This is a genomic window from Erythrobacter sp. YT30, assembly GCF_001542875.1.
Classification (GTDB): domain Bacteria; phylum Pseudomonadota; class Alphaproteobacteria; order Sphingomonadales; family Sphingomonadaceae; genus Erythrobacter.
Genome location: NZ_LMAF01000001.1, coordinates 799,917 through 856,730, shown reverse-complemented (window position 1 = coordinate 856,730; position 56,814 = coordinate 799,917). Strand labels below are relative to the sequence as shown.

Below are 56,814 nucleotides of genomic sequence, written 5' to 3'. Positions count from 1 at the left end.
AGATATGCCTGATCGCGTGGCAGCCTATTATGGTGATGATACCGGCTGTTCGGTCCTGCCCATCGGCGCACCTGAGAACACCAGCGAGCCCACCGAGGGCCAGCCGTTAACGCAGCTGAGAACCCGCGAATCGGCGGTCAATTACCCGACGGCTGACGGAGCGGCGGCCGACCTAGCTGCCATTGAAGCCGATGCGTTTTCTGGCAGCACTTATGGCGATGGGGCGCGCACGACAGCGATCTACATCCTGAAGGATGGGCAGCGAGTATCGGAGGGTTATGCTCCCGGCTTCAGCGAAAACACTCCCCAGCGCACTTGGTCTGTTGCGAAGAGCATTGCTGCCACTTTCGTGGGTGCTGCTGTGCAAAGCGGGGAATACAGCGTCGATGATCCGATCGCGATCAATTACTGGCGACGAGGCGGTCAAACCGATACTCGCAATGCCATAACCATTGATCTCGCGCTTCGCATGGCGTCAGGTCGCTATTCCGATACTCCTGGCAATCGCACTGATCCGCTCTACTGGGGCGGGACCACAGTTGATGAGCGCGCCACAAATTGGCCGATGATCGCCAAGCCCGGCACTCAGTATCGCTATGCCAATAACGACACTCTGACGGCGGTGAAGGCGATTGACGGATATCTGCAATACTACCCAGCGCCTGAGCTTTTCGAAAAGATCGGAATGACCGACACAGTCGCGGAAACAGATATTCGAGGGAACTATGTCCTCTCTAGCCAAGTTTGGACGACTGCGCGTGATCTTGCGACGCTCGGCCAGCTATACCTCAATGATGGGGTGCTACCTGATGGGGAACGCCTGCTGCCTGAGGGGTGGGGCGAATATGTATCCCGTATGAGCGGACCTCAGCCCGAAACCGGGAATTACGGTTATGGCGCAGGTTGGTGGACCTTCAAGCATCCCGATCGCGATGTTCATGAAGGCATTCCTGACGATGCTTTTCTCGCTCGCGGCAATCGTGGGCAATATCTCGTCATAGTTCCATCTCGCAACGTGGTGATTGTCCGGCGAGGGGAGGACATGGTGGGCACGCGCTTTGATATCGCGGCATTTACAAGAGACGTGCTTTCAGCGCTTGAAGAATGACATCCAAGGGTTTCGTTCAGCAAGCCCATCCGGAACAGTGTGTCCAACTGCGAACGTTCATGTAAAATACGATTTATCTGAACGTCCGCTGCAAATCTCGCTCAGAATCACATCAGGTTTGTTCATCTAAAAGGCTCTCACAGTGAACGGATATTCTTCCGCCACTGAGAAACCCGAGGATCAAACCTATGACGAAATTTAAGAAAACTCTCGCCAAGGGCACACTCGGGACTGTCGCGGCTGGCGCGATGGCTCTCGGAAGTGCCACTCCTGCCATGGCTGATGACCGCCGCGGCGGCATCGATGCAGGGGACGTAATCGCCGGTGCAGTGATTGTGGGTGGGATTGCCGCGCTTGCCGGTGCATTTGATGGCGACCGTGATCGCCGAGGCCATTGGCGTGATGGCCGCTGGGATCGCGGCGATCGCCACTGGCGCGGAGGCCGCCATTTCAGAGGCAACCGCTTTAACGGCCGCCGCGCAGTCGAACGCTGTGTCCGCGTAGCCGAGCGACAAGCCCGCAGGTTCGGTGGATATCGCTTTGCCGATGTGACCGAGATCCGCGATGTCGATCGCCGCCGCGATGGCTTCCGCGTAAAGGGCCGTATGCAAGTCGAAGGCTTTAGAGGTCGCGGCTATGGCTATGGAAATCGCGGATTTGATCGCGGCCGGTTCACCTGCTGGTTCGATGGTCGCGGCCGACCTTATGTTGAATTCCGAGGTATTCGCGGCCTCCGCTAAACAAACACCAACTCCTCTAGGGTGGGGTCAAGGAAGCGCTCCGGGTCTGACAAGGCTCGGGGCGTTTCACATTTCGTGAGCGATTTATCCGGACAAACCTTCGCGCGACAGGTTCTATTCAGGAAACGCTAAGCCTTTGTGCCCCATGCCACTTGCCACAACAAGGCGCGTGGTGGCCGCCTGCATTCGATTAACGAGAAGGGGGCACACATGGCTCACACTTTGCGTATCGGGGCAATGGCCGGACTTTTGGCATCAGCCGCGATGACAATCACTCCCGCACACGCTGCGGAACTTCCCAGCAATCTTAGTAGCGCAAAGCACAACACGCTCTTTACCGAGTTTGAAATCCCGCGTCCGGGAGACAGCCTTAGCGAAGTCAATGAATGGCGCCGCTGGGGCCGTTGGCGTGGCCGCGGATGGCGGCGCGGCTGGCGCAGGCATCGCGGCGTGCGCGCTGGCGACGTTCTGGCAGGTGTCGCGATAATCGGCGGAATTGCCGCCATTGCAAGCGCTGCAAACAACAACAATCGCCGTGACCGCTATGATCGTCGGCGGGATCGTGATCGCGATTGGCAACAGGATCAGGAACTGCGCGAACTGCGCGAGCAAAACCGCGAACAACAGCGCGAGCTTGAATATCTGCGTTCGCGCGGGGTTGAGGTTGAGCGATATCGCGGACGCGGTGCAGAGGAACGCTTTCCAGAAGAGCAACGCAGAGCAGTTGCACCAATCGGTATCGATGGCGCGATCGACACCTGCACCGACGTCGCAGCCCGTGATGGCGCAGTTAGGGATGTTGACGGCGTAGAGCGCACTGGCAGCGGTTGGTCCGTTCGCGGCACTATAGAAGGCGGTGAAGCTTTTGATTGCCGCATCTCGAACGATGGCCGGATCGAAGCGCTCAATTACGGCAGTGGCTTTCGCGGCGCGCAAGAAAGCGATCGTTTCGATGGCTATGCGAACCGCGCCGAAGGGCAGTTAAGCGATGATAGCTACGCCAATGCGCGGCTCGCCCTCGCAGAGCGCGCGGACGTGCGTGAGCCTCTTGACGCTCGTTTTGCTGACAGTTCTACAACTCGCAGCACAGCTTGGCCAGCCTATCCAGGCGGTCTGGTTCCCGGGGAGACCATCCCCGAAACCATCGATGGCGATCTCTGAAAAGGGGTAGGGGCATATCGCGCTTCGCACTGACGCTGCGCGAATAGAAATTCAGCCTTTTCCGCTGCATGTGTCCTCTGCAGCGGAAGTGCCTGGCGGCGGATCAGTTTGCTTTTCAAGCAGGTTGGTCCGCCGTTCGCTTTTATTGGCAAGGACGGGCTAGCTGGCCTCTTCAGGAGGTTCGCTGCGACCATAACTTGGAAGCGCCAATTCAAACCGTATGGCAGCCGCGCGAAGGCAGAAACCTGCAACAAACGCGGCGCCCCAGATCGCCGCATCTACGATACCGATCGCCTCGGCAAACATCATGCCCAGAACGGTGATGGCTGAACTCAATGCTGCGGCTGTCACATACAATTCGGGCTGCATGATAATCGATGGCCGCCCGGCAACGACATCGCGGATAACTCCGCCCACACACCCCGTGATAATCCCCATTAGCGCCGCCGGCACGGGCGGGATGCCATACGCAATGGCCTTTGCGCTGCCGAGCACGGCATAGGCTGCAAGCCCGATGGCATCGGCGTAGTCGAGCAATTTGCCATCCCACACCTTCACCGGCGTAAACCAGGCGATTAAGGCCATGGCTAGGCAGACGACCGCCACCCAAGGGTCCGTCATCCAGAATACCGGCGCATCGATCAAAAGATCGCGCACCGTTCCGCCGCCAACGCCCGTGACAAGCGCGAAGAATGCCATGGTCACAAAGGTCTGCCGCTCATGCGCAGCAACAAGCGCGCCTGAAAGCGCAAAGATCGCAATTCCGGCAATATCGAGCCAGTCGAGGATCGGAGTGAGGACAGCTTCGTTCATTGTGGCCTGGATCTCACGCGGGATTTCCGGCGGCGAAACATCAACACGCAGCCGATAAGGGCGCCCGTCAACGAAAGCGCTGCAAACAGGATCAGGATCGGGTGACTGGTCGCCTCACGCTCAGACAAGTCCATGATGTGCAGGCCCCAGGCCAGGTCGAACCATCGCCACCACTGGGTGCGAACAGCTTCAATCTCGCCAGTGTCACGGCCGATATACACATGGGTTCCGTCCTCCAGGGCAACTTGCCAAACCGGCATGGGACGGCGGAAATCAAAGGGCACTTCATTTGCGGCGAAGAATGTGACTGAGCGGACCTGATCGCCGCTATCTATCCGTTTCGCTGCCAATGCGCGGGCGCTGTTAGCGTCTAGCGGGGCGAGGGGCTCTCCGCTCGCGACATCGACGCGGCGCGTCACACCGTCGAGCGTCGTCAGGATCGCGACAGCGCGCCCATCCTGCATGGTCACTCGCATCTCTTTCAACTGCGCATCTTCTGTGGCGAGTGGGCTGTCTGCAATGACCAGCGGGGCCTGTGATACCGGCAAACGCAAATGCTCGCCGCGCACTTCTTCAATCGGCTTGATCGTCATGAACAGCCCGCTGGCGAGCCACATGACGATCGGAACACCCACCAGCCAGCCGAGCCAGATGTGGTATTTGGCGAGGGTCCTCATGACGCTGCCGCGCGCGCTTGGGATTGTTCAGTCATGGCCGCCCTCTGGCCTGAAGCGCCTATCCGTGCAAGATTTTCCCGATTTCACCTGCTGCCTGGATGCAATCGAGGTCGGACATGCGCGGGCCTATCACTTGCATACCGCAGGGAAGTTCCGCCCCTTCATACGTGCTGCTGCCAATCGGGAGCACCGTTGAAGGCAGACTGGGGAAAGTTGCTATTCCTGCCCAGGCAAGTCCCGCACCCGCCGGCAAATCCTGCCCGTTAATATGGAGGGTTGATTTGAACACCGCCTCTTCCACGTGCGGAATGGCAAGAACGGGGGCGGGCGGGGCGAGGACGAAATCATAGGTTTCAAAAAGGCGCGCCCATTCAAACTCTTTCGCAGCTTGCGCATCGAGCAGGTCGAACCAATCGGTTGCGCTCGCGCGTTTGCCATCGGGCGAAGGCGCACCGCGCGCCATCGCCGTATTGAGCATGCGCATGTAGTGCGCCTGTTGCTCTGCAAGATCGGGGATCAGATAGCTGGTGCGATCGATGGATATGCCTGCTGCAATCAACGCTTCGATTGCTGCCTCTGTGGGATCAGCAACACTCGCGTCAACCGGGCTGTCTGGATACTCTGTGATTGCAAGAAGTCGGCATTTCGAAAGCGGCTTCCCCGTTCTGGTGATTGGATACTGCGCGCCGATCTGAGTGAGGACTGCCAGATCCTCAGCATTTCGTGCCAAAGGCCCGGCAATCGACAAAGCGCCATCATGCGCTGCCACAAAACCCTTCTGCTTCGCCAGAAAAGGGTGGTCATGGCCTTGTTTGGATACAAGTCCCCACGTCGTCTTGTGCCCCCAGACGCCGCAAAAATGCGCAGGCACTCGCACCGATCCGCCAATGTCCGTGCCGAATTCCGCCGGTACCATCCCGCTCGCGACAGCTGCAGCGCTCCCACCTGATGAGCCTCCGGGTGAGCGCGTGTTGTCGTGCGGATTGGTGGTCCGGCCATAGACCGCGTTGAAGCTCTGCCAGTCGGAAAGGTCTACGGGCACATTCGTCTTGCCAAGGATGATCGCACCCGCCGCTTTCAAGCGCCGGACAAGATCGGCATCGCGCGGAGCGATGTAATCTGTCAGGCGTTTGTGTCCCCAACATGATTGCAGGCCAGCAACGTCAAAGCTTTCCTTGACGGTCATCGGCACGCCAAACAGCGGCTGATCATCGTCGCTGCCAGTGGGAGGCCCGGCTGCGTCCAGAGCCGCCGCCGCATCATGCGCTCGCTCAAAATCCGGCACGGCAAGCGCGTTGATCGGCCCGTCAAGCTTTTCAATCCGCGTAATCGCGGCATCCACCGCATCCGAAGCGCTGAGCTTGCCAGCCTTGATCGCGGCAGCGGTCTCAAGCGCGCCCGGCTTATCTGTCAATTGCGGATGGGCCATAGTGAAAAATGCTCTCCTCGCGCGCAGCCTATCGCGGCTCGCAAAGGGAGGCAATTCGCATGACGCTCACATATGGATCGGCTTGCCTTGGACTGCCATTGCCGCTTCCTTGAAGGCTTCGGCATGAGTTGGGTGCGCGTGGCAGGTGTAGGCGATGTCTTCTGATGTGGCGCCAAATTCCATCGCTTGCGCTGCCTGCGCGATCATGGTGCCAGCCAGTGTGTTGATCATCCACACGCCGAGCACGCGATCGGTTTCCGCATCGGCGATCACTTTTACAAAGCCATCGGTATCGCGGTTTGCCTTGGCGCGGCTGTTTGCCATCATCGGGAACTTGCCGACCTTGATCGCCTTCTTGTCGCCGCCAGCCGCCTCAATGGCTTGTTCTTGCGTGAGGCCAACTCCTGCGATTTCAGGTGCGGTGTAGACGACATTGGGGATCACATCGTGGTTCACGATGCCGGTGTGGCCTGCGATGTTCTCAGCGACCGCAATGCCTTCATCCTCGGCTTTGTGCGCCAGCATTGGGCCGGGGACGACATCGCCAATGGCCCAGACATTGGGTGTCTTCGTGCGGAAATCATGCTCGATTTCGATCTGACCGCGATTGTTGACTTGGAGGCCAGCCTTGTCGAGCGCCAGTCCATCGGTGTTGGGACGCCGCCCAATACTAACCAGGACGTGGCTTGCCTCGAGTGTTTGTTCATCGCCGCCTTCGGCTTTCTCGATAGTCAGCGTGACTTTCTTGCCCTTGACGCTTGCACCGGTAACCTTGTGGCCGAGCATCCATTCAAGACCCTGTTTTTTGAAGATCTTGTTGGCTTCCTTGCGCACTTCCTCATCCATGCCGGGGAGGATTTGCGGGAGAAATTCGACGACGGTGACTTTCGCACCGAGACGCCGCCACACGCTGCCAAGTTCGAGCCCGATGACACCGCCGCCGATGACGACCAGGTGCTCGGGCACTTCTTCCAGCTCGAGCGCGCCGGTGGAATCGACGATGCGCTTGGCCGCGTTGTCGACCTCGACGCCGGGCAGGGGAGTTACGCTGGAGCCGGTAGCGATCACGATGTCCTTTGCCGTATGGGTTGCATCGCCCACCTTTACGGTGTGTGCGTCCTCAAACGCTGCGTGGCCTTTGAGCCAGGTGACCTTGTTCTTCTTGAACAGGAATTCGATCCCACCGGTGAGTTCGCCCACCGCCTTGGTCTTTTCTTCCATCATTCGGCCAAGGTCGAGCTTGGGCTTGGCAGTAATGCCCCAGGTGGCGAAGTGGCCGCCTTCGGCCTCTTCGAAAAGCTCAGAGCCGTGGAGGAGCGCTTTTGACGGGATGCACCCAACATTGAGACAGGTGCCTCCCAACGTCTCACGGCTTTCCACGCATGCGGTCTTCAAACCCAGTTGCGCGGCGCGGATTGCGGCGACATAGCCGCCAGGTCCAGCACCGATGACAAGGACGTCATAGTCATATTCAGCCATTAGCACTCTCCGCCGGGGCATTTTCAGTCTCGCCCGTTTGGCCTCCTACACACGTTTTCAGGACTTCTTCGATGCGTGCTTGGTCGATCTGCAATTCGCCATCGGACATGTCTTTCGCAAAATCATCGGCGCTGCATTCGCATGCGGATGTGACATTTTCACTCGCGATGCCGATGTTCTCGGCCACCCCTTCGCATTGTGCGATGTATTGGGTGCGCAATTCTTCAGCGAAGGCGTTACCGGCAAGCTCGGTCGCGGCATCGCAAGCGGCAAGGCTTGTGAGCGCGGTAAGGGCAAGAGCAATTCTTTTCATTGGGGTTGGCTCCTAAAGGTCAATCAGCATCCGGGTCGGATCTTCGATTGCTTCCTTGATGATTTTCAATGCCGTAACCGCTTCGCGCCCGTCAATCAGACGGTGGTCGTAGGACAGCGCGATATACATCATCGGGCGGATCACGACTTCGCCATTAACGGCAACGGGGCGCTCTTCGATGCGGTGAAGGCCCAGCACGGCAGATTGCGGCGGGTTGATAATCGGTGTCGACATCAGGCTGCCGAACACGCCGCCATTCGAGATAGTGAATGTGCCCCCTTGCATATCGGCCATGGTGAGCGTGCCTTCCTTGGCGCGGCTCCCGAAGTCGGCGATGTCTTTCTCGATTTGCGCAAAGCCCTTATTCTGGCAATCACGGATGACTGGAACCACGAGGCCGTTGGGAGCCGATACGGCAACCGAGATATCGACATAGTCGTGATAGACGATCTCATCGCCTTCGATATAGGCGTTGACGCTCGGCACGTCCTTCAGCGCGAGACAGGCTGCTTTTGCGAAAAAGCCCATGAAGCCCAGACGGATATCGTGCTTCTTCGCGAACAGATCTTTGTACTTCGTGCGCGCTTCGATGACCGCGCTCATGTCGCAATCGTTGAAGGTCGTGAGAAGCGCCGCTTCTTCCTGAGCGCCTTTCAGACGTTTGGCGATGGTCTGGCGCATACGCGTCATCTTCACGCGCTCTTCACGGCGTTCACCAGTTGCGCTTGCGGCTGGTGCTGGCGCGGGTGAGGCTGCAGGAGCTGGCGCGGGCGCTGCAGTCTTGTTCTTGGCCGCTTCGAGAACGTCTTCCTTGGTGATCCGACCGCCTTTTCCGGTGCCTTTGATCGTTGAAGGGTCGACCCCGTGTTCAAGAACCGCGCGGCGAACGGCCGGCGACAGCGTCAGCGAAGCATCGGATGCAGGCGCTTCTGCGGCAGCGGCAGGTGCAGGTGTATCGGATTTCGCCGCTGCAGGCTTGGCAGGAGCACTTTCGCCCTCTTCGATTACCGCGATGATCGCGCCCACTTCGACGGTGTCGCCCACTTCAGCGCGATGCTCTGACAGGACGCCTGCAACGGGTGAGGGTACATCGACCGCGACCTTGTCAGTCTCGAGCGAAGCAATCGGCTCATCCACGGCAACCGCCTCGCCCGGCTGTTTCAGCCATTCACCAATGGAGCCTTCGGTCACGGATTCGCCGAGTGCTGGAACTGTAATTTCAGTGGCCATGTATTTGATCCTTAAGCCTTATCTGAAGATTATTTGGAAAGGCCAAGAGCATCGGCGACAAGCGCTTCCTGCTGCTGGGCGTGTCTTTTGGCGAGGCCTGTCGCAGGCGATGCAGCCGCGTCGCGTCCCGCATAGCTTGGGCGCATTCCTTTGTGCCCGGCCATGGTGAGCGATTGCTCAATCTGGTTATCGACGAAGAACCAAGCGCCATTGTTCTTCGGCTCTTCTTGACACCACACGACCTCTTTAAGGTTCTTCATGCGCTTCAACCGCACCGAAAGCGGATCACCGGGGAAGGGATAGAGCTGCTCAATCCGCACGATCGAAACGTCTTTGAGCCCTTCTGCCTCGCGCTTCTCATACAGATCGTAATAGACTTTACCCGAGCACAGGACGAGGCGCTTCACCTTGTCATCGGCAATTTCGGTCAGGTCCGATTTGATCCGCATGAAGTGATGCTTGCCCTGGAATTCCTCGCTCGTGCTCTTGGCGAGCGGATGGCGCAGCAAGGATTTGGGCGTCATTATCACCAAAGGCTTGCGGAATGGCCGCAGCATCTGACGGCGCAGCACGTGGAAATAGTTCGCCGGCGTTGTGATGTTGCAGACTTGGATATTGTCCGCTGCACACAATTGCAGGAAGCGTTCGAGCCGGGCGGAGGAATGCTCTGGGCCTTGCCCCTCATATCCGTGTGGCAACAGCATGACGAGGCCGTTGGCCCGCAGCCATTTTGCTTCACCAGCCGCGATATACTGGTCAATCATAATCTGCGCGCCGTTTGCAAAGTCACCAAATTGCGCTTCCCAAAGGACCAGAGATTTGGGATCTGCCATCGCAAATCCGTACTCGAAACCAAGCACCCCATATTCGGACAGAGTGCTGTCGTAGACCTCAAACTTGCCGTGAGGCAGCGTGGTCAAGGGAATGTATTTGTCCTCAGTCTTTTGATCGACCCAGACGGCATGGCGCTGTGAGAACGTGCCGCGACCCGAATCCTGCCCGGACAGGCGCACGCCATACCCTTCCATGACGAGACTGCCGAATGCGAGCGCTTCAGCGGTGGCCCAATCAAAGCCTTCGCCGCTCGCGAACATTTCGCCCTTCGCTTTAAGAACACGGCCCAATGTCCTGTGAATATTCACATTTTCGGGAACTTCTGTGAGGACGCGGCCAAGAGAATCGAACATCTTGGGTTCAATCGCGGTTTCGACGTTGCGCCGTGCGGTCTCGTCATCAGCAGGCTTGTTCAGGCCCGCCCAACGTCCGCCAAACCAGTCCGCTTCATTGGCGGAGTAGCTTTTCGCCGCTTCGAATTCCTCTTCGAGATGGGCGATGAATTCTGAGGTGAAAGCCTCGCGGTGGCCTTCATCGATCACGCCTTCTTCGATCAGGCGTTGTTCGTAGACGCGGCTGACTTTGGGGTGCTTGCCGATGACATCATACATGATCGGCTGCGTGAACTTTGGCTCATCGCCTTCATTGTGGCCAAACCGGCGATAGCACCACATGTCGATCACTACGTCACGGCCAAATTTTTGGCGGTATTCCACAGCAAGCTTGCAAGCGAATGTCACCGCTTCGGGATCATCGCCATTTACGTGCAGGATCGGCGCCATCACGCCCTTCGCTACATCGCTGGGGTAGGGTGAGGACCGCGCGAACTTGGGCGAAGTCGTAAAGCCGATCTGGTTGTTGATGATGAAGTGAATGCAGCCGCCGGTATCGTATCCGGGCACGCCGGAGAGCGAGAGGCTTTCCCACACGACGCCCTGGCCAGCGAATGCGGCATCGCCATGGATCAGGACTGGCAGAACCTGCTGCTTGTTTTCAAGATCATCGCGGATCGCCTGCTGCGCTCTCGATTTGCCGAGCACGACGGGGTTCACCGTTTCGAGGTGCGATGGATTGGGGGTCAGCGACATGTGCACGCTGATCCCGTCAAATTCGCGGTCCGTGCTTGTGCCGAGGTGATATTTCACATCGCCCGATCCGCCGACATCTTCAGGATTGGCGGTGCCGCCGGAAAATTCGTGGAAGATCACTTTGTAGGGCTTTGCCATCACGTTCGCGAGGACGTTCAAACGCCCACGGTGCGCCATGCCGTAGATAATCTCGCGCACGCCATCAGAGCCGCCATGCTTGATAACCGCCTCAAGCGCCGGGATCATCGATTCCCCGCCATCGAGGCCGAAACGCTTCGTGCCGACATATTTGCGGCCGAGGAATTCCTCGTACTGCTCCCCGCGAAGGACAGCGGCGAGGATCGCTTTCTTGCCCTCAGGCGTAAACTGGATCGTATCGCCGGGGCTTTCGAACTTGTCTTGGAGGAAGCGGCGTTCCTCCGTGTCGGCGATGTGCATGTATTCGAGGCCGACTTTGCCGCAATAGACCTCTTTCAAACGTGCGTGCAGTTTTCCGATGGTGGTCCATTCAAGGCCAAGCACATCGCTGACATAGACCTCTTCGGCTTCCATCCCGGCGAGCCCATGAAATTCGAGGCTGAGATCGGCTGGAATTTCCCGCTTCGATGATAGATCCAGCGGATCGATGTCGGCTGCCAAATGCCCGCGCACACGGTAAAGTCGAACCAGCGTCATCGCCTTGTTCGAAATGTCCGCCGCGTGCTGCAATGCGTCTTGATCAAGCGGTTTGCCCGCCTTCTTTGCAGCCTTTTCGACAAGCACACGCATTTGCGTCGGATCCATCGCGCTCGCGAGATCCTCTTCGCTGCCCGATACCTGATCAAGCCATTTGGGATTGCCCCAGGACGGGCCCGGCTGCGGGCCTTCCTGATCGGTCATTTCGGGGACAAAGCGGGTGTTCTGCTTGTTCATCATCTTTCTCCGGGGAGGAGCGGAAAATACCCCGCCGATATGCGGGTATCCTCCTCAACTTATGCCATTTCCTTCAGCATCGCATCGAGCGTGGTGCCCAGTTCGGATGGAGAGGGCGATACGCGAATGCCCGCATCTTCCATCGCTGCAATCTTGTCTTCCGCGCCGCCTTTGCCGCCTGAAACAATAGCGCCGGCATGGCCCATGCGGCGTCCCGGAGGCGCGGTGCGGCCTGCGATAAAGCCGACAGTGGGCTTTGAGCGGCCCTTGGCGGCTTCGGCTTTCAAAAACGCAGCGGCTTCTTCTTCAGCCGATCCACCAATCTCGCCGATCATGATCATCGACTTGGTTTCGGGGTCATCTAGGAAGAGGTCGAGCACGTCGATAAAGTTGGTGCCGTTCACCGGGTCACCGCCAATGCCGACCGCCGTGGTCTGGCCGAGGCCAACCATCGTGGTCTGGTGCACAGCTTCATAGGTGAGGGTGCCCGAACGTGAGACCACGCCAACGCTGCCCTTCTTGAAGATTGAGCCCGGCATAATGCCGATCTTGCACTCGTCGGGCGTCAACACGCCGGGGCAGTTAGGCCCGATGAGGCGCGATTTGGAGCCCGTGAGAGCAGCCTTGGCGCGCACCATGTCGAGCACAGGGATGCCTTCAGTGATGCAGATGATGAGTTCGATTTCAGCATCAATCGCTTCGCAAATCGCATCCGCTGCAAATGGCGGGGGCACATAGATGCAAGAGGCAGTCGCGCCGGTCGCTTCCTTGGCTTCGCGCACAGTGTTGAACTGCGGCACACCGATATGCTCGGTCCCGCCTTTGCCCGGTGTCACACCCGCGACCATCTGCGTGCCGTAGTCGAGCGCCTGCTGCGTGTGGAAAGTGCCGGTGTTTCCGGTCATCCCCTGGGTGATGACCTTGGTGTCTTTGTTAATGAGGATGGACATTTTTGATCCTTATTGCGCGATTGAACTAGACTTTGGTTCTACTGCTAGCGTCATAATGCCGAGCAACTTTCGTGGGTTTTCTCTATCCGCACGATTTGATAAAAAGATAGTGTTTTCAATATTTTGAAACTGGAAACGGTGGAGGGTGTTCTTACCGCTTTCCTCATACTGGCTCGCTGAAATTCCAGTGTATGCGGCGATTTCGGTGGCGGCGATATTACTGTCACCCCGAAATTCTGCGAGACAGCTCCCGGAACGGTCCCCCGCCTCGTTTTTTGTGCCATGCTTTGAGTGAAAAGCAATTAGGCTAAAGCCATTCTTGTACCAACCGGCAGTGTCGATTTTCCAGTTTTCGGCGATGTAATCGCTTGGGGGCTTATGCTCCCACCCTTTGCTTTCCAAGAACTGGCGAGCAGTTGAAAAATCACTGACTACAGCTTCGCAGAGGTTCAGCGCCTCCAACGCCGAGAGTTCGGATGAAACCTCATCAATCGGCGTCATGGCTTGCGAAAGTGTCAGAACTCCCGCCAGATGCATGGCTAAGTTAAGCAAGCGAGCTATCCAGACCCTTGCATGCCACAAGCAATTCCTCGACCGCATCGGTCGAGACCTTGAGGTTGGCTTTCTCTTCGTCGGAAAGTTCGATTTCGACCACGTCCTCTGTGCCGCCAGCGCCAATCACTGTCGGGACGCCGACATAAAGCCCGTCCAGGCCGTATTTGCCTTCAACATAGCTGGCGCATGGCAAGATGCGTTTTTGGTCGCCGAGGTAAGCTTCGGCCATCGCAATCGCCGAAGTCGCCGGAGCATAATAGGCTGAGCCATTGCCGAGCAGGCCGACGATCTCGCCGCCGCCTTTGCGGGTGCGGTCGACGATTTCGTCGAGGCGCTCCGCAGGTACGCCTTTGATCTTCGCGTAATCGTCTACCGGGATGCCGTTGACCGTGGTGTAGCTTTTCACCGGAACCATAGTGTCTCCGTGGCCGCCGAGGACGAATGCGTTCACATCGCGCACTGAGCAATCGAATTCCCATGCAAGGAAAGTCGCAAAGCGCGCGCTGTCGAGCACGCCAGCCATGCCGACCACCTTGTTGTGGGGAAGGCCAGAAAACTCGCGCAGTGCCCAGACCATGGCGTCCAGCGGATTGGTGATGCAGATAACAAATGCGTCAGGGCAGTTGTTCTTGATGCCCTCGCCGACCGCTTTCATGACCTTGAGGTTGATGCCGAGCAGGTCATCGCGGCTCATGCCAGGTTTGCGCGGCACGCCGGCGGTGACGATCACAACATCGGCGCCCGCAATATCAGCGTAATCATTGGAACCGGTAATCTTGGCGTCAAAACCCTCAACCGGGCCGCATTGGGAGAGATCCAAAGCCTTGCCCTGTGGCATCCCCTCAGCAATGTCGAAAAGAACGATGTCGCCCATTTCTTTTTTCGCCGCGAGGTGAGCGAGCGTGCCGCCAATCATACCAGAACCGATTAGCGCGATTTTCTTGCGGGCCATACTTGGACAATCCTTCCCAGATCCCTCGGGACGGCAAACTGTGGCTCATGCTTTGTGTATCGCCCGCGAAGGGCTCAACGTGATGATTTGCCATCCGTCCCATGCGGCACGCCATCATCAAAGCGAGCATGAGTTAGGCGGGTGGCAGCGCGAATGCAACGGTGAAAAGTCCGTATTTTACGGGTTTTTCTGCATATAGTTCGCAATTGCAATAAGGCGTATCGCCATAGGGGTGCGAGGCCATTTGCCCGGCTTCTAAACTTCCATGACTGTCAGTGAAATTGATCGATGGGGGCTCTATTCGCCGCCGGCCGCTCTGCGCTTCTCGCCATCACGTTCCTGCGCAAGCAGCATTGCAGCTAGGTAATCGGGTACGGCGCGGCTGAAATAGTATCCTTGCCCCAGCGTGCAGCCCGCTTCCTTCACGGCCTTCACCTGCTCAATCGTCTCAAGTCCCTCGGCGACGATCTCCATGTCCAGCGTGTTGCCCATCTCGGCAACGGCGCGGATGATCGCATCGCTTTTCTTGCCGACATGCGGGCCGGAAACGAAGCTGCGATCCACCTTAATCTTGGAGAGCGGGAAGCGGTTGATATGAGCGAGCGAAGAATAGCCCGTGCCAAAATCATCAAGCGCGAACTGCACACCGATGCCCGACATTTCCTGAATGAAATTGGCGGTTGCGTGATTGTCTTCGATAAAGAGGCTTTCGGTCACTTCGAGGATCATGCGCGAGGGATCGAGACCCGCCTCCTTCAAGGCATTGCGCATGCCTAATGCGGCACCGGGCGCACGGATTTGGAGCGGTGAGAGGTTCACAGCGATCGTTATGTCTTCAGGCCAGGTCGCAGCCGTTCGTGCGGCCTGAGCGGTAATCCAGTTGCCGAGCGTCACAATAACGCCGGTTTCTTCAGCAACCGGGATAAATTCATCGGGGCGCAATTCACCCTTTTCTGGGTGGAACCAGCGCACCAACGCTTCGAAACATCTGATCTGCCCGGTCTCAAGATCGACGATTGGTTGATAGAAGATCGACAGCTCATCGCGCTGCAATGCAAGTCGCAATTCGTCTTCAATTTCGCGCCGACGCACAAGGTCGCGGGTCATGCTCTTGTCAAAGAAGCAGGTCTGCGCGCGTCCGCCCACTTTCGCGTGATACAGTGCCAGATCAGCGCACTGCATCAGCGTATCGGCATCCTTGCCGTCATCGGGTAGGAGTGCAACGCCAAGCGATGCGCGCACTTCCAGCCTATCGCCTTCGATCCGCATCGGGCGCATGATCTCGGCGTGAATCTCGCTAGCGAGTTGCTCAGCGTGTTTGCGATCTTCGATGGGACAAAAGGCGACAAATTCGTCACCGCCAAAGCGTGAAACAGTGGTGCTGGACGGGCACACATCACGCAATCGGCGGGCAACCTCGGTGAGCACGCGGTCTCCGACCGGGTGGCCGAGCAGGTCATTGACTTCCTTGAAGCGATCAAGGTCAATCCAGATGAGCGCGAGCCTGCTCTCTTCACTGATCGACATCATCGTCTCGACCATGGAGTGATTAAGCCCAGCGCGGTTCGAAAGGCCCGTCACCACATCGGTGCGGGCAAGAACCTGCATCTTGTCAGCCAATTGGGCGCTTGTTTCAGCGGAAGCGATGGAATCCCGCAGGACTTTGAAGATGTTGATCGCAATCGAGAGCATGCCCGCGATGAGGCCGAAAATAGTCGCGCCCAACGCGATGAAAGCGGGCTGTCCGGTTAGGAAACTCGCCATTGCCACCGGCAAGACGGCTAGGCAAAGTTGTCCAACCGCAATGGTAAGACGCCCGGCATTGCGTGCGCAGACCCCAACGCCATAGCAGAGTGCGTTGGCAACAAGCAGGACGACAACCTCAGTCTCAGCTGCGATCCAAATGCTGTAGGCAGCGGTTGATCCCAGCGCCAATGCATAGCTGAAAGCGCCGATTTCGTAGACCAGTTCCAGCATCGATGTGCTGTTGCCCACCTTGTCCGGGGATAAGCCAAATGCGGCGACAATCCGGGCAAAAGCGATGAAGGCGAGGATGAAACAGGCGACCGTGAGTTCGGGGATCCCCGAAACCCAGGCTGCGACGGCGGCTGCCCCAACCGTCGTAAACGCGCCAACGGCGAGGCTGAGCGGCTGGGTATAGAGCGTACGCACTAGCAAACGCCGCACCCGCGCAGACACTTTGTCAGTGCGCGTTCGCCGCGTTTGCAACGTCCGAAGTTTTCTGAGTGGCCCGATCGCTCCCATACGCACACGAGTTAAAGCAAAACCGTCAAGCCGAGGTTAACGCAATCCTTACCGAGATTTTTGGCAGGAAATTGAGATCGTTAACGCGCTTTTTCAGGTGCGAGGACGCAAATTTCAGCGTCCGAATTGGCAGCAATGCCCGGTTCTGCCTGATGGTGCAGCGTTTGATCAGCGAGACGGCGGTCCAATGTCTGGGTTATGCCGATCCACCAATCATAGGCTGCTCGGTCACCTTCGAAGAAAGCTTGCTTTGCCCGCATCCGCGCAGCGCGTGCTGCGCCAAGGCCGTACTCGGCAAAGTGGCGAAGCGCTGCTTCCAGGATATCTTGTGATGGGGGAACGAATGCGCCCTGACGCAGCCTTGTCCTGCCATTATCATTCGCTGCCGTGCCCAAAGAAACGCGCGAAAGCATGCGCTCGACCTTTGGGCAGAACGTCCCGCGCCGATTGCTTTTGGCCGGGGCGAAATGGATGGTCATAACAGGCGCTGTCCGCGTTGGCTTCGCGTCTCTCTCAGGCCGAAATGGCTCTTTAGGGGAGAGGAGAGGCTGAGAGCTCAGGTGCTTGAAAAAGTCGAGCCTCTGAATAGGCCGGGCACAGCTAAGGATTTGTTGGGAGGTAGGGTTAGGAAAACGTTAAAGTGCGCCCCATTCCTCTCGGCAGCGCGCGTTAATGCGGCATTGCGAAAAGTTAACGGATTGGGATGCCGCGGTCCGCGGCGCTTGCCGGCTTTACTGATCTTCAGCTGTGGAGCTTTTTCCGGGAATCTTCTTCCACTGACCTGCATTGGAAAAGCCTGGCTTTACATTGCCCGATCCTTCGAGACTGGGGTCTGCGTAGCGTGGAGCAGGGGCAGCTTGCGGTGGTGCGATGGCCGAACCCGGTGGCGGTGCGGATGTGCTGGTCACCTCACCAGTTGCGGAACTGTTAGTGTAAACCGATGGAGCTCGCTTCATGCGCCCGCTCACTGAAGGCTCAACACCGGCATAGCTCCCCGTGAACGCCGATTTCTCGCCCGCACGGCCTCGATTGCGGTAAAACCGGTGCGCGCCGATCGTGCCCACATGGTCAAGCGATCCGGCCCAATAGGGGTTAACCCAAAGCGTGTGATAATGCGTTGCGTGGCCGATGGGTGCATAGACGCTGCCTGACAAAGCTTCGGAGGCGAGCCGTCGCGCTTTTTCCCAGCTTCCCCCGCGGGCGCGGCGGGCAAGGCTGCCATCACAAGTAAAGCTGAACTGGCATCCAGTGCTGCGCTGCGATCCTTCGTACACTACGCCGCAAACGCTGCCGGGCCAGCTTGGATGGGCAACGCGGTTCAGCACGACTTGAGCGACCGCGCGTTGGCCCGCAGTGCTCTCGCTTGCCGCTTCATACCAGATCGCCTGCGCCATGCAGTCGAGCGCGCGCATATGGCCTTGGCCTGCGACGGATGAAAAGAATGGCCGTGCAGGCGGACCGGCATCAATCGCTGCGCCAAGCTGCCGTTCGCCTTCTGCGCCTGTGTCAAACGCATCGGTTGTCGGCAGCGCGATCAGTGCATCCTCGGGCGGATCGCCAAGATAGTAGAAAGCCGAACCCGGAAAGCTTTGTCCGGGTCGCTCAAACGGTAAGGCCGCATTGACGATTGCCCGCGTTGCGAAATCATCGCCCGTGCGTGTGGCATCGCCGGGCAGAGCGCCGAAATCTCCAGGTGCTGCCATGGCTGGCACGGCGATAGCGGCTGCAAGCAGCAATGCGCGCTTTTTGAACGGTATGCCTTCGAAGTGCTGCTTGAAAGTGGCCGAGCGGGATTCAGGCGTGGGCTCTTCAACCACCGATCTTGCGGGAACAGTATCAACCCGCGGCACCTGGCTTATGGGCGCGGTGTGGCCAAGAGGCATATTGGCGCGTTCAAAGATGTGAGCCTGTGTCATGCGGTAGAGCGGGTGCAGTCGGTTTCCGTTGCGGTGTTCAAAAGCGGTGCGATCCAAAAATCGCGCCATAGCGCGTAGCGTGAGTAAGTTCGCTGCGCGAGTTAAGATATGCAACGCGTCGCCATGGGACACAAGTTCGGCCCATTCCTTAACGCGAGGGCCATTCGGTAGCGCACGCAAGGTGTTGCTTGCGAGCGGCTCAACCACCGCGTAACGCTCTCGCCCAAGTGATGGGATATCCAGCAAAGCACGGCGGAATTGGCGCGGCACGGACGGCGCTGGCAGCGCTACTCGCGCTAGGTCTTTGTGCGTGCGGTGCCCCTGAAAACACCGATCGCGTGGGGCGCGCGGGCCAATCTGGACCTCGCATAGTGAGCCTCAATCCGTGCCTCGACGCGATCCTCGTCGAAGTCGCTGATCCTTCGCAAATTCTGGCCTTGTCGCATTACAGCCGCGACCCTGTATCCTCCTCGATTGATCGCGAAGTGGCGGATCAATTCGCGATCACTGGTGGGACAGCGGAAGAGATTGTCGCGCTTCAACCCGATCTCGTGCTCGCGAGCACCTTTATCGCGCCATCGACCAAGTCCGCGTTGGAGCGCTTGGGCGTTACCGTTGAGACGTTTGGCAGCCCCACCAGCCTTGATGAAAGCCTCGCGCAGATTGGGCGGTTGGCGAAATTGGCCGAGCGCACCAGCGAGGGTAAGGCGTTGGAAACGCGCATAATGCGCGACCTCCCGACATTCAGCGCGATGCCTGTACCTGAAGAATCGCAAGTAAGCGCGATGCTATGGCAACCGGGCCAAATCGTTGCGGGCGAAGCTTCGCTCGTCTGGGAGCATCTTGGCCGGTTCGGGCTGGCAAATCACGGAGCAAAGATGGGCCTGGGCCAGGCCGATCATATCGCATTGGAAGCGATTGTGGCCGATCCGCCCGACCTGCTTCTGGTTGCTGGCAATTCAAACGGGCAGACACATCCATTGCTTTCCGAATTAGAGCAGACCCGCGTCGCCCGGTTTGAGCCACAGCTTTTTTACTGCGGCGGCCCCAGCATACCTAAAGCGTGGGAGCGGCTGGAAGCGATACGCCTCGACTTCGTGCTGAACCCGCCCGGCAGTGTGACCCATGATGGCCATCGCCATGCGCACTAACCTTGTCCTCGCCGCACTGCTGGCAGTTCTTGTGCCGCTTTCGTTGCTGGCAGGGCGCGTCTGGATTGACCCGTTTCATGTGTCCGAGGCGGGCACGAACGCTGCTTTGATCCTAATGGAGCTGCGCCTTCCGCGCGCTATTTTGGCTGTAACGATCGGCGCAGGGTTGGGCGCTGCAGGCGCTGCGATGCAGGGGTTTCTGCGCAACCCGTTGGCTGATCCTGGCCTATTCGGCATCGCGCCGATGGCTGCTCTTGGAGCTGTCACCTGGCTCTGGTTTGGCGCGGCATTTCCGCTGGCATTCGCCGCATTTGGCTTGCCGCTTGTCGCTCTCGTCGGTGCAGCTTTGGGCATGACATTGCTTGCAGCGATTGCCGGGCGCACCGCATCGGGTGTTGGCGGCGGGATTGCCCTGTTCACGCTGGCCGGCCTGATGATCGCGAGCCTTGCAGGAGCGTTGACCGCGCTCGCCATCACATTGTCACCCAATGCCTTTGCGATGAGCCAGATCGTGCTGTGGCTCAATGGGGCACTGACAGATCGATCATGGAACGAGGTTTGGCTGGCTGGCCCGCTGACACTGGCGGGCATTGCGGTGCTGGCCTTCGCATCTCGTGCACTCGACGCGCTTACTCTTGGTGATGATGCCGCGCGATCTATGGGTGTTGATCCCTCGCGGCTTCTTCTGCTTTTGGTGATCGGTGTAGGCTTGACCGTTGGCGCGGGCGTTGCAGTGGCGGGGATAATCGGGTTCGTTGGCCTTATCGTGCCGCATCTTGTCCGCCCGCTTACGGACCGCATGCCATCCAACCTGATCTTGCCAAGCGCCTTGGCTGGCGGAGCGCTCGTCCTGGTCGCTGATTGCGCGGTTCGCATTCTGCCTCTGGTGACCGAGCTGCGCCTTGGCATTGCCTTGTCTCTGATCGGCGCGCCTTTCTTCCTGTGGCTGCTCATCCGCATGCGAAGGGGGCAGTTATGAGCGCGCTTACGACTGAAAACCTCTCGCTTTCGCGCGGCGGCAAACGGGTGCTGTCGGACATTACCACCACTTTCCAGCCTGGCCAGATCACCGCCATTGTAGGCCCAAACGGAGCGGGTAAATCGAGCCTGCTGATGGCTTGCGCAGGATTGCTTCATGCCGAAGCGGGGAGGGTTCAGCTCGCTGGAGAACCCATCTCATCCTATCCGCACAAGGAGCGTGCAAAGGCGCTCGGCTACCTTCCGCAATCGGGCGAGATTGCTTGGGATGTGACGGTAGAGGCGCTGGTGGCCCTTGGGAGAATGCCGCACGGCGATGCGCGATCGGACCAAGGCAAACAGGCGATCAATACGGCGATCACAGCGCTCGACTGCGACACTCTGCGTCATCGCCGCGCGCATCAACTATCCGGCGGAGAGCAGGGTCGAGTTCTGCTCGCGCGTGTGCTCGCGGGAGAACCGCAATTCATTCTGGCCGATGAGCCGCTAGCAGCGCTCGATCTTTCCCATCAGATGAACCTTGTCGCCCATTTCAAGGCCTGCGCCGCGCGCGGGATGGGCGTTATCATGGTGCTGCACGATCTGGCGCTCGCAATGAACCATGCCGACCGGGTGCTGGTGCTGGATGAAGGGCGTGTTGCATCTGACGGGGCACCTCAAACCGCTCTCTCAGCGCAAGTCATTGCCGATGTGTGGAATGTAGAGGCGCAATGGACAGGCGAGCAATACGCAAAAGCGCTCATCATCAGCAATTGAGTGGGGCGGAGCGAGGTATCCGTCCGCGGGCAGCAAAGCGCAAAGGTGAAAACACCAAAATACGCCCAGCCACGCGCGAACGGTCTCTAAAACGACCAAGCAAAACGGCTAAGGTGCGACCCGAAAGGCGTCAGCAAAGACTCGCAAAGAGAGTTATGAAACTACGGATTTCCGCGCGTTTCGCGACTTCAGGTTTTCTATAGGCCTTCCACCGGGCGGCTAAAAAAAGCCTCATCTTTCAGGCCACAATCTCAAGCGGACGCTGGGTAAGGGTTGTTAAATCGTGTAAACGGGAAGAAAGACGACAGTGGCGCAAAGCGATGCAAAGGGCTCAAGATTTGCGTCTGGGGCACCATCCAAAGCTCGCGTCGTTGATGCCATATGTCCGAGACGCCCAACCTTTTTGATGAGGCATTGCAAAGCGACAATGAGCGAGATGCCCTTACCGAACGCTGGTTTGCGCTGACCCGCCAAACCCTCCCCTCACTTGCAAAGGAACGCGATTGGCCAGTCGATCTCGATCACTGCTTCATGCGCATCTTGCTCGACAACGCGTTTGGCGGCGCCTGGCGTGAATTTGTCGATCCGCCAGCCTATCGAAACGCGCCGCTAGATATCTTGAAGCGCGCCATGGAAATCGGTGAAGAGATTGCAGCCTGTGAGGCCGATATCTGGGAGCTCAATCGGAGGTCGCTAAAATGGCGCGGGAAGATCTGATGGCTACTCGCAATCATCCATTGCGCGGATCGCTGTAGTCACCATCCAAGAAGATCTGCGTTCGGCGCTCGCTGCGATGGACCAGGCCTTTGGCAAGTTGGTTTTGTGCAGTGTGATAGGCGAGTTCTTCCGCCATCGCCTCATAATCGCCTGCCTTGATCGCCGCATTTAGCCGCGGGCTTTCCTCTTCCGACACTGTGCCAACGCCAACGTTGAATACCAAATCAACAAGCGCGTCGAATTCGTGTTGATTGACCTTAAGGTCGCCGACGAGATCGCGGACGCCTCTTTCAGCTTTCGCAAGGTCGTCCTCAAGCAGTTGCATAGCGCGTTGGTGCGTGATCGTATCGCCAACTTTCAGATTGTCTGCGGGCAGTACCAAATGCCCTACGCCTACGGTCGGAAATCCGGCCACGTCGCGATACACGTCATAGCGCACACCTTCCTCCTCGATCATGGCTTCAAGCATGCTGTCGCTCACATTCCATACGCCCGCATTGTGGCGCTCAAATGGATCGATGAAACCGGTCTCGCCATCGCCATTCAGCGAGACAGAAAAGATGCCGCCTGCATGGATGGGATCAGCGGACATCGCGAAATTGGCCGCGCTGGAAAGACCCACAGCGCTGACACCAAGTGCTACCGCTGTTCGCTTCCGTCTTGCCTTTCGTGGTCCTGATCGTCGGGCGGCGTGCTTAATTTGTGAAGCGTCAGAAGGTTCGCGGTGCCTTGCTCGCCTCTTCCGAAATCGATCAAGAAATCGCCGTCGTGCAGCCTTGCGGAAGGTTGGCAGGTCCGGCGCGCTAAGAGGGTTGGATGTGGGTCCCGACGAAGTGCGTCTCGTCGAACGGCCCCCGCTGCTCGCGCCTTTACGAACAGAGAATTGAGGAACGCTTTTGCGATGTGAAAAAGTGAGAGGGTTGTGGGTGGGAAATGCGGTGTTGATCATGGCTCCTTCGGGAAAGGTTGCGCGTTTTCATCGCTGAGCTTTGCTCGCCATGGCGAAAGAGCGCGGAAACGCGAGTGTTCGATGGTATTTTACCTACAAGCTCAAAGCCTGATCGCTCCTCGCTTCGTCGCAGCTCAGAAACGTAACGGAGATGAGCAGGATAGACTGCTTGTAATCAATGCTTGCGAACGCCCCCGAGCCGATCGCAAAGATCGCTTGCCATTTGCTCTCAGCCGAAACCTTCTCACTTCCTGCCCGTTGACCTTTCGCGGATAGCGGCCATCTCGATTGGGAAAACGACACGGCAGCTTACCACGCGCCTTGACCAATTCGAACATTTCAGGAACATCCTCTCCGTATGAGTCTAACAAAAATTTCTGTTCGCGGTGCGCGAGAGCACAATCTCAAGGGCGTCGATATTGATCTGCCAAGAGATAGCCTGATCGTGGTGACGGGCCTTTCGGGCTCGGGCAAATCGAGCCTCGCGTTTGATACGATCTATGCCGAGGGGCAGCGGCGCTATGTTGAGAGCCTTTCGGCCTATGCGCGCCAGTTCCTCGAGATGATGCAGAAGCCCGATGTCGAGCATATTGATGGGCTGTCCCCGGCGATCTCGATCGAGCAGAAGACCACCTCGCGCAATCCGCGCTCGACCGTTGCGACGGTTACCGAGATTTACGACTACATGCGCTTGCTGTGGGCGAGGGTGGGGGTTCCCTATTCGCCTGCCACCGGAGAGCCGATCACCGCGCAATCGGTATCCCAAATGGTCGACCGGGTGATGGATTTGCCCGAGGGTACCCGGGCGTATTTGCTCGCTCCCGTCGTGCGCGGACGCAAGGGCGAGTATCGCAAGGAGCTTGCCGAGTGGCAGAAGGCGGGCTTTACCCGGGTGCGGGTTGACGGCGAGCTCTACGGGATCGAAGACGCGCCTGCGCTCGACAAGAAGTTCAAGCACGATATCGAAGTGGTTGTGGACCGGCTCGCGGTAAAGCCGGGGCTGGAGACGCGGCTGGCGGATTCGTTTGAGACAGCGCTGAAGCTGGCAGATGGCTTGGCCTATGTAGACTTGGCCGATGGTGTCGTGCCGGGGCGTGAGGATGAAGCGGATGCGGGCGGTGCGATGAAGGGGGCAGGGATCCCGGCCAACCGCATCGTCTTTTCCGAAAAGTTTGCCTGTCCGGTCAGCGGCTTCACCATTGAGGAAATCGAGCCGCGGCTATTCTCGTTCAACTCGCCCCAAGGGGCATGCCCGACATGCGACGGGATTGGCGAGAAGCAGCTGTTTGACGAGCAGTTGGTGGTGCCCAACGAAGCGCTCACCTTGAAGCAGGGGGCGATCGCGCCGTGGGCCAAGTCCAACCCGCCATCGCCCTATTACATGCAGGTGCTCACATCGCTCGCGAAAGCGTATGACTTCTCCATCACGACCCCGTGGAAGGATCTCGAACCCGATCAGCGCATGATCATCCTTCACGGCACGGGCGGGATGCCGGTGCAGCTGACCTTCAAGGATGGGCGCAAGAGCTACACCGTCAACAAGCCATTCGAAGGCGTCATCGGCAATCTTAACCGCCGCATGATGCAGACCGAGAGCGCGTGGATGCAGGAGGAGCTGGGCAAGTTCCAGACATCGCAGCCGTGCGAGGCGTGCGGGGGCAAGCGGCTCAATGAAAAAGCGCTCGCGGTGAAGGTTGCGGGCACGGACATTGCCGAGCCCGTCACCATGAGCGTTTCGGATGCGAAGGAATGGTTCCTCGCGCTCGATGACAAGCTCACCGATCAGCAGTCGCAGATTGCCAAGGCTATCCTCAAAGAGATCAATGAGCGGCTGGGCTTTCTTGACAATGTCGGGCTCGATTACCTCAATCTTGATCGCACCAGCGGCACCTTGTCAGGCGGGGAGAGCCAGCGCATCCGGCTTGCCTCGCAGATCGGGAGCGGGTTGTCTGGCGTGCTCTATGTCCTCGACGAGCCCTCGATCGGCCTCCACCAGCGCGACAATGATCGGCTGCTCGAAACATTGAAACGCCTGCGCGATCTCGGCAACACCGTGATCGTTGTCGAGCATGACGAGGACGCCATCCGCACCGCTGACCATATCGTTGACCTTGGCCCCGGCGCGGGTGTGCGCGGGGGTGAGGTCGTGGCGCAGGGCACGCTCAAGCAGATCATGAAGTCCCGCAAAAGCCTCACCGCCGATTACCTCACCGGGCGGCGCGAGATTGCGGTCCCGCACACCAGGCGCAAGGGCAATGGCCACAAGCTCACGGTCAAGGGGGCAAAGGCGAACAACCTCAAAGACGTCACCGCGAGCCTCCCGCTCGGCACATTCACCTGCATCACCGGCGTCTCGGGTTCGGGCAAATCCTCCTTCACCATCGACACGCTCCACGCAGGCGCCGCCCGCGTCCTTAACGGAGCGCGCGTCATCGCGGGCAAGCACGACGCCATCGAAGGCCTCGAATATTGCGACAAGGTCATCGAGATCGACCAGTCCCCCATCGGCCGCACCCCGCGCTCCAACCCCGCGACCTATACCGGCGCCTTCACCAATATCCGCGACTGGTTCGCCGGCCTCCCCGAAGCGCAAGCGCGCGGGTACAAGCCCGGGCGCTTCTCCTTCAACGTCAAGGGCGGGCGGTGCGAGCAATGCACCGGCGATGGCCTCATCAAGATCGAAATGCACTTCCTCCCCGATGTCTATGTGACGTGCGAGGAATGCGGCGGCAAACGCTACAACCGCGAAACGCTCGAGGTGAAATTCAAGGGCCACTCGATCGCCGACGTGCTCGACATGACGATTGAGGATGCGGAGGAATTCTTCAAAGCCGTGCCGCCGATCCGCGACAAGATGCGGATGCTGAACGAGGTGGGGCTGGGCTATGTCAAAGTCGGCCAGCAAGCGACCACTTTGTCAGGCGGCGAAGCGCAACGCGTAAAGCTCGCCAAGGAGCTTTCCAAACGATCAACCGGGCAGACGCTCTATATCCTCGATGAGCCGACCACGGGCCTGCATTTCGAGGATGTGCGCAAACTCCTCGAAGTGCTGCACCGTCTGGTGGAGCAGGGGAACAGCGTTGTGGTGATCGAGCACAATCTCGACGTGATCAAGACCGCCGACTGGATCGTGGACCTGGGCCCCGAGGGCGGCGTGCGCGGCGGCGAGGTTGTGGCCGAAGGGACGCCGGAAGACGTTGCTCAAGAGCCGCGGTCGTTTACCGGGCAGTATCTGAAGCCGATGCTAGAACGGCAGAAGGAAGCGGCTGAGTGAAGCGATAACCTTCGCGCATAAAATTCGCTGAGAGCGAATAATTGTTGACAATGCGCGAATCATATGCGATACGGTCTTCAGCATCGAGGCGTAAAGCAACATGCCACTTAACTCGGGGCTTGTGAGAGCAAGCCTGCGGGGCCTTCGGGCCCCAACTCTGATCGGCAGAAGTAGGAGCACCTTTCTCGGGAGCCACCGCACAGCCGATGAGCGCGTCCGGCGTGGTCGGACGCGAAGGGTTAGGGGGGAAGTTCTGTCTCTAGTTGGCCTTCTTGGCGCGTGGCACCAATGCAATTCCGCGGCGGTGATCAAGAAGGATATTCTTATGAATACTAATACGCATACCTCTGATGCTGAGGCAGAACTGGCAGGGACAAAGGAGGATGGTCGTGAGGCTGCCTTTCTGAACCCCAAGACGTTGAAGCGCAGCTTCAAGTTTTTGATCTTCGGATTTAAGGCTTGGCGCTTGGCCGCGAAACTCTGGGAATGGTTCGTGTAACCCCCTAATATCTTTCTAATTTGGAAAGGAGACAGGTATGTTCGACCGAGCACTGAAGCTGGTGCGGCAGTATCATCGGCTGAACCAAGTCCAAATGGCTCATAGGTTGGAGATTTCTCCATCCTATTTAAGCGAGATAGAAAAAGGTAAGAAGACGCCGAGTTTTGATCTCTTAGAAAAATATGCGGCGATTATTGGGATCCCTGTATCTTCGTTAGTCTTTATGGCTGAAGAGCTCCAGGGCGATCAGCCAAGAGTGAAGTCTGCCGTGGTCGATAAGGCGCTGAAGATATTGGAGTGGATTGCGGATAGTGAGCAAGACGAAAAACAAGACGATCGTTCCTATTCCGCTTGAGCGGAGCCATCTATTCCGCGTACGCTCAATTCATCTTCTGGCGAAGAAGCTTGGATTCACTGTCGATGGTCTGGAGCGATTAGCTAATGACGCAAAGTACCGGATATTTAATCTAAAGGAATCCGGGCGGTTGGTGGAAGAGCCACCGCCTGTCTTGCAGGCACTTCATCGAAGGATTCATCGCTATCTCGCGAAAATTGAAGTGCCAGAGTATCTACATTCTGCAGTAAAAGGTCGTTCGTATATCACAAACGCTAAGGCGCATGTTGGCGTCGGTCCAATGGTCAAGATTGATGTAAAGAAATTCTTTCCATCCGTTCCTCAACACCGGGTGATGCAATTTTTTCGCGACACGATGCTTTGTGCCGCTGACGTCGCCGGACTATTGGCAAATCTCTTGTGTCGCAATGGACGACTTCCAACTGGAAGTTCCGCGAGTCCAATCATCTCATACTATTCCTTCAAAGCCATGTTCGACGAGATCGAGGGACTTTGTGTGGCAAATCAACTCACAATGACATGCTATGTGGATGATATAACAATTTCTGGCGCTGGTGCTAATCGTGCGCTGCTACATGACGTTCGGCAAATCATCACTCGGAATGGCTTGGCCTCACACAAGGCGAAGTTCTTTGATCAATCGCGACCGAAAGAAGTTACCGGCGTGATTGTGAAAGGCAACGGGATTGATCTGCCCCACTCGCGCTGGAAGGCAATTAAAGAAAGCATTCGCGAGGTCAAAAAGGCTGGGTCAGATGAAGAGCGTTTGGCACTGTATCCTGCTCTTATCTCAAGGCTACATGAGGCGTCGCAGATTGATCCCTCTTGTCGTCCGATAGCATTACACCACAATCAAAAATGGCGAGAACTGCGAAGGGCAGTTGTAGCGCATAGCTGAGATACTTTCTTAACGCCTAATTCCGCGTGACTGATGCGGCTCTTGTAGGTGGCAAGTTCTACCATGCTCCCAATCCCTTAACCTCTCTCCGCTATACTTCAGCGCATGACCCACGCACCACGCCGCTTCACCCTCTTGCTCGCTCTCATTCCTGCGCTGGCACTTGCCGCCTGCAACGCGCCTAATCCCGACGACTATGGCGGCGGTGCCAAAGGGGAGGCTATTGCCAAGTGCATTACCAAGACCGAGCGCGCCGATAGCTCTGTCACCCGCGAGCAGGCGGGGGAGCTTTGCACTTGCGTGACGGACAAGACCTACGCCGCGCTCACCGGTGGGGGCATGCAAAAGGCATCCATGGAGCGGGCCTTTATCGGCTGCGCGAAGAAGGCGGGTGTTGAGATCACCGATTGATCTGGGCGGCTGTTGCTATCAGCCCCGCCCACCCCGCTGCGACTAAGCGCCGCTGCGCGCCGCAAGTGGCCTTTGGCCGTCTTCGCTACGCTACGACTCCTCGCTCACCTCCCGCAAGCGGGAGGGGCCGGGGGGAGGGAAAGGCGCTTCCCGACCTTTGCAACAGCCTTCGTCCCAAGTTTTCCTACCCCGGCCAAACCCCATAAACTCTGCGCCGCTCACCCCCATGGGTGGGCGGGCGATAGCGCCTGGCGGCGAAGAAAGGCTCCCATCCCCTGTCCGTCACCTTGGCAAAAAGGATCGTAAGGCACTCAATAAAAAGGATAATTGGATAAACGCTCAGGGTGACAGGGTGTCACCTTTGTCACCCTGTCTCCGCCGCTCCAGCCTGTTTACGAAGGCAGGATCACGGTGGAGGCGTAGGATTTGAGGAGTTCGGTCATATTGCCCATTTGCGGGCCCACGCGCGATTTGGCGATGTATCCGGCCACTCCGAAATCATACGCCCGCTCGCGGTCCTCATCGGCCTCGGACGTGGTGAAGACGAAGACGACATTTTTGCGCAAGGTCGGGTCGGCGCGGATCTCCTCGAGGAACTCAAACCCGTTCATGCGCGGCATGTTGAGATCGAGGAGGATGACAAGCGGTCTTTCGCAAGGCTGCTCGCTCTTGCCGGTCAGCGTCTCGATCCCCTCCTGGCCGTCCTCTGCCGCGACGACCTGGATATGCGGGGCGGCTTTGCGCAAGGCGCGCGAGACAAGCTCTGCATAGATATCGTCATCATCGATGATGAGGATCTTGGGTTCGATGTCAGACACGCAGATCAGTCCTTGTGAAACGCGGCCAGGACACTCTGAAACAGGTGCCTCTTTCCGCAATGGTGGGAACGAGCGCCAACTGGCCGCCATGACCCGTGGTCAATCGCTGGGCGACCGCCAGGCCAAGGCCCGATCCGCCGCGCTCATTGGCCTTGAGCGTCTGGAACAGGCGAAACACCCGCTCGCGGGCGTTTTCAGGAATGCCGGGGCCATCATCGGCGATGTCGATGACGCACTGGCTATCGGTGAGGTGGCCTTTGACGGTGATGGTGCCGGTGTCCTTGTCGTGGTGCTTGATCGCGTTGGCGATAAGGTTGCGAAGGACGGTGGTGAGGGGGGTGCGAGCGGCCTCGAACTGAGTGTCGCAGGCGTCGATCTTGACGTCGAAGCCGTCGGGGATGTTTTCGATGGCGATGATGTCGGAGAGGATTTCGCTTAGGGAAGTGGGCTCCATCTCCACCGAACGGCGACCGGCGCGGGCATAGGTGAGGAGATCATCGATGAGCTTTTCCACCGCGTGGACGCGCTTATCCATGCGGTCGATATTTTTAAGGACGCCGTCGAGCTGGCCTTCCTCGAAATCCTCGCGGATGAATTCGATGAGGTTGGAAATGCCGCGAATGGGGGAGCGCAGATCGTGGGAGGCGACATAGGTGAATTCTTCGAGCTGGGCGTTGACCTCACGCATGCGCCGCTCGGATCGCTGGCGATCGGTCACGTCCTGGATAGCGGCGCAAACCATGAGGCCCTGCTCGGTTTCAAACGGGGTGAGACCGATCTCGAGCGGGAACTCGATACCGTCTTTGCGAAGGCCAGTGAGATCGCGCCCCTGGCCCATAACGCGCGCATCGGGTGCATCGGCGAACCGGGTGCGCTGAACGACGTGGCCGGCGCGATAGCGTTGGGGCAGGAGGACTTCGAGCTTTTCGCCGAGGAGCTCGCTTTTCGAATAGCCGAACATGGCCATGGCATGCTCGTTGACAGCGGTGATGGTACCGTGATCATTGATGATGATTTTGCCGTAGGGAGACTTTTCGAAAATGGTCCGGAAGGCACTAGTCTCGCTGGAGAATTCGGGCGAGACATCGCTCAGGTCAGGCGTGAAGGTGTTGATGTCCTGTTTCATGGAACAGCAACGCGTTGGGGAGTGGCGGGTCCTTGCATGACGCCGCTTTTTGCACGCGATGTGCAAGATTTGATGGATCAGTCCCCCCGGGACTGCACCTAATGCGCAGTCCCATCATTCGCGGCGATTTATGGGGACTGCTTTTCTAGGGTCCTTTCAAAAACCCTCACCATCGCCGCGCGCTGTCCGCTGGCGCGAAGATCTCCGCGGGCGGCGTAAAGCGACGTGAGTAGAGCCAGATCAAGGTTTGTCAGCATTTCGGGCGCTTCTTCCTGAGGAACGTCGAACAAGCTTCGAATACTGTTTCGCGATGGGGATGCGTCCGATCCTCCATCGGGTCTTGCAAGCGCTGTCAGGACGCCGAAATCGGCGATCTGTGTGGGAGAGAGACCGATGACTGCATCTTTCTCAATCAACACCACCGCATGGCCAATCCTTTGCCGAACGGACTGCAGGATGCGCGATTTTACGTTGGTACGGCCCGCCTTGAAGGGGTCTTCGGTCAGCAAAGCGTAAACACCGCCGCCTTGGTTCGAGAGATCGTTGCTTACTCCAGCGCTAGGTTTGCTGCGATCAGTGTTGCCATCCATTCCGATGGGGGAGACGACGCGCCACTCATAAACGGGGCCGGGGCTCTGTGAGAGCTCACGGCGAGCATAGGGCAACATCTGACCAAAAGCTCCTTTGCGCTTGGCTCGCAACTCATTGATTGTGTTGGGCCCGTCTTCCACGATGACCAGATGGACATTAGGGTTGCATTTGTTTCCTGCGACCTTGGCTTTGGCTGCCTCGGCGACGTCGCGCATGCGGGTCTCTATGTATTGCGCGACGTTATCTGTGAATCCGAAAACAGAAGGGCAAATGGGGTCTTCAAACTTTGCATATTGGCCTGCTGGCTCCTCACCGACATTGGCCCGAATGTATTTGAGGATGGCTTTGCGCTGATTCTTCGCGCCCTCAACGATGATTTCTTTCTCTACTTCGCGCGCTTGGGTCGTCTGTTCGCCATGGCGCTCATTACTGTCTTGAGCGCATGCCGGAGCGATCAATGCCGCCGCCATTGCAATCTGAGAAAGCAGGTGAGGAAGTTTGTTTGAATTTGTCATCGGTGAAGCACCTTCCATCTAAAGTGGCTTTGCTTTCCCCCGCCCTTGCTGAACCCAGATACGTGAACACCACAAGATATCCCGCAGTGTTCAGTAACATTTAAAAAGTGTCTTCAGAATGCTGAACCAGAGATGACTGGCAACCAGAGGCACTGGGGAAACAATGCTTTTTCAGAACAGAAGATCAGCCGTCCGCTTGAACTAGGCTGGTTTGAGCAAATCCCTCAGATCGGCGCGTGATTTGTGCACGGCGACGTAATTGCAGAAACTAAACTCCTCCATTGTCCAGCTATATGGGCGAAAATCGACGTGGCGCGGAAAGACTTTGCCGATCCAATAGTCTGGTAGGAGTTCGTAATAGTCCCGGACGATGAATTTGGAGCCAGTGTTGAATGCGCCAAACTCAAACTGGAGCGCCGCAACGCCGCCTTTTGTGAAGAGGTTTGCGCCGCCCTGGATAACCTTAAATTCATGACCTTCGATGTCGATTTTGAGGAAATCGACAGCGTCAATTCCGGCCTCATCGCAGTAGGCGTCAAGAGTGCTGATATTGGCGGTGAACTTCACCGATTCATATTCGGGGTGACGTTTGGAATAGGAAGTGAGCTGGTTGTTTTCAGGGTAGTAGTACATATCGAGCTTGCCCGGCACGTCTGAAAGACCGTAGGTCATCAGCTTCACTCGACCTGAGGCTATGTCGCTTTCGAGATTGGTGCTCAGCTCTTTTGCAGTTTCTGGGGCGACCTCGAAAGCGTAGACCTTGGCCTCGGGAAAGGCGGCCAGCGCTGCTTTGGTATATTCGCCTACATTTGCGCCAACATCGAAGACGGTCTTGAGATTGGCAGGTTCGAGGCGCTTCAAGACTTCGGCTTCGCCATTTTCGCTGAATTCAGAGCCGCGATTGTTGACAGCATCGTCTATGAACGTCGCTGCCTTGTGTAGTGCGCGCACGGGCAGCGCTGTCCGGTTCACCGCAATGGTTTTGAACACCTGACGCTTTGCCTTGCCTAAGATACCCATTTCGCCTGTGGAACCTCGCTATTACACTTGCTGCGACATGCTGCCCGAACGTCTCAGCCCCATAGCCAGAGCTGCGAAACCTATGATGGTGGAGAAGTGCATCGTCTCAAAGCCGATCACTTCAAACTGCAGTTTCATGGAGAAGAAAACGACCAGCGCGCTCGCCATTACCAGAGGGATAGCAGGATTCAGCATGGCGCGCAGAAACAATCGGACTATCGCGTATATCCAAACCGCCGCAAAAACGGTCATGCCCACCCAGCCCGTGTGCACGCGTATCTCCATGAACGTGTTGTGGAAGTTGAAGCCCATGCGCGTTGAAATGCCCATCATGCGCCACAAGTGCTCTGCATCTAGATTGCCGTGAAGCCAGAACGCGTTGTAGCCAAGACCAAGAAGAGGTGCGTCTCGCATGATTGTGCGGCCATGCTCCCACAATGCGACCCGGCCGGTCAGCCCGCGATCTTTGCCGCTTGCATCAAGAAACATATCGAACAGCGGTGGCAGCCAGAAATCCATCGTCGCAATCGCGCCCAACACCACAACGATGGTGGCGATTAGAATCCCCGAACGCGCCTGGATCTCCAGTTTGCGCGATGCGATAAAAAGGACGAGGCAGACTACAGCGACAGCAGTTGAAACAAGCGCCGAAGTTGCCTTGGCAAGATACAGGTTGAGCGCCAAAAGCGGGATCAATCCGGCGCATAAAGCCGCGATAAACCAGCGCCGCTCGGTTGCGAAAAGGGCGCAAGCTGCAATGGTTGAAATCATTGCGAGGCCCGAAAAGTCGCCGAACTGGTTCTTTGATCCGGCGAGTCCTGCAAAGGCATCGCCGGCCCCTTCGCCCCAAGTGACCATTCTCCCGAATGCGATGCTCATGATGCTGTACGTGGCAAAGGCTACGAACATGCCGATGATGAAGGAACGTGGCTTCGCTATACCCCCCATCATGATCCCAGCAACCACGGTCAGCGCGTAGACTACGCCGTAATAGAACGTAGTCGCAGGAACGGCAGACCAGGTAGCCGAAAGACATACGAACACAGGAAGCATGAGGAGCGGCCAGCATGCGGCCACCATTGGGTACAGCCGTTCCCACCGCAGGACTACGAATGCCCCGGCTGAGCCAATGATCAAAAGCGGGGTCAGCGATCCGATCTGTAGATTAAAGAGCATCGCAGCGACAACAATTGCGACCAATACGGTGTCGATGAGAGCCATACGGCGATCAATCGCGAAGTCCGCTTTTTGAGAGGACTTAAGCGGCGTAATCGGTCTCCGGCGCGCTGATTGCGGACGCGTATATGGATAGCGCGTGGCGATCGGTCAGGCTCCTGTGTTGGCGCTCGGCCCGGCAAGTTAGTAAGCAAGTATCGAGACTAATTAACGGTCTCTCATGCTTGCAATTCAATTGCCAGCACTTTTGCAAGGGATGTTTCGCTTGAACAGAGCTATCTGCGGTTCGAATTCAGCGCAGATGCTATCGCACAATATCGAGCTTCACCCGGGCATGGCCTGACGAAATCATGCCGATTTTTTGCGCTGCTGCACGTGACAGATCAATCGCTCGGCCACGCACAAATGGTCCGCGATCATTGATCCGCACCACAACTGAACGGCCTGTCCGCGTGTTGGTAACGCGAACTTTGGTGCCAAATGGGAGAGTTTTGTGCGCCGCCGTCATCGCGCGCATGTTGAAACGCTCGCCATTTGCAGTGAGACGTCCATGAAAGCGGCGGCCGTAATAGGAGGCGGTTCCAATGCCGAGGCTGCGGATGGCTGTGCCGCCCAATTCTTCCTCCAATTCTCGCTTCGGATCGAAAGTGGTGAGGTCGACTGCGCCTGGAGGAATCTGCAAATCCGGCACCGCTTCAGGCAAGTACGGCCTGAAACTATCGTTGAACGAGGGAGGGGCCGCCGAATCTACATCGGTTGACTGCGCATCGCGCGATTGTGCGTTGGCATGAACCGATGCGAACAGAAGACTTGATGCTAGCGCTAGCGCCGCGTTCGTGAAGCCGACTAGGCGTGCAGGCGCGCGATGGCGCACTGCCATGGTGCTATTATCCTCTCCCATCGCGCCGAGATATATGCAGAGGGATTGAGACGATGCAATCGAGAGGCCACTGATCGAGCCCAGTTTACGCGCGGCCTGCGGCAAAAGTGCCATATTGTCTTGGGCCTGCCCTCGGAGTGTTAGGCAGCTAATCAGGTTGGCGAAGTTCAAACGCCGACTTGTTTCGATCCAAAAGCAAATGGGGCCAGCATTGCTGCTGACCCCACTCTCACCAGCGCGTGGACGCTTCGGTCTCGTGTCTCTGCCAGCAAGCTGGTTTCGACCCGTTCCATAAAGCGCACTTGGCGCCCGATATTGTCGCCTGTCGCGTTTCACCCGGAGGTTCAACTGCCGTCAGGTTCCGTCACCGGCGCTCGCACCGGCATCCGATTTGTTCAGACCGTTCGGTTTCATGTGCGCCCAGCCTAAACCGTTCGCATATGTCCGTTATGGTCCTTCCAAACCGAGATCAAATTGCTTTTGTGTCTACTCTTTCAAACGGTTGCATACCGGTTTGACCCGAATGCCCCCTCAATCGCGGACAAGCCATCTGATCTTTACGATGATGAGCTTCGCACTTTCTTCAAACGATCTGACTTGCATCCAGCCGAAGCTTTTTGCATGCCATCTCTCAGACAGCGCGTGGACAGCTACCACCGTATTCTAGTGACTTAAAACCTCAATTCAATCAAGGCCTTGCGGCCAATTGTCTTGATGCTCTCCGTCTCAAGAACAATTAGAACTTGAGCCCGAATTCCGATTTCGGCAAGCCTTGCAACCCCGACTTATCCACTTTTACCCAGATCACTTGTGGACGGCGGTGGAGAACTCAACGGTTCATCGCATTATGAGTATTTTTGTGCTGATGACAGCGCTGGCGGGCGTATAGGATTTTTGAAAACCGAGACTTGGGAGGGACAAAATCTCCGCGACTCGGCTCTGTCAGACTTACTCAAGCTAACGGCCCGCCCCACAAAGCGTTCCCGGAAACCTTACTGACGGTCTCTTTGGGCGAGCAACTTCAGGCGTAGTGTGTTCAAGTTGATGAAACCTTCGGCATCGTGCTGGTCGTATGCGCCGGCATCATCTTCGAAAGTCACGTGCGCCTCTGAATACAAAGAGTGTTCGGATTTTCGGCCGACAACAGCAGCTACACCCTTGTAGAGCTTCAGGCGCACGGTGCCGCTTACTTTAGTCTGTGAATGGTCAATCGCTGCCTGAAGCATTTCGCGTTCAGGCGCGAACCAGAAACCATTGTAGATCAGCTCTGCATATTTGGGCATCAGCTCATCTTTGAGATGGGCGGCGCCGCGATCCAATGTGATCTGTTCAATGCCCCGATGCGCGCGGGCGTAAATTTCACCGCCCGGCGTCTCGTACATCCCACGCGATTTCATGCCGACAAAGCGGTTTTCGACGAGATCAAGCCGTCCGATGCTGTGCTTGCGCCCCAGATCATTGAGCGCGGTGAGCAATTGGGCTGGTGACATGGCGTTCCCGTTCAAGGCAAACCCGTCGCCGCGTTCAAACCCGATCTCGATGTATTCGGGCGTATCGGGCGCATCCTCGGGATGGTCGGTGCGCGAATAGACGTAGTCTGGGGTTTCCTCCCACGGATCTTCAAGCACCTTGCCTTCGGAGGAGGTGTGCAGCAGGTTCGCATCGGTTGAGAATGGCGCTTCGCCGCGCTTGTCTTGGGGGACCGCAATCTGGTGCGCTTCTGCCCAGGCGATCAGCGCTGTGCGGCTCGTTAGGTCCCACTCGCGCCATGGTGCGATAACCTCAATGTTGGGATCGAGTGCGTAAGCGGAAAGCTCGAAACGCACTTGATCGTTGCCTTTACCCGTCGCGCCATGCGCAATTGCATCGGCGCCCGTTTCATGCGCGATCTCAACCAGCCGCTTCGAAATCAGGGGGCGAGCAATCGATGTGCCGAGCAGGTAGTCGCCTTCATACCGCGCATTGGCGCGCATCATCGGGAAGACATAGTCGCGCACGAATTCCTCGCGCAGATCCTCTATAAAGATGTGCTTGTTAGGAATTCCCATAGCGCGCGCTTTATCGCGCGCAGGCTCGATTTCTTCGCCTTGGCCAAGGTCCGCCGTGAATGTCACCACCTCAAGTCCGCGTTCAACACTCAGCCATTTGGCAATGACCGATGTGTCGAGCCCCCCGGAATAGGCGAGGACTACCTTTTTGATGTCAGACATGATGCAAACCTTGAACGGTGGGGGAGATGTTGCGGCGCGGCTAGCAGCGTGATCGTCGGGTGGCAATGCCATTGGCGAACACACAGTTTGGCCAGTCGCCAAGCGGTTAGGTCGGCACTATTTCTTTTACCAAAGGGAGAAACGCATGGACCTTGGGCTCGAAGGCAAAAAAGTGGTGATCAGCGCAGCGACACGCGGGGTGGGGCTCGTAACCGCGCGGACGTTTCTTGAAGAGGGAGCCGAGGTCGCAATCTGCGGCAGACGGCCGGGCAAAGGCGGCAAGTTCACACCCGGCTTTCAAGGCGAAGGCCATCCACTGGCGCAAAAGGGCGTCGCTGAAGCTATTGAGTATCTGAGCGAATTCGGGACAGCGCACGGCGATGTGGTCGATTGCGCGGATAGTGATGCGGTTTCAGCATGGGTTGAGAAGGCAGCGAACCAGATGGGCGGGATCGATGTGGTCGTGTCCAATGCCAGCGCGCTTGGCGGCAGGCCAAACACCCGCGAAAGCTGGGAATTGAGCTTCAATGTCGATCTGATGAGCAGCGTTGCCTCGTTCGAAGCTGCGTTGCCGTGGTTTCGCAAAGCGGGCGGGGGCGCATTCGTGCAGACCGGTAGCGCCGCCGCGATTGAGGATCATCCGTTTGGCGAAAATCTTAGCTATGCCGCAATGAAAGCAGCGCTCATCAACACGGTCCACCAGCTGGCGCACCGCCATATGGCTGAGGGCATTCGCTGCAACACTGTGTGCCCCGGCCCGACCTTTATCGAAGATGGCAGCTGGGATTTGCTCGAGGATTACATGCCCGATTACTACGATCACAACAAAGGCCGCCACCCCGCGGGCCGATTTGGCAAGCCGGAGGAAATTGCGAATGCCATCGTGTTCCTGGCAAGCGAGAAGGCGAGCTGGATTATGGGCGAAAACCTAACCGTCGATGGCGGATACACGACCCATGTGAAGTACTAATCGGAAGCATTTCGCGTGCCTTCGCCAAGAAGAACAAAGCTAACGATTTCAACAGCAATGCTCTGCTATCCCTTGCACGGATGCTGACTGCCACCCATTTTTGCGCAGCGGCACTGGGAGGAATTGAATGCTGGCAATGTGGTCCAAAGCGCGTGAACTTGCCGAAATGGCACCGCCAGAGCGCAATCGTTGGGTCGATTTTCTGCGCGCTGTTTCAATCCTCGCCGTGGTGTTTGGTCACTGGCTTATGGCGGGCCTTTATGTCGATGAAACAGGCGGATTGCAGCGCGGCGATCTATTGAGCGTTTCAACTTGGGCACATTGGCTGACTTGGGCTTTCCAAGTGATGCCGGTGTTCTTCCTTGTCGGGGGATACTCCAATGGCGTCAGCTGGGACGCGACATCACGCAAGGCTGGGCCTAGGCAAAAGGGGCTCTATCGCGACTGGCTTGCGAGCAGGGTTCAGCGCCTAATCACACCAACATTCCCGGTTTTGCTGCTATGGGCCGTTTTGGCAGTGGTGATGACGCAAGTCGGGCTTGATCGCGCGCAAATCCGGATGGCGACGGAAGCCGCTTTGATCCCGGTATGGTTCCTTGCGGTGTACCTGCTTGTGACGGCGTGCACACCGCTCGCCAAGAAGGCGTGGGACCGGTTCGGCTGGCTGAGCTTCCTGATTTACATTCCCATTGCCATGGCGACCGACTGGCTGAGATTCTCAGCAGGCGTCCCTTACATTAATTTCACCAACTTCCTGTGGGTCTTCCTCGCCATCCATCAATTGGGTTTTGCCTGGAGAGAAGGGCGCTTTGACAATCGTCTTTTCGCGCTGGCGACGTTTGGAGTGGGGCTGGGGATCCTGATTTCGATCACCGTCTATGGCTTCTATCCCGTTTCGATGGTGTCCGCTCCCGGAGGATTTTCCAACTCACTTCCGCCGACGCTGGCACTGTTTGCTCTTGGTGTGACGCAGGTTGGTCTTGTCCTCGCCCTGGAGCCACTGGGTCGCAAAATGCTGGATAATCTCGGCATTTGGACAGCGACCGTGCTGATGAACGGCATGATTATGACCGTCTACCTATGGCATCTCACGGCGTTTGTGCTGGTGATGACGATTGCTTGGGTCGGCTTTGGCGGAGTAGGGCTCGACAGTGTGCCGGGAACGGGAGAGTGGTGGGCCACGCGGCCTCTTTGGCTCGGTATCTACCTTGTCGCGCTGCTGCCCATGATTGCAATTTTCGCCAGGCATGAGCGGACATTCACTGCGATAAGAGGCGGTCGCACCGTTCCCAAAATCCGAACTGTGCTGGGCGTTTTGATGATCTGCATTGGACTTGCCGCGACGGCTGGACTGACGATTGCAAGCCCCGAGGGTGTAACGGGTGTGCGGCTCTGGGTGATCGCTCTGCCTCTGGTGGGGGCGGCCTTTCTTGGCTTTGGTCCCATCTACAGGCCGAGTAACAAGCAGGCTGCGACTGACTAGGCGCTTTGGCGGTCAGGCAAACACGCAATTAACCCTCCACTGATAGGGGTCGACTGTCGTCAACCACCAGGGGCATGGGCCATGAGTTTTGGACGAAAGGCAACAGCAGGCGCTAGCCGCGTCTCTGATCGCGCGGTCAATGCGCGGCAAGTTATGGGGCGTACCTCGAAAAAGCCTAAGAAAAATAGGCGCTTCGGTAGCTGGTTGTTCTTCATCGCAGCAATTGTAATCGGGGGAGGCGGCTTGTGGGCAGATCACTCAATAAAGTACCTCTACAATGAAGGTATTCCTGTTGTCGGTGAAGTCATTGACAGCCGAAAAGTGACGCCATCGGGCAGCTCGCGTCGCTACACGATGCTCACTTTGCGGGCGCAGCATCCACAATTCGGCCCGATAGAGATGGAACTCAGGAAACCGAGCGATCCAGCTCCACTACCCAGCGGTGCCGCGGCGACGGATAGGCGGATCAAACTCCTGCTCCATCCAGATGATCCAGAAACCGGGCGGATCGCCAGTGTGAACGGGCCAACAAGCCCTGTTTGGATCACGACAATCATGGCGATTGTTTTCGCAGGGGTCGCCTTTCTCAACCTCTTCAGCGAACGCCGGATTATTGGATCGAGGAAAACGCGCTTGCGCCGCGACTAGGCGTGGTACTTCTCCAGCAGCCGCTTTTCCTCAGCCTCGATATAGCCGCGCGTGATGGGCAGAGCATGGCGGTTGCGCGCGAATTGGATCTGGTAATTGCACATACTGCCATATTCAAAAACCGTGGCTGCGCCGGCGAGGTAGAACGTCCACATGCGGAAGAACCGCTCATCATACATAGCGATCATTTTGTCCTTGTTCGCCATGCAGTTCGCATACCAGCAGCGCAGCGTCTTTCCGTAATGCAGGCGCAGGGTCTCGACATCAGTCGCGATCAGACGAAATCTCTCCGATGAAGCCACTGTCTCGGAAAGCGCGGGAATGTAGCCCCCGGGGAAGATGTATTTGCGGGTAAAAGCATCGGTGGAGCCGGGCGATCCCATGCGGCCGATCGTGTGGAGCAGCATGGTTCCATCATCGGTGAGCAGGTTTCCGCAGGCTTCAAAAAAGGCATCGAATTGCGGTTGCCCGACATGTTCGAACATGCCGACAGACACGATCCGGTCAAACTTGCGACCGGCAGCAGCGAAATCGCGGTAGTCGACCAATTCAATGCTGACCCGATCTGCAAGACCTGTATCGCGCACTTTTTGACGAGCGAGGTCGGCTTGCTCCTCTGACAGAGTGATACCAGTCACCGTCACATCATAGTTTTTGGCAAGAAAGATCGACATGCCGCCCCAGCCGCAGCCGATATCGAGCACGGTGTTGCCGGGCTTAATGGCAAGTTTGGCCGCGATGTGAGCGAGTTTCGCCGTCTGCGCTTCTTCCAAGGTTTCAACACCATCAGGCCAATAGGCGCAGCTATACTGCCAGTGTTCGGGATCGAGCATCAGCGCGTAAAAACCATTCCCGATGTCATAGTGATGCGCGACGTTTTTCTTCGAGGAAATGCGGTTGTTGACGCGCTCTGCGGCAAAGCTTGCCTTGTTGAGAATGCGACGAGTGAAGCTGGGCGGGCCAAGATCGCCTCCCTTGTCCCAGGCGTTGTTGGCGCGCAGGAGAGTGACAAGGTCCATGACATCGCCGCTTTCGATGACGAGTCGACCATCCATAAACGCCTCTGCGGCCCCGAGGCGAGGGTCCATGATGATATCTCGCGGAACCCTTCCATCGGTGAATCGGAGGACGACTTCAGGAAACCCTTCCGCAGATTCCCCGAACGTCTCCGCGCTGCCATCTGCGAATACAACGCCCAATCGGCCCTGTTTCACGCCTGAAGATAAAAAACGCCTGAGAAGGCCCTTACTCATTTCAAACTCCAGCCAAATTCAAAGGCGTGTTCTAATCATTTCCGCGATGGGTTACAGTGCGAAGGGACAAAGGGAGGGGATAAAATGGCCGAAGCAAAGACGAAGCCCACCGACGTTGCAGTCGAAGAGTTTATCGCTGGTGTCGAGCCCGCTGCAAAACAGGACGATGCGCGCGTTCTATTGGAAATGTTCGGGCGAGTGACAGATGAGCCTCCTGTCATGTGGGGGCCATCCATGATTGGCTTTGGCCAGTATCACTACAAGTATGACAGCGGGCGCGAAGGCGATCATATGCGAACCGGCTTCAGTCCGCGAAAGGCCAAACATTCGCTCTACCTTATGGGTCGCTACTGCGACGAGGTAACGGGTAAGAAAACCGATGCGTTGTTAGAGAAAATGGGCAAGCACACGACGGGCGCTAGCTGCGTCTATGTGAACAAGCTCGCTGACATTGACCTTGAGGTGCTCGAAGAAATCATTGCTGTTTGCTGGGATGCGATGAACCGGAAGTATCCAACCTAATCGCGTTTCTATTGTGCGCGAGCCGTCCTAAGTTGCATTGGCTATTCACAATGCGTGCGGTTCATTCCCATGCTGTGTAAGCTTGTCGCTCTCAGATGCCTGCATACCACTGGTAGTCGTATTCATCTTCCCAAAAACCGCCTTTGCCTTTGCCAATGGGGGCAAGGTCGGCGACCGCTTCGATAGCCGTCAGGTATTTGGCGTGCTTGTATCCCAGCTGACGCTCAATCCGCATCCGCAATGGTGCGCCATTCTTCTCGGGCAAAGGCGCGCCGTTCAATTCGTGCGCGATGATGGTTTGCGGATGATAAGCATCAACCAGATCGACGCTTTCATAATACTGCTCTCCATAAAGGATATCGGCGCACCAGAAGACGATGAAGTTTGCTTCGGGTTTGATCTTCGCCGTGTCCAGCAAAGCTCCGAGCTGGGGTCCGCTCCATTCGGCAATCGCGCTCCATCCTTCGACGCAATCATGGCGCGTGATCTGTGTACGCTGGGGGAGGGCTTTCAACTCTTCGATCGAGAGGCGCAATGGTGTCTCAACTAGTCCGCAAACGGACAGGCGCCAGTCTGGGAAACCCTTCGCCAACTGGTCTCGGTAAATGTCGTTGTCGACGGTGACCGAGCCGTTTCCTTTTACATCAGGCGAGCGGTCTTCTGGTGCGTATTCAGGAGCCAGACCCTGCCGAGATGCAAGAGTGCGATGGGCGGCGCGGTGCCAGTCCTCTGCTGCATCAAACACCGCGCCAGCGGCATCGGTGTTGCCCAATTCCGAGCATGCCCCTGTTCCCAGCGCGGCAAGCCCTGCGAGCAATCCCCTGCGCGGAATATCAGGCATCGAAATACCCCTTCTTCTTGGTTTCGACCCGTCCGCCCGTGATCATGTCGCGCACCAGTTTCCATGCGCCTCCGGCAAACACCATGACGATGTGCGCCACGAAGAATGCAGCGATTGCCCATGCAGCGATAAAGTGGATAGAGCGGGCCGATTGCCGCCCCCCCAAGATTTCGATCAACCACGGTGCGGCAGGCTCAAAGCCCGGACTGATTGCCAGCCCCGTGAAAATCATGATTGGCAAGAGGACCCCAAGCACCACCCCGTAGGCTATCTTCTGCAAGCTGTTATATTTGGCCCCGTCCAATGTCTCATGTTCGCGCGGGTTGGAGCGCAATATATGCCACCAGTGACGGGGAGACCAATCGTGCGTACAAGTCACAATGTCTCGCACATAATGCCGGTTCACGAGCATTGCGATCCACATGAAGAGTAAGGCGATGCCAAACACCCAAGCACCGATATTGTGCCAGTCACGTGAGGCTGCGAGGTTATAGGTCGAGGGTAGCGTGATCCATCCGGGAAAGCGGACGACGTGCAGCCACGCATCTGCCGGATCATACCCGAAATTGCCCCAGTAGAGGTGACGGTGCGCGTTTGATATGCCGAGGCCGGACATAAACAGCACGGCAAGAGCCGCCGCATTTATCCAATGCCACAGCCTAGTGGAAAGGGCATGCCGCTTCATGGCATTTGCCGTGCCAGTTCGCGCGCGAGATAGATTACATCGCGATCTTGGTGCATCGCATGCTGGCCGCTATCGATGAACAGGGTCTGCCCGCTCTTTAGAGCGCCGGTGGCCAGAAACAGGGCTGCGTCAATGATCTCGTCGGCACCAGTCTTGCGTTCAAGCAGATTCAGTTTGTGCGAGACATTTGTCTCATCTTCGCTTTGATCGTGGCTTGCCAGAATGGCACCGGGGGCGATGCCGTAGACGCGATCTTTCTCCCCTGCTGCTCCCATTGTCAGCATTTTGATTGTCGAGGCCAGCGCGTGTTTGGACATGGTGTAGCTGAAGAAATCGGGGTTGGGATTGGCGAGTTTCATATCGGTGATCTGGATCACGCAGCGCAGGTCTTTGCTTTTCGCTAAGCGCAGATAGGACTGCGCGATGCGCGCTGGTGATAGTGCGTTTACCTGCATCGCCTGTCTGTTCGTTGTTGGATTGAGATTGGTTGCATCATCGTAATCAAAAACCGAGGCGGAGTTGATCACACATCGCCAATCCGGCAGATTTAGTGCAAGCTTTTCAACCATTTGCGCGGCCGCATCATCATCGCTCAAATCGCACTGAACCGTCTCAGCCGATGGCAATTCGCGCGCCAAGGCATCAGCGGGCGCTGCCGATGTGTTGTAGTGGATGACAACGTGCCATCCCGCCTTTGCAAATCCGCGCACCAGCTCTGCGCCTATGCGAGTGGCGCCTCCTGTCACAAGAATTGCGGGGCGGGACATGCGAAATGGCCTAACACCCTGCAATGCCTCGTTCAATCCAACAAAAAAGGCGCCGCCAATTCGGGGGTTGGCGGCGCCTTAAAGCTGGAAGCGGGTAAGTGGTGTTTAGCGGCAGCGTGCCCCGCCGCGGTCAATCTCACGGCCAAGCACCGCGCCGAGCGCGCCGCCAAGCAATGTGCCAACGGTCCGGTCGCCGCGTGTATCGATTGCCCGGCCTACGAGTGCTCCGCCTGCAGCGCCGATGATCAGACCGGTCGTGCCGTTGTCACGCTTACAATAGTAGCGACCGTCGCGTCCGCGCCAGACCCGGTCACCCCGGCGAATCCGGCGAGGCTCGTAATAACGGCCATACCGGTCGTAGCGATCGCGCTTATAGCGGCGACGATCGCGGTAATAATCGTCGTCATCATCCCAATCATCATCATCAAAAGCGACGGTCTGAATGATCGGCGAGCTCCAGGCGATGCTCTCGCTCCAGGAGGGTGTGGCGTTTTCGGTAACGATGTCTGCCGCTTGCGCAGGAGCGCTGATGGCGGCGAGTGATCCGGCGGCGGCGAGCAATGCGATGGGCTTCATGTTGAATTCCTTTCCCCGCCCGTGATTGGGCTGACCTCTATTTCGTTCAGAAAAGCATAACTCAAAATGAACGAGCTGTTGGAAAGCCCCGCGACACGCGATTTTGTTCACGAATTGCGACGAAGCGAGTGCCAGTGCGGCATGAGGCGTTGTGACGCGGTGTCTGAATGGCCGTCCCACAGAATCAGAATACGAGTCGCACTCTTTTCAGCGACAGGCAGGGCGAGTTGCGGCTAAGCGCTTCGCCTATCCCGACTCATTGGCCAAGGAACCTGTGATGACGATGACGTGCGATTTGATTGATGTCTTTTGCGATGGACCGTTGAGCGGCAACCCGCTCGCCGTGGTGCATGGAGGAGATGGTCTGTCATCAGAGCAGATGCTGGCGCTCACACAATGGCTCGGCTTTTCTGAAACGACATTCCTGCTGCCACCACAAGACGATCGCGCCGACTATCGCGTACGCATATTCTATCCCGGCGGCGAACTGCCATTCGCGGGCCATCCGACGCTGGGCTCCGCTTTTGCATGGGTCGCTTCAGGAGGCGTCGCCGCAAATAAAGGCACTGTCATTCAGGAATGCGGCATCGGCCTTGTCGAAGTGCGAGTTGATGGCGGCAATCTCGCTTTCAAGGCGCCCGACCTGCTGAAGCACGAGCCCTTAAGCGATGAAGAACGCGCGAACGCGATACGCCTTACCGGCATTGACGAATCTGCCCTCGTTGAAGCGGTGCATGTGGTGAATGGCCCTCAATGGCAGCTTCTTCGCCTGCGCTCTGCTGACGATGTCCTTCGTGCCGAAGCTGCGCCGAAAGCCCCTTTGGGCACCGATATTGGTCTTGCAGGGCCGCATGCAGATGGCGGGCCTCGCGACTGGGAATTGCGCGCCTTTTTTGCCGACACTTATGAGCGGTTCGTTGAAGACCCCGTCACAGGCAGCTTTAACGCAGGCGTTGCAGTGCACCTGTTCGAAAAAGGTTTGGCTGAGGGGGCCTACACCGCCGGACAGGGACAGAAAGTGGGGGCGAACGGTCTCGTGAACTGCGAGCGCGATGAAAGCGGGGCTGTGTGGATCGGCGGTGCTTGCCGGATGATCACCAAGGGCGGTGCGCTCAGCGCGTTTGACCACACCACTTATGTCAACAGGGCCTAGCCAAGTTTGGCTCGCGCGCGCTCTTGGAGGCCGGGATTGAGGCGATCCAATTCCGCGAGTTCTGCCAGTTCCTCCCGCGATGCCAGCCCTTTGATAAGAGCATTGAACACACGCAAGACGCTCCAATCCGTGTGCCCGGTTTCGACGCGCTCTAAGCCATCTCCCGCCTGACTCTCACCGATTTCGAGAACGCGGAAGTACCAGCCAGAGCGCGCCGTTTTCACGATTGCGGCAGTCATCCCTTTCACGCCAAAGCGGTGATCGACTTTCCAGCAGGGTTGGCGCGGTTGATTGATTTCAATAAGCGCGGTGCCGAGGCGGAACCGGTCGCCGATATGGACATCGCTTTCCGCAATGCCGCTGACGGCGAGATTTGATCCGAATGCGCCCGGTTCATCGAGCAAGGCAATGGCTGCCTCATCTTGCAGGTGGTCTCGCCAAAAGGCATGGTGATCGAGCGGGTAAAGATGCACCGCCTTTTCGGGCCCGCCATGAACACGGCGGTCGGCCTGCTCATCGGGGGCAAAACCTTCCTCAAGAATTTGAACGATGCCCTCGCGGGGGCTCTTTGCAATCGCGCTCGTCTCCGCTCCGTTGAAAGGGCGGGCTGTTCCGGTGCAGATCGCCTCGACGATTGGTTTCATGGGCGCTGCACCGTCACGGCGATCCAGTCGCGCTGTGTTCCATCTGAACCTTTGCCAGCGAAAATCTCCTCGTCTCTCAAAGCAAAGCCCGCATCTTTGTAGGTGTCCCGCACCCAATCAGCATCGGGGAAGTTGTGCAACCGGCCAAGCAGGTCGCGTCCTTCGCCTGAACCGAGTTTGAAGCTCGCATAATGCCACCCTTCCGGTTTCAAAGCCCTGAAGATTGACGCCAGCACATCGGGAAGCTCCCCGCGCGGGCAATGGAGCAAGCAGGCATGCGCCCACACAGCATCATATTGTGCATCGGCATCGAGCTCATCAAAGCGCATCAACCGCACTTTGATATCATGGCGTTCTTGTGCCTTTGCGACCATGGCGGGAATGCCGTCGGTCGCGTCCAGATCAAATCCGCGCTCCACGATGCGGGCAGCATCGCGTCCTGCCCCGCATCCCAATTCGAGAACGCGCGCGCCCTCATTCAGCCGATCGAGAAATCCGTCGAGATGGCGGGAATGGTTGATTGCCGAGCTCAACGAGAAATGCGGCGCCTGGCTCTGGTAGAAATCATAGGTGGCAGGATCGATCATGCTTGCCCGATCGCCTATTCCTTCAAGTGCTTGGCGAAGAAATCGAGCGTCGCAGGCCAGATCACCTTTTGCGCTTCGCCATTGGCGGGATTACCCGTTTCGCGCGATCCATCGCCTGACAGGAAATGGCCCGCATCGGTAAAAACGAGACTTACCGTTTCAAGGCCCGCTTCGGCTCGGCGTTCGGCGATGATTTGCGCCATTTCGCCCGAATTCCAGACGAGATCAGCGTCCCCGCCTGCAACCAGTACGGGTTCATCAATCGCCTCGACGGCGATCTTTGCTGCAACTGCCCGATCGGGATTGGCATTTCGGCCCAGGTCGTGGGGAAGCCGCATCCGCACCCGGCCGTTTGGTCCTGTTGGGTTGGCGAACTCTTCGGCAAGGCCGCCGTATGGCACGAAGCTAAGCGATTCTCCTTGCCAGCTAAACGAACTGCTTTCGCCGTTTACTGTCCCCGGACCCCATCCTTCCCACACGACATCGCTGGGGACGATCGCGGCGATTGCTGCAAATCCTTCGATTTTTGAACCGGCGAGAAGCGCCATTTCTGCGCCTTTGCTCACGCCATAAATGCCGATGCTGTCGCCGCGCACGTCATCGCGTTTGATCAACCAGTCCTTCGCGATTTTGAGCTTATCGACCGGGATGTCCGCGAATGCGCGCGGAAGCTCGGGAAATTGCGGTTCATTATCTCCCCAAGCAGGTGAATAATAAGGCAGGCCAAGCACCGCATAACCTTGAGCGCTGAATTTTCTGGCGAAAGTCCGCGCAGTCCGGTCGCCGCCTTCACTTCCGCCCAAGACGATGATGCTGGGGAAGGGGCCTTCGCCTTCAGGTTTGACAAGGAAAGCAGCTGGGAGACTGTCCCCCACCGCGATTTCCGGCATGGACTCTTCAGCGGCGGCTTCGGTTGCTGGCGCTTGTGCCAATGCGGGCGCGGCCATGGGCAGCGCGATGGCGAGAGTGAATGCGGTGGATAGAGTGCGAAACATCAATACTGTCTCCTTACCTGATCCCACGCTGGTGGAGATACGCGGTAAAGCAATCAGCGGATGATTTCACCCTTCAATGTGCGCGGCCGCCTCGCGGTCTCTTTGCGCGCGGCTTTTCTTTTCAGCCGCCGTTTTTAGCTGCCCGCAAGCTGCATCAATATCACGCCCGCGCGGCGTTCGTACGGGCGCGCTGATGCCGCCTTCGAAAACGATATCGCTGAAGGCTTTGATGCGTTCTGGTGTGGAGCATTCGTACTCGGCACCCGGCCATGGGTTGAACGGGATGAGGTTCACTTTTGCGGGAAGATCAAATTGCTTGAGCAGACGCACCAATTCGCGCGCATCCTCGTCGCTGTCGTTCTTGTCCTTCAGCATCACATATTCAAACGTGATGCGCCGCGCGTTGGAGGCGCCGGGATAATCGGCACACGCCTGAAGCAGTTCCTCGATGCCGTACTTGCGATTGAGCGGCACGATTTCATCGCGCACCGGCTTTGTTACCGCGTGAAGCGAGACCGCGAGATTGACGCCGATTTCCTCGCCGCAGCGCTCCATCATCGGGACAACGCCGCTGGTTGAGAGCGTAATCCGTCGCTTGGAGAGGCCGAGACCCTCTCCATCCATGACGAGATGCAGCGCATCGCGCACGTGATCGAAATTGTAGAGCGGCTCGCCCATGCCCATCATTACGATATTGGTGAGCAGGCGGCCATCGGCGGTGTAATGCGCGGCGGTTTCCTCATCGCCGAAATCCATCGCGCCCTTGGGCCATTCCCCCAGAGCATCGCGCGCTAGCATTACCTGCCCGACGATCTCTCCAGGCGTGAGATTGCGCACGAGACGCATTGTCCCCGTGGCGCAGAAAGTGCAGTTCAGCGTGCAGCCGACCTGGCTAGAGACGCACAAAGTCCCCCGCGTCTCGTCGGGAATGAAGACCATCTCGAAATCATGGCCATCATCGGTTTTCAAAAGCCATTTGCGCGTACCGTCCGAGGAATGCTGCGCTTCGACCACGTTGGGCCGTCCGATCACGAAACGCTCGGCAAGCCAGGGGCGCATGGTCTTTGCAATATCGGTCATCGCGTCAAAATCGGTGACGCCGCGATGATAGAGCCAGTGAAACACCTGCTTAGAGCGCAATTTCGCCTGCCGCGCATCAAGGCCTGCTACTTCAAACAATTCGCGAATGCGCGGCCGGGGCAGGCCAATCAAATCCACGCGCCCATCCTCGCGCGGCGTAATATCGCGCGCGACGGGGACGGGATCCACCTGGCCGGGGATCGACATGAGAGTTGTGTCTGTCATGATCTGGCGGCGCATATAGTGTGGCAGCTGGCGTTTGACCAGATTAGCGGTTTGCGCACCCAACGACGCTTGCATCCATCGCGGTTGCGACGCCTGCCAGGTTATACCGATCGGTAAAGCGATTGGCATTCGCGCTCAGCACTGAAACGCTCATCAAAGAGGCTGATCGCAAGGCAGCCGTGATCGCCGCATCCATCCGCGCATCCTTTGCCCAGGCATCGCGGCCTTTGGTGGCAAGCGCAAACGTCTCCCCACCAATTCTGAGCCTTGCGTCCGATCCCGCACGGGCAGGGCGAGACAGGCGGATATGGAGCTGATTGCGCACGTCGCGTTTTGGCCAAGTGCCAAGGCTCGCATAGGTGCCAACCTTCCGCGAATTGCGCGGCTTTGCGATGGCATAACAACGCGCCGCACCATCATCACGAAACGCAGCCCATCCCGAGTATACGCCGAGCGAATCCTTCGCCGAAAGCGGAGCGGCGAGAAGTGCAAGGGCAGAGAGGGCGACTAACCTAGTCATAATCAATCGCCATCACTTCCCATTCTTTTAGCCCGCCGGGAAGCCTTACCGTGCGCAAATCCCCGACGCTTGCGCCTTTCAGCGCTTTGGCGAGGGGGGAATTCCAGCCGATCCGTCCTTCGCTCGCGTTCTGCTCGTCATCGCCGACGAGTTGAACCGTCTGGCGCGCATCGTCTTCATCGGCGAGTTCGACCTTTGCACCGAAGAACACTCGCGCCTTGTCTGGTTGGTTGGCAGGATCGACCACGCGGCAGATTTTCATGCGCTTGGCGAGATAGCCCAGTTCCCGGTCAATCTCGCGCATGCGCTTGCGGCCATAGAGATAATCGCCATTCTCGCTGCGATCTCCATTGCCCGCTGCCCAGCTGACGATTTCGACAATCTCAGGGCGCTCTTTGCCGAGCAGATGGTCATATCGCGCCTTGAGCGCTGCCATGCCTTCAGGCGTGATTGGCGGACCCGGTTTGCTCGCCATGATCGCCTCGCATCAGGGCAGGAATGTCTCAACCCGGCGCGGCAGGCCTGCCTGCTCGGGATACATATGGCTGTAACTCACCGCATTGCCGATAACGCGCATGATGTAATAACGGGTTTCAAAATTGGCGGGGATCTTCTCGACCCAGGTTACCCAGTCAATCTCACCTTTGCGCGGATCGCCATTGAGACGTAGCCATTGGTTCACGCGACCGGGCCCGGCATTATACGCACCCACTGCGAGCGGGTAGGCACCGCCGTAATAGTCCATCATGCGAGAGAAATACGCATCGCCCAACCGGATGTTGTAGGACGGATCATTGAACAGGCCTGCTGACATGTATTGAATGCCAAGCTTGCCCGATTGCTCGCGCGCCGTCCCCGGCATCAATTGCATAACGCCGCGCGCGCCTGCATGGCTCTCGCGAGTGCGGTCAAATTCGCTTTCCTGACGGCTGATCGCATGGACCATCGTCCAGTCATTGACGCGCGGCGTGGGGTAGGTGGGAAAGCCAACGCGTTCGAGGCCGACAAGCCCATTTGCGCCCGCTTCCATTCCGAGGACGACTGCCATTTCCGGCATACCAAGTTCGCTTGCCAATTGGTGCGCCATCAGCAATTCTTCAGGCGTTTCAGATTCTGAGCCGATGGCCTGGAAAAAGCGCCGCTCCGTACGCCAGTCGCGGCGATTGGCAGCGATGGCGCGGATGGCTTGCGCAAGGGGGCTCTGGTTGAACTCAGCGCGAACCACGGGATCAATCTGCAACGCTGGCACTTGCGCGAATTGGGGCATGTCCCGCCCAAGTGCGCCAATGGCCAGCTGGCCATAATAATAATGCGGATAGGCAGCGGCCATTTCGAAGTATTGCGTTGCCTGATCCTGCATGCCCGCCTGACGCGCGGCGCGGCCAGCCCAATAAAACCCTTTCGAACGAGTCAAAGGCGTGCGCGCGCCCTTGCCATAGCGTTCGAACATAGGCGCTGCTGTGCGCCCATCTCCCTGACGCCAAAGCGCGTTGGTGCCGCCTTTCCACATCAGATCGGTGTATTCATCGCGCAGCCGGAATGACCCTTTCGAGATATCAGTTCCGGGAGCGAAGACATCGTCAATCTTGCTCGCAATGCGAACGGTGTCGGCAACGTTTGCTGCCTTGGCAGCAGTCAGCATCAGGCCAACCATTGCTTCGGGATCTTGTGCAGGCTCATCGAAAATTGTTCGGTTCGCCAATGTCTGGATCAGCCCACCGGTTTGACCTTTTGCCCGCTGATAGCTTGCCAGATTGTAGACAAAACCTGCATCGCGATAAGCGCCGGGAGGGATCGGTGCGCCGACTTCTGTGGGGGTCGATCCTGTTACAAGAGCAAGCCGGGCCTGCGCTAGAGGCCGCTCGCTTGCGGGCACATTCATGATATGCCGCAAGGCTGCTTCGCCATCTTTCTGCCACAGCAGCGCGTCCATGCGCGCGGTGTGATCCTCCGGTGTGAATTGCGCGCCGAACAGGCTCAGTAAATACGCCTCGCTCGAACCGTTCATGCTGCCGCCGCGCCATGCATTGCGTGCTACTTCAGCCGCTTCTGGTCTTCCGGCCCCTGCCAAGGCGATGGCATATCGCGCGCGCGCTGCATTGGTGAGCGGAGGGAAGCGATCAAAGAATTGCAGGATTTGAGCAGCTGACGGCGCTTCTTCATCAAGCCGCGCCTCTGCACGGCGCTGGATAATCTCGGTGCGGGGAAAATCGGGATAGCGCAACGCGAAGGTTGCATATTCCCCAAAACTTGCGCCGGGATCGCGCGAATGCAGGCGCTCCCATTGCGTGATTCCCGCGGCAATTTCTGTCGGCTGCACGGCCACCATCGGTTGACCATTGCCAGAGTTTGCAAATTGTGCGGTGCAAGGCGCCGCAAACACAGCCGCCCCCGCAGCAAACAGAACAGCGAATGTCTTCGGGTGAGAACGCAATTTTGTGGCCATGCTGGACATAGTGCCGAAAGGCTCCTTATCAGGCGCTGAACGGCGCATCAGGTGAATTGTGTAACGGCTTTCATCTGACGCGGATAATGAACAATAGATGATTGAAATAGAAAGAGTACAAGCAATGTTCAGCGGCTCCATCCCTGCTCTGGTGACTCCGTTTCGCGATGGCGAATTCGACGAAGCCGCTTTTCGCAAACTGGTGGACTGGCAGATCAGTGAAGGAAGCGCTGCATTGGTGCCATGCGGCACAACCGGAGAGGCTTCAACCCTCTCCAATGCAGAACACCACAGAGTTATCGAAGTCTGCATCGAACAGGCGGCAGGCCGTGTGCCCGTGATTGCCGGTTGCGGCAGCAACGATACGCGCAATGCGGCGCTGCATATGAACTTTGCCAAGAAAGCAGGCGCGGCGGCAGGATTGTGCGTTGCGCCCTATTACAACCGGCCAAGCCAGGCGGGGCTGATTGCGCATTTCAGTTATCTTGCGGAAAACTACGATCTGCCGATTGTGCTTTACAATGTGCCGGGGCGGACCGTTACCGACATCGCGGCGGGCACAACGATTGAGCTTGCCAACCGCTTCCCCGATCGGATTGTCGCGATCAAAGATGCAAGCGAGGATCTATCCCGCGTCGCAGATCATCGCCGCGGGATTGGCCATGAATTCTGCCAGCTTTCGGGCAATGATGAACTGGCGCTTCCCTTCAACGCTGCGGGCGGGAAGGGCTGCATTTCGGTGACAGCCAATGTCGCGCCCGCTTTGTGCGCGCAGTTTCAGGCGGCATGTGCGGATAACGATCTCGTTGAGGCGCGGCGGCTGAATGATCTTCTCTATCCGCTGCACTACGCGATGTTCTCCGACAGCTCTCCGGGTCCAGTGAAGTATGCCCTTTCGCGAGTGTTCGAAGGCACAACGGATGAAGTGCGCTTGCCTCTTGTCCGGTGCAGCGATGAGGCGCGCGAAAAGGTTGATGCGGCGCTGACCCATGCAGGGCTGGTCTAGGGCTTAGACAACTTCGTCTTCGTCCAGCAGCGCTTCGGCAAAACCCTCAGGCGCGCTTGCGTAGATAGCATCGGTCAGATCTTCGATCCGTTCGCCGACGCGCTCGGGATGGGCGACGCTGGCAATATGGAACAGCGCATCGCCCTGATGGACTACGGGAAGGGTCGCATGGCCGATAATCACGCCGTCAATCGGGCTGACGATTTCCTCAGGCTCTTCGCCCATCAGCCCGGCGACCACGGCGAGCAGATCGCCTTTGCGGACCGCATCTCCTGAATTCAAGACAGTGTGCATGACGCCCCCGCGCGCGGACCGGACCCATTGCGTCCTGTTGGATCGCGCGGGCACGGTGACTTCGGGCAAGTCTTCGGATGCCTCGATCATGCCGAGATGATTGAGAACCCGCATCACGCCTGCAAAGCCTGTCTCGATTGAAAGCCTATCAAACCGCAGCGCCTCGCCGGTTTCCATCAGGAGCATGTCGACGCGGTGCTTTTTCGCGACGGCTCGCAGTGATCCATCGCGCAGCGGGCTTTCGATGATGACGGGCGCGCCGAACACCATCGCCAGTTCGATCAATTCTGTGTTGCCAGCCGCAATCCGGATTTGGGGCAGGTTGTAGCGGTGCACCGCTGCGCTGTGGATGTCGATGCCCAGCGATGCGCGCTCTACGATTTGGCTGAAGAACACGCTCGCCAATTGCCCGGCGAGCGAACCGTTGGCGCTGCCCGGAAAGCTGCGGTTGAGATCGCGCCGATCGGGCAAGTAGCGCGAACGATTGAGAAAGCCGAAAATATTCGCAACCGGCACCAGCATGAGCGTGCCAGCAACGCTCTCAGCCGAAAGCTGATTGATAAGCCGCTGGACTATCGCGGTGCCGATAATCTCATCGCCGTGGATCGCAGCGCTCACAAACACTGTGGGCCCGGGCTTTGCCCCATGAACGACCCGCACGGCCAATTGCGAGCTATAACCTGTCGCCATCGTGGAGATGGGAAGCGCGACGTCGGCTTCATTGCCCGGCGCAATGCGCGTGCCCCCAAGTTCAAAATCGTCCATCTGTGGCAATCGGCAAGCGTCCTAATCGGCGGGCCTAGTCGGCGGGATTGTGCTTTTGGACAAAGGCCACCGCTTTTTCCAGCATTTGCTGGCGCGTCTCCGAAAGCGAGAGCCAGTGATCCTCGCCCTTTAGCTTAACGAGCTCGAAAGTCTTCCCAGCGTCTTTGAGCTTGTCAGCCATCATGCTTGAATGTTTGTATTCAACGACCGTGTCGTTCGCGCCGTGGATTAACATGATCGGTGCGTCGGCTTGACTTGCGAAACGCAGGGGTGAAACCTCCTTCCACTGTTCGCGTGGTCCAAGGCGTTCTTCACGCGCCGTTTGGAGCGTTCGTGCCGACGAGCCACGAATGATGCCATATTTCTCGCCGATATCGCTCACACCGTTAACAGAGACAGCACAGCGATAAATGCCTTGCTGGAGAGTTACTCCGGCGAGCGCCGCATATCCGCCGTAAGACGCGCCAACTATACAGGCTCGATCTTTGTTTACGATCCCCGCCTCTGCAAGGGCGGCAAGGCCGTCCGATTTATCGGTCTGCATCTTTTTCCCCCATTCGCCGAAGCCAGCCATGAAGAATTCAACAGTGTCATTGGTGGATCCGCGAAAATTTGGCTGCAAAACCGCGTAGCCGCGTGATGCAAATGCCTGGGCCCACCAGTCAAACTCGGCGACATCATGGCTATGTGGCCCGCCATGCGGGAGCACGACGACCGGCAGGTCCTTCGCTTCTTTGTGTGGCGGGAGGGTCAATATGCCCTCCATTTCTAGGCCATCACCGGCCTTGTACCTAAAGGTGGAAATCGGCCCGACTTCTTGCGGGCCAATTTTCATTCGCTCATAGGCGATTGCCTTTGCGCTCATTTTTTCGAGATTGACAGCATAGAACGTTCCGCTGTCCCTGTTGCCACTGGTGCGGACAATCACGTTTCCAAGATCACTCGTCCAGTCAACCATTCTGACCCGGAAGCCGCTAAATGCATTGCGAATTTCCTGAACGATCTCCTGATGCACCGGATTGTCGAAGGATACTCGTTCGGATTCTCCTCCTTCGAGATAACCGATTAACCGGCCTGACCGGGGATCGAAGTAAGCACGATCAATATCAAGATCATCAAGGATTGGCTCGCGTGAACCACCTTCCAACGGCACTTCAGACCAAAAAACATCATCCGAAGTTCTCTCGCTCAGAATGATGCCACTGCCATCCGCGTTGAACCCAACAATTTCGATGGCACCTGCCGGATTATTGCCACTCGCGATTTCGCCGTTCGCGTTGCTAAGCAATTGCCAATTGCCAGTGTTCACCTCCACATCAAGAATTGCGGAAACTGAGCCATCAGAATCGATCAGCCAGTCACGGTAAACTCCTGCGCGTGTTACCCTGCCCACTTTTGAAGTAGCCATCGTTTCCAAATTTACTCGATAAAGACCGATGCTTCCGCCTCGCAACTCGTACTGGGTTCGAGAACCTGTTTTTCGCACCATCTCGAATGCGGCGTAAAAACCGTGAGGCGCCCCATCGACCACCCTAACACCGTATTCTCCGATAACTGTGTTGATCAGTTTGGGCACATTGGCGAAGACGACTTTACCGTCATCATCTTCCGATACCGATATTACTCTCGCGACAAAAAACTCACCTTTGTTGCTGGTCCAGTTGATGCCGAGTTTTTCAGTCTGGCTCGACGTCATCAGAATACGATCTTCGGAGACCCATTCGATGCTTCGCACTTTCAAGTCGTCAACGGCAATCGATGTCAGAATCGTTTTTTGTTCTTCGATTGCCATAAGCACACGCTCGCCACGGATCGTGGTAAGTAGCGCAATTCGATTTCCCGAAGGCGAAATCACCGCGCGTTCAACATCGGGCAGTTTGCCGTATTCCGACAGCGGCAACGGCTCGATCGCCGGTGCCGTCTCAGACTTCGCAAATACATCAGTAACTGGCGTGAGATATGACAAAGAAATCGCGGCAAGTGCCGCGCAAATCGTAGAACGCATTTTAAGATTGCCCCAAGAAAAGTGACCCCTGCCGCAAATAGAAAGCAATTCGCGTTCAACTTCAAGCATTAAGCAGCAGCGGTTAAGAAATCTGCGACGCCTGTTTGCGAACACTTGCAAAATCCCTATGTGCTGGCTCACTATGGCTCGGCCCAAACCAAAGACTTTCGACAAGCAGAAAACTGTCGCTGAAAATCGCCGTGCGCGGTTCGATTATCATATCGAGGACAAGTTCGAGGCTGGCATCGCTTTGCAAGGCACCGAGGTGAAGGCTCTGCGTGCAGGCGAAGCGACAATCGCCGAAAGCTATGCCGAAGTGAAAGATGGCGAAGTGTGGCTCATCAATTCCAACATTCCGGAATACAGCCACGGCAACCGGCTGAACCACGAACCGCGCCGTCCACGTAAACTGCTTTTGAATGCTCGCGAGATTGGCAAACTGTTCGGCGCGGTTGAACGCAAGGGCATGACGCTTGTGCCGCTGTCGATTTACTTCAATGCGACGGGCCGCGCGAAAGTTGAACTCGCTCTCGCGAAAGGCAAACAGGCCCATGACAAGCGCGCCACCACCAAAGAGCGCGACTGGAAACGCGATAAAGCGCG

54 protein-coding genes (2 of these 54 running past the window's edge) are annotated in these 56,814 nt (G+C 57.5%); 19 read left to right on the top strand and 35 right to left on the bottom strand.

What is annotated here, in order from left to right:
* The 3 genes from AUC45_RS04080 to AUC45_RS04070 all read left to right on the top strand — a co-directional run.
* On the top strand, positions 1-1,108 hold the 3' portion of the coding sequence (locus AUC45_RS04080; protein ID WP_067598467.1) for a serine hydrolase. 314 nt of this gene lie to the left of the window's left edge; the window shows 1,108 of its 1,422 coding nt (coding positions 315-1,422); the start codon falls outside the window, past its left edge; its stop codon occupies positions 1,106-1,108.
* A gap of 188 nt (positions 1,109-1,296) precedes the next feature.
* Positions 1,297-1,848 (top strand): hypothetical protein, encoded by a 552-nt coding sequence (locus tag AUC45_RS04075; RefSeq protein WP_067598464.1) that lies wholly within the window; start codon positions 1,297-1,299, stop codon positions 1,846-1,848.
* Between the two features lie 210 nt (positions 1,849-2,058).
* Entirely contained in the window at positions 2,059-3,009 is a 951-nt protein-coding gene (locus AUC45_RS04070; RefSeq protein WP_156423733.1) for a hypothetical protein, read from the top strand.
* A gap of 159 nt (positions 3,010-3,168) precedes the next feature.
* Here the strand turns inward: AUC45_RS04070 and AUC45_RS04065 are convergent, their stop codons facing one another.
* The 13 genes from AUC45_RS04065 to AUC45_RS04005 all read right to left on the bottom strand — a co-directional run bounded on the left by AUC45_RS04065 (position 3,169) and on the right by AUC45_RS04005 (position 18,491).
* Positions 3,169-3,822 (bottom strand): trimeric intracellular cation channel family protein, encoded by a 654-nt coding sequence (locus AUC45_RS04065; protein ID WP_067598458.1) that lies wholly within the window; start codon positions 3,820-3,822, stop codon positions 3,169-3,171.
* The gene (locus tag AUC45_RS04060; protein ID WP_067598455.1) at positions 3,819-4,499 is read right to left on the bottom strand and encodes a hypothetical protein; all 681 of its coding nucleotides are present in this window, start codon (positions 4,497-4,499) and stop codon (positions 3,819-3,821) included. Before AUC45_RS04060 ends, AUC45_RS04065 begins: the two co-directional genes overlap by 4 nt.
* Positions 4,500-4,557: 58 nt before the next feature.
* Entirely contained in the window at positions 4,558-5,928 is a 1,371-nt protein-coding gene (locus tag AUC45_RS04055; RefSeq protein WP_067598453.1) for an amidase family protein, read from the bottom strand.
* A 66-nt stretch (positions 5,929-5,994) separates the two neighbouring features.
* Complete coding sequence (lpdA, locus tag AUC45_RS04050; RefSeq protein WP_067598451.1) at positions 5,995-7,407, bottom strand: dihydrolipoyl dehydrogenase; 1,413 nt, start codon at positions 7,405-7,407, stop codon at positions 5,995-5,997.
* Positions 7,400-7,720, bottom strand: coding sequence for a hypothetical protein (locus AUC45_RS04045; protein WP_067598448.1), 321 nt, complete (start codon positions 7,718-7,720; stop codon positions 7,400-7,402). The genes lpdA and AUC45_RS04045 overlap by 8 nt, the downstream gene beginning before the upstream one ends.
* 12 nt (positions 7,721-7,732) lie before the next feature.
* Complete coding sequence (gene odhB / locus AUC45_RS04040) at positions 7,733-8,950, bottom strand: 2-oxoglutarate dehydrogenase complex dihydrolipoyllysine-residue succinyltransferase (protein ID WP_067598445.1); 1,218 nt, start codon at positions 8,948-8,950, stop codon at positions 7,733-7,735.
* A gap of 29 nt (positions 8,951-8,979) precedes the next feature.
* A complete protein-coding gene (locus AUC45_RS04035) occupies positions 8,980-11,784 on the bottom strand; it encodes a 2-oxoglutarate dehydrogenase E1 component (RefSeq protein ID WP_067599064.1) in 2,805 nt (934 codons plus the stop codon).
* A 59-nt stretch (positions 11,785-11,843) separates the two neighbouring features.
* Complete coding sequence (gene sucD, locus AUC45_RS04030) at positions 11,844-12,734, bottom strand: succinate--CoA ligase subunit alpha (protein WP_067598441.1); 891 nt, start codon at positions 12,732-12,734, stop codon at positions 11,844-11,846.
* A 9-nt stretch (positions 12,735-12,743) separates the two neighbouring features.
* On the bottom strand, positions 12,744-13,286 hold the full coding sequence (locus tag AUC45_RS04025; RefSeq protein ID WP_156423732.1) for a hypothetical protein: 543 nt from the start codon (positions 13,284-13,286) through the stop codon (positions 12,744-12,746).
* On the bottom strand, positions 13,279-14,241 hold the full coding sequence (gene mdh / locus AUC45_RS04020) for a malate dehydrogenase (RefSeq protein ID WP_067598435.1): 963 nt from the start codon (positions 14,239-14,241) through the stop codon (positions 13,279-13,281). Before mdh ends, AUC45_RS04025 begins: the two co-directional genes overlap by 8 nt.
* Positions 14,242-14,538: 297 nt before the next feature.
* On the bottom strand, positions 14,539-16,413 hold the full coding sequence (locus AUC45_RS04015) for a bifunctional diguanylate cyclase/phosphodiesterase (RefSeq protein ID WP_233998519.1): 1,875 nt from the start codon (positions 16,411-16,413) through the stop codon (positions 14,539-14,541).
* A gap of 173 nt (positions 16,414-16,586) precedes the next feature.
* Complete coding sequence (locus tag AUC45_RS04010; protein WP_067598432.1) at positions 16,587-16,985, bottom strand: hypothetical protein; 399 nt, start codon at positions 16,983-16,985, stop codon at positions 16,587-16,589.
* A gap of 252 nt (positions 16,986-17,237) precedes the next feature.
* On the bottom strand, positions 17,238-18,491 hold the full coding sequence (locus AUC45_RS04005; protein ID WP_233998518.1) for a cell wall hydrolase: 1,254 nt from the start codon (positions 18,489-18,491) through the stop codon (positions 17,238-17,240).
* Between the two features lie 161 nt (positions 18,492-18,652).
* On the opposite strand from AUC45_RS04005, the gene AUC45_RS04000 reads away from it, so the two are divergent.
* From AUC45_RS04000 to AUC45_RS03985, 4 genes are all read left to right on the top strand, one after another.
* Positions 18,653-19,573, top strand: a complete 921-nt coding sequence (locus AUC45_RS04000) for an ABC transporter substrate-binding protein (protein WP_082700966.1) — start codon at positions 18,653-18,655, stop codon at positions 19,571-19,573.
* Positions 19,563-20,552, top strand: a complete 990-nt coding sequence (locus AUC45_RS03995) for an iron ABC transporter permease (RefSeq protein ID WP_067599059.1) — start codon at positions 19,563-19,565, stop codon at positions 20,550-20,552. The genes AUC45_RS04000 and AUC45_RS03995 overlap by 11 nt, the downstream gene beginning before the upstream one ends.
* Positions 20,549-21,307 carry an ABC transporter ATP-binding protein gene (locus tag AUC45_RS03990; protein ID WP_067598426.1) on the top strand — a complete coding sequence of 253 codons (759 nt, stop codon included), beginning with the start codon at positions 20,549-20,551 and terminating at the stop codon, positions 21,305-21,307. Before AUC45_RS03995 ends, AUC45_RS03990 begins: the two co-directional genes overlap by 4 nt.
* A gap of 381 nt (positions 21,308-21,688) precedes the next feature.
* Positions 21,689-22,024, top strand: coding sequence for a hypothetical protein (locus AUC45_RS03985; protein WP_067598423.1), 336 nt, complete (start codon positions 21,689-21,691; stop codon positions 22,022-22,024).
* A gap of 13 nt (positions 22,025-22,037) precedes the next feature.
* Here AUC45_RS03985 and AUC45_RS03980 read toward each other — a convergent pair whose 3' ends face one another.
* A complete protein-coding gene (locus AUC45_RS03980; RefSeq protein WP_067598420.1) occupies positions 22,038-22,616 on the bottom strand; it encodes a lysozyme in 579 nt (192 codons plus the stop codon).
* A gap of 715 nt (positions 22,617-23,331) precedes the next feature.
* Between AUC45_RS03980 and uvrA the strand changes: the two genes are divergently transcribed.
* The 5 genes from uvrA to AUC45_RS03950 all read left to right on the top strand — a co-directional run bounded on the left by uvrA (position 23,332) and on the right by AUC45_RS03950 (position 28,410).
* Entirely contained in the window at positions 23,332-26,247 is a 2,916-nt protein-coding gene (gene uvrA / locus AUC45_RS03970) for an excinuclease ABC subunit UvrA (RefSeq protein ID WP_067598415.1), read from the top strand.
* 325 nt (positions 26,248-26,572) lie between these two features.
* Positions 26,573-26,746 (top strand): hypothetical protein, encoded by a 174-nt coding sequence (locus AUC45_RS15680; protein ID WP_156423731.1) that lies wholly within the window; start codon positions 26,573-26,575, stop codon positions 26,744-26,746.
* 37 nt (positions 26,747-26,783) lie between these two features.
* Positions 26,784-27,101: a helix-turn-helix domain-containing protein gene (locus AUC45_RS03960; RefSeq protein ID WP_067598409.1), complete on the top strand. Its 318-nt coding sequence runs from the start codon at positions 26,784-26,786 to the stop codon at positions 27,099-27,101.
* Positions 27,058-27,999, top strand: coding sequence for a reverse transcriptase family protein (locus tag AUC45_RS03955; RefSeq protein WP_197409500.1), 942 nt, complete (start codon positions 27,058-27,060; stop codon positions 27,997-27,999). The genes AUC45_RS03960 and AUC45_RS03955 overlap by 44 nt, the downstream gene beginning before the upstream one ends.
* A gap of 105 nt (positions 28,000-28,104) precedes the next feature.
* A complete protein-coding gene (locus AUC45_RS03950) occupies positions 28,105-28,410 on the top strand; it encodes a hypothetical protein (protein WP_067598403.1) in 306 nt (101 codons plus the stop codon).
* Between the two features lie 392 nt (positions 28,411-28,802).
* On the opposite strand, the gene AUC45_RS03945 is transcribed toward AUC45_RS03950, so the two are convergent.
* The 7 genes from AUC45_RS03945 to AUC45_RS03915 all read right to left on the bottom strand — a co-directional run bounded on the left by AUC45_RS03945 (position 28,803) and on the right by AUC45_RS03915 (position 36,746).
* Positions 28,803-29,228 (bottom strand): response regulator, encoded by a 426-nt coding sequence (locus AUC45_RS03945; protein ID WP_067598399.1) that lies wholly within the window; start codon positions 29,226-29,228, stop codon positions 28,803-28,805.
* On the bottom strand, positions 29,221-30,354 hold the full coding sequence (locus AUC45_RS03940) for an ATP-binding protein (protein ID WP_067598396.1): 1,134 nt from the start codon (positions 30,352-30,354) through the stop codon (positions 29,221-29,223). Before AUC45_RS03940 ends, AUC45_RS03945 begins: the two co-directional genes overlap by 8 nt.
* A gap of 128 nt (positions 30,355-30,482) precedes the next feature.
* A complete protein-coding gene (locus AUC45_RS03935; protein WP_156423730.1) occupies positions 30,483-31,460 on the bottom strand; it encodes a hypothetical protein in 978 nt (325 codons plus the stop codon).
* A gap of 201 nt (positions 31,461-31,661) precedes the next feature.
* Entirely contained in the window at positions 31,662-32,480 is an 819-nt protein-coding gene (locus AUC45_RS03930) for an FkbM family methyltransferase (protein WP_067598390.1), read from the bottom strand.
* Between the two features lie 21 nt (positions 32,481-32,501).
* The gene (locus AUC45_RS03925; protein WP_067598387.1) at positions 32,502-33,701 is read right to left on the bottom strand and encodes an O-antigen ligase; all 1,200 of its coding nucleotides are present in this window, start codon (positions 33,699-33,701) and stop codon (positions 32,502-32,504) included.
* A gap of 259 nt (positions 33,702-33,960) precedes the next feature.
* On the bottom strand, positions 33,961-34,650 hold the full coding sequence (locus AUC45_RS03920) for a septal ring lytic transglycosylase RlpA family protein (RefSeq protein ID WP_156423729.1): 690 nt from the start codon (positions 34,648-34,650) through the stop codon (positions 33,961-33,963).
* An 878-nt stretch (positions 34,651-35,528) separates the two neighbouring features.
* Entirely contained in the window at positions 35,529-36,746 is a 1,218-nt protein-coding gene (locus tag AUC45_RS03915; protein ID WP_067598381.1) for an argininosuccinate synthase, read from the bottom strand.
* 145 nt (positions 36,747-36,891) lie between these two features.
* On the opposite strand from AUC45_RS03915, the gene AUC45_RS03910 reads away from it, so the two are divergent.
* From AUC45_RS03910 to AUC45_RS03900, 3 genes are all read left to right on the top strand, one after another.
* Positions 36,892-37,716, top strand: coding sequence for an SDR family NAD(P)-dependent oxidoreductase (locus AUC45_RS03910; protein ID WP_067598378.1), 825 nt, complete (start codon positions 36,892-36,894; stop codon positions 37,714-37,716).
* A 127-nt stretch (positions 37,717-37,843) separates the two neighbouring features.
* Entirely contained in the window at positions 37,844-39,199 is a 1,356-nt protein-coding gene (locus tag AUC45_RS03905) for an acyltransferase (RefSeq protein ID WP_067598375.1), read from the top strand.
* 81 nt (positions 39,200-39,280) lie between these two features.
* Positions 39,281-39,847 (top strand): hypothetical protein, encoded by a 567-nt coding sequence (locus AUC45_RS03900; RefSeq protein WP_067598372.1) that lies wholly within the window; start codon positions 39,281-39,283, stop codon positions 39,845-39,847.
* Here the strand turns inward: AUC45_RS03900 and AUC45_RS03895 are convergent.
* Entirely contained in the window at positions 39,844-41,100 is a 1,257-nt protein-coding gene (locus tag AUC45_RS03895; RefSeq protein WP_067598369.1) for a cyclopropane-fatty-acyl-phospholipid synthase family protein, read from the bottom strand. The genes AUC45_RS03900 and AUC45_RS03895 overlap by 4 nt on opposite strands.
* 84 nt (positions 41,101-41,184) lie before the next feature.
* On the opposite strand from AUC45_RS03895, the gene AUC45_RS03890 reads away from it, so the two are divergent.
* A complete protein-coding gene (locus AUC45_RS03890) occupies positions 41,185-41,622 on the top strand; it encodes a DUF1801 domain-containing protein (protein ID WP_067598367.1) in 438 nt (145 codons plus the stop codon).
* A gap of 91 nt (positions 41,623-41,713) precedes the next feature.
* Here the strand turns inward: AUC45_RS03890 and AUC45_RS03885 are convergent, their stop codons facing one another.
* The 4 genes from AUC45_RS03885 to AUC45_RS03870 all read right to left on the bottom strand — a co-directional run bounded on the left by AUC45_RS03885 (position 41,714) and on the right by AUC45_RS03870 (position 44,491).
* A complete protein-coding gene (locus tag AUC45_RS03885; protein WP_067598364.1) occupies positions 41,714-42,463 on the bottom strand; it encodes a molybdopterin-dependent oxidoreductase in 750 nt (249 codons plus the stop codon).
* Positions 42,456-43,148: a cytochrome b/b6 domain-containing protein gene (locus tag AUC45_RS03880; protein WP_067598361.1), complete on the bottom strand. Its 693-nt coding sequence runs from the start codon at positions 43,146-43,148 to the stop codon at positions 42,456-42,458. Before AUC45_RS03880 ends, AUC45_RS03885 begins: the two co-directional genes overlap by 8 nt.
* Complete coding sequence (locus AUC45_RS03875; protein WP_067598358.1) at positions 43,145-43,915, bottom strand: SDR family oxidoreductase; 771 nt, start codon at positions 43,913-43,915, stop codon at positions 43,145-43,147. The genes AUC45_RS03880 and AUC45_RS03875 overlap by 4 nt, the downstream gene beginning before the upstream one ends.
* A 105-nt stretch (positions 43,916-44,020) precedes the next feature.
* Entirely contained in the window at positions 44,021-44,491 is a 471-nt protein-coding gene (locus AUC45_RS03870) for a glycine zipper 2TM domain-containing protein (RefSeq protein ID WP_067598355.1), read from the bottom strand.
* Between the two features lie 277 nt (positions 44,492-44,768).
* Between AUC45_RS03870 and AUC45_RS03865 the strand changes: the two genes are divergently transcribed.
* The gene (locus AUC45_RS03865; protein WP_369815213.1) at positions 44,769-45,644 is read left to right on the top strand and encodes a PhzF family phenazine biosynthesis protein; all 876 of its coding nucleotides are present in this window, start codon (positions 44,769-44,771) and stop codon (positions 45,642-45,644) included.
* Here the strand turns inward: AUC45_RS03865 and AUC45_RS03860 are convergent.
* The 7 genes from AUC45_RS03860 to AUC45_RS03830 all read right to left on the bottom strand — a co-directional run bounded on the left by AUC45_RS03860 (position 45,641) and on the right by AUC45_RS03830 (position 52,141).
* Positions 45,641-46,288 (bottom strand): MOSC domain-containing protein, encoded by a 648-nt coding sequence (locus AUC45_RS03860; protein ID WP_067598352.1) that lies wholly within the window; start codon positions 46,286-46,288, stop codon positions 45,641-45,643. The genes AUC45_RS03865 and AUC45_RS03860 overlap by 4 nt on opposite strands.
* Complete coding sequence (locus AUC45_RS03855) at positions 46,285-46,875, bottom strand: bifunctional 2-polyprenyl-6-hydroxyphenol methylase/3-demethylubiquinol 3-O-methyltransferase UbiG (RefSeq protein WP_067598349.1); 591 nt, start codon at positions 46,873-46,875, stop codon at positions 46,285-46,287. The genes AUC45_RS03860 and AUC45_RS03855 overlap by 4 nt, the downstream gene beginning before the upstream one ends.
* 14 nt (positions 46,876-46,889) lie before the next feature.
* The gene (locus AUC45_RS03850) at positions 46,890-47,870 is read right to left on the bottom strand and encodes a S9 family peptidase (protein ID WP_067598346.1); all 981 of its coding nucleotides are present in this window, start codon (positions 47,868-47,870) and stop codon (positions 46,890-46,892) included.
* 66 nt (positions 47,871-47,936) lie between these two features.
* The gene (gene rlmN / locus AUC45_RS03845) at positions 47,937-49,175 is read right to left on the bottom strand and encodes a 23S rRNA (adenine(2503)-C(2))-methyltransferase RlmN (protein ID WP_067599053.1); all 1,239 of its coding nucleotides are present in this window, start codon (positions 49,173-49,175) and stop codon (positions 47,937-47,939) included.
* A gap of 43 nt (positions 49,176-49,218) precedes the next feature.
* The gene (locus AUC45_RS03840; RefSeq protein ID WP_067598343.1) at positions 49,219-49,695 is read right to left on the bottom strand and encodes an invasion associated locus B family protein; all 477 of its coding nucleotides are present in this window, start codon (positions 49,693-49,695) and stop codon (positions 49,219-49,221) included.
* A complete protein-coding gene (gene greB / locus AUC45_RS03835; RefSeq protein WP_067598341.1) occupies positions 49,688-50,170 on the bottom strand; it encodes a transcription elongation factor GreB in 483 nt (160 codons plus the stop codon). Before greB ends, AUC45_RS03840 begins: the two co-directional genes overlap by 8 nt.
* A gap of 12 nt (positions 50,171-50,182) precedes the next feature.
* Positions 50,183-52,141 carry a lytic transglycosylase domain-containing protein gene (locus AUC45_RS03830; protein ID WP_233998517.1) on the bottom strand — a complete coding sequence of 653 codons (1,959 nt, stop codon included), beginning with the start codon at positions 52,139-52,141 and terminating at the stop codon, positions 50,183-50,185.
* Positions 52,142-52,265: 124 nt separating this feature from the next.
* Here AUC45_RS03830 and dapA point away from each other — a divergent pair, with 124 nt between their 5' ends.
* Entirely contained in the window at positions 52,266-53,147 is an 882-nt protein-coding gene (gene dapA / locus AUC45_RS03825; protein ID WP_067598339.1) for a 4-hydroxy-tetrahydrodipicolinate synthase, read from the top strand.
* A gap of 3 nt (positions 53,148-53,150) precedes the next feature.
* Here dapA and AUC45_RS03820 read toward each other — a convergent pair whose 3' ends face one another.
* Positions 53,151-54,206 carry a succinylglutamate desuccinylase/aspartoacylase family protein gene (locus AUC45_RS03820; protein WP_067598336.1) on the bottom strand — a complete coding sequence of 352 codons (1,056 nt, stop codon included), beginning with the start codon at positions 54,204-54,206 and terminating at the stop codon, positions 53,151-53,153.
* Between the two features lie 34 nt (positions 54,207-54,240).
* Positions 54,241-56,211, bottom strand: coding sequence for a S9 family peptidase (locus tag AUC45_RS03815; protein ID WP_082700965.1), 1,971 nt, complete (start codon positions 56,209-56,211; stop codon positions 54,241-54,243).
* A 142-nt stretch (positions 56,212-56,353) separates the two neighbouring features.
* Between AUC45_RS03815 and smpB the strand changes: the two genes are divergently transcribed.
* Positions 56,354-56,814, top strand: partial view of an SsrA-binding protein SmpB gene (gene smpB / locus AUC45_RS03810; protein WP_067598333.1) — the 5' portion only. Its footprint extends 22 nt past the window's final position; the window shows 461 of its 483 coding nt (coding positions 1-461); it begins with the start codon at positions 56,354-56,356; the stop codon falls past the right edge of the window.

Excerpts from the sequence above, each read along its gene's own strand:
- AUC45_RS04075 (WP_067598464.1), top strand. The coding sequence starts at position 1,297 with ATGACGAAATTTAAGAAAACTCTCGCCAAGGGCACACTCGGGACTGTC.
- AUC45_RS04070 (WP_156423733.1), top strand. The coding sequence starts at position 2,059 with ATGGCTCACACTTTGCGTATCGGGGCAATGGCCGGACTTTTGGCATCA.
- AUC45_RS04065 (WP_067598458.1), bottom strand. The coding sequence starts at position 3,822 with ATGAACGAAGCTGTCCTCACTCCGATCCTCGACTGGCTCGATATTGCC.
- AUC45_RS04060 (WP_067598455.1), bottom strand. The coding sequence starts at position 4,499 with ATGAGGACCCTCGCCAAATACCACATCTGGCTCGGCTGGCTGGTGGGT.
- AUC45_RS04055 (WP_067598453.1), bottom strand. The coding sequence starts at position 5,928 with ATGGCCCATCCGCAATTGACAGATAAGCCGGGCGCGCTTGAGACCGCT.
- lpdA (WP_067598451.1), bottom strand. The coding sequence starts at position 7,407 with ATGGCTGAATATGACTATGACGTCCTTGTCATCGGTGCTGGACCTGGC.
- AUC45_RS04045 (WP_067598448.1), bottom strand. The coding sequence starts at position 7,720 with ATGAAAAGAATTGCTCTTGCCCTTACCGCGCTCACAAGCCTTGCCGCT.
- odhB (WP_067598445.1), bottom strand. The coding sequence starts at position 8,950 with ATGGCCACTGAAATTACAGTTCCAGCACTCGGCGAATCCGTGACCGAA.
- AUC45_RS04035 (WP_067599064.1), bottom strand. The coding sequence starts at position 11,784 with ATGAACAAGCAGAACACCCGCTTTGTCCCCGAAATGACCGATCAGGAA.
- sucD (WP_067598441.1), bottom strand. The coding sequence starts at position 12,734 with ATGTCCATCCTCATTAACAAAGACACCAAGGTCATCACCCAGGGGATG.
- mdh (WP_067598435.1), bottom strand. The coding sequence starts at position 14,241 with ATGGCCCGCAAGAAAATCGCGCTAATCGGTTCTGGTATGATTGGCGGC.
- AUC45_RS04010 (WP_067598432.1), bottom strand. The coding sequence starts at position 16,985 with ATGACCATCCATTTCGCCCCGGCCAAAAGCAATCGGCGCGGGACGTTC.
- AUC45_RS04005 (WP_233998518.1), bottom strand. The coding sequence starts at position 18,491 with ATGGCGCGATTTTTGGATCGCACCGCTTTTGAACACCGCAACGGAAAC.
- AUC45_RS04000 (WP_082700966.1), top strand. The coding sequence starts at position 18,653 with ATGGGATATCCAGCAAAGCACGGCGGAATTGGCGCGGCACGGACGGCG.
- AUC45_RS03995 (WP_067599059.1), top strand. The coding sequence starts at position 19,563 with ATGCGCACTAACCTTGTCCTCGCCGCACTGCTGGCAGTTCTTGTGCCG.
- AUC45_RS03990 (WP_067598426.1), top strand. The coding sequence starts at position 20,549 with ATGAGCGCGCTTACGACTGAAAACCTCTCGCTTTCGCGCGGCGGCAAA.
- AUC45_RS03985 (WP_067598423.1), top strand. The coding sequence starts at position 21,689 with ATGTCCGAGACGCCCAACCTTTTTGATGAGGCATTGCAAAGCGACAAT.
- AUC45_RS03980 (WP_067598420.1), bottom strand. The coding sequence starts at position 22,616 with ATGTCCGCTGATCCCATCCATGCAGGCGGCATCTTTTCTGTCTCGCTG.
- uvrA (WP_067598415.1), top strand. The coding sequence starts at position 23,332 with ATGAGTCTAACAAAAATTTCTGTTCGCGGTGCGCGAGAGCACAATCTC.
- AUC45_RS15680 (WP_156423731.1), top strand. The coding sequence starts at position 26,573 with ATGAATACTAATACGCATACCTCTGATGCTGAGGCAGAACTGGCAGGG.
- AUC45_RS03960 (WP_067598409.1), top strand. The coding sequence starts at position 26,784 with ATGTTCGACCGAGCACTGAAGCTGGTGCGGCAGTATCATCGGCTGAAC.
- AUC45_RS03950 (WP_067598403.1), top strand. The coding sequence starts at position 28,105 with ATGACCCACGCACCACGCCGCTTCACCCTCTTGCTCGCTCTCATTCCT.
- AUC45_RS03940 (WP_067598396.1), bottom strand. The coding sequence starts at position 30,354 with ATGAAACAGGACATCAACACCTTCACGCCTGACCTGAGCGATGTCTCG.
- AUC45_RS03935 (WP_156423730.1), bottom strand. The coding sequence starts at position 31,460 with ATGACAAATTCAAACAAACTTCCTCACCTGCTTTCTCAGATTGCAATG.
- AUC45_RS03930 (WP_067598390.1), bottom strand. The coding sequence starts at position 32,480 with ATGGGTATCTTAGGCAAGGCAAAGCGTCAGGTGTTCAAAACCATTGCG.
- AUC45_RS03925 (WP_067598387.1), bottom strand. The coding sequence starts at position 33,701 with ATGGCTCTCATCGACACCGTATTGGTCGCAATTGTTGTCGCTGCGATG.
- AUC45_RS03920 (WP_156423729.1), bottom strand. The coding sequence starts at position 34,650 with ATGGCACTTTTGCCGCAGGCCGCGCGTAAACTGGGCTCGATCAGTGGC.
- AUC45_RS03915 (WP_067598381.1), bottom strand. The coding sequence starts at position 36,746 with ATGTCTGACATCAAAAAGGTAGTCCTCGCCTATTCCGGGGGGCTCGAC.
- AUC45_RS03910 (WP_067598378.1), top strand. The coding sequence starts at position 36,892 with ATGGACCTTGGGCTCGAAGGCAAAAAAGTGGTGATCAGCGCAGCGACA.
- AUC45_RS03905 (WP_067598375.1), top strand. The coding sequence starts at position 37,844 with ATGCTGGCAATGTGGTCCAAAGCGCGTGAACTTGCCGAAATGGCACCG.
- AUC45_RS03900 (WP_067598372.1), top strand. The coding sequence starts at position 39,281 with ATGAGTTTTGGACGAAAGGCAACAGCAGGCGCTAGCCGCGTCTCTGAT.
- AUC45_RS03895 (WP_067598369.1), bottom strand. The coding sequence starts at position 41,100 with ATGAGTAAGGGCCTTCTCAGGCGTTTTTTATCTTCAGGCGTGAAACAG.
- AUC45_RS03890 (WP_067598367.1), top strand. The coding sequence starts at position 41,185 with ATGGCCGAAGCAAAGACGAAGCCCACCGACGTTGCAGTCGAAGAGTTT.
- AUC45_RS03885 (WP_067598364.1), bottom strand. The coding sequence starts at position 42,463 with ATGCCTGATATTCCGCGCAGGGGATTGCTCGCAGGGCTTGCCGCGCTG.
- AUC45_RS03880 (WP_067598361.1), bottom strand. The coding sequence starts at position 43,148 with ATGAAGCGGCATGCCCTTTCCACTAGGCTGTGGCATTGGATAAATGCG.
- AUC45_RS03875 (WP_067598358.1), bottom strand. The coding sequence starts at position 43,915 with ATGTCCCGCCCCGCAATTCTTGTGACAGGAGGCGCCACTCGCATAGGC.
- AUC45_RS03870 (WP_067598355.1), bottom strand. The coding sequence starts at position 44,491 with ATGAAGCCCATCGCATTGCTCGCCGCCGCCGGATCACTCGCCGCCATC.
- AUC45_RS03865 (WP_369815213.1), top strand. The coding sequence starts at position 44,769 with ATGACGATGACGTGCGATTTGATTGATGTCTTTTGCGATGGACCGTTG.
- AUC45_RS03860 (WP_067598352.1), bottom strand. The coding sequence starts at position 46,288 with ATGAAACCAATCGTCGAGGCGATCTGCACCGGAACAGCCCGCCCTTTC.
- AUC45_RS03855 (WP_067598349.1), bottom strand. The coding sequence starts at position 46,875 with ATGATCGATCCTGCCACCTATGATTTCTACCAGAGCCAGGCGCCGCAT.
- AUC45_RS03850 (WP_067598346.1), bottom strand. The coding sequence starts at position 47,870 with ATGTTTCGCACTCTATCCACCGCATTCACTCTCGCCATCGCGCTGCCC.
- rlmN (WP_067599053.1), bottom strand. The coding sequence starts at position 49,175 with ATGACAGACACAACTCTCATGTCGATCCCCGGCCAGGTGGATCCCGTC.
- AUC45_RS03840 (WP_067598343.1), bottom strand. The coding sequence starts at position 49,695 with ATGACTAGGTTAGTCGCCCTCTCTGCCCTTGCACTTCTCGCCGCTCCG.
- greB (WP_067598341.1), bottom strand. The coding sequence starts at position 50,170 with ATGGCGAGCAAACCGGGTCCGCCAATCACGCCTGAAGGCATGGCAGCG.
- AUC45_RS03830 (WP_233998517.1), bottom strand. The coding sequence starts at position 52,141 with ATGGCCACAAAATTGCGTTCTCACCCGAAGACATTCGCTGTTCTGTTT.
- dapA (WP_067598339.1), top strand. The coding sequence starts at position 52,266 with ATGTTCAGCGGCTCCATCCCTGCTCTGGTGACTCCGTTTCGCGATGGC.
- AUC45_RS03820 (WP_067598336.1), bottom strand. The coding sequence starts at position 54,206 with ATGGACGATTTTGAACTTGGGGGCACGCGCATTGCGCCGGGCAATGAA.
- AUC45_RS03815 (WP_082700965.1), bottom strand. The coding sequence starts at position 56,211 with ATGCGTTCTACGATTTGCGCGGCACTTGCCGCGATTTCTTTGTCATAT.